Raw genomic sequence first — 56,597 nt, forward strand, 5'->3', positions numbered from 1 at the left:
CCGAAGACAAATACTTTAGCTGCAGAAATTCAATCACTGGCAACGTTTCGCTTGCATTAAAACAATTGAATCATTGCTTGATTAAACGTCTGCAAGATGGACAGTCATCCATTCCTGCAGGCGTCCTCACAAGATACCTGCGCATACTTTCAAAGAACTTCGAATCGGGCCTCAGCGCCTTCTTCGTAGGCTGCGACGTTTCCGTCGTAGCGAGCCGCCCATTATAGCCGGCTTTTCTGCTTCGTCAACACCTTTTTGAGAGGCGGCGACTTCAAGCTTTCCTTCTGCTGGCGCCTCTTGCGAGGCCCCTGCGTCGGGGGAGGTGAAGTATGTGCTTCTTTGCGGGGTTTGTGAAGGGGGTGTGGAAAGTTTTATCCAACTTTCGTTCATTGGGCCGCTGCGGAAGCAGGGAGTGCTTTGCGTGCACCTTGTTAGTGTGCGGAAGCAAGACCTTCCTGTTGAGCGGATTGAGCGTGCCGCGTTGCTGACACAGCGACGCTTCGCCCTACCCTCTCCCCAACCCCTCTCCCGGGGGGGGAGAGGGGCTTCAGGCATCAGGCGCTTGCCACCAGCAGGACGCGGGCGAAGGTGCGCTTGCCTACCTGCAGCAAACCTTCGAAGCCGGGCTGCAGTACGGTCTGGGCGTCTTCGACTACTTCGCCGTCCACCTTCACCGCACGCTCCTTGAGCTTGCGGGACGCTTCGGAGTTGCTCGGGGTCAGGCCCGCAGCGGTCAGCAGGGCGCCGATACGCAGGCCTTCGGCCGGGATGGCGACTTCCTGCAGCGGCAGCTGGGTGATGTCGCCCTGCCCGGTCACCGCGGCATTCCAGCCGGCAATCGCCTGCTCGGCAGCAGCAGCATCGTGGAAGCGGGTGGCCAGCTCGCGCGCCAGACGCAGCTTGATCTCGCGCGGGTTGATGCTGCCGGCCTCGACGTCGGCGCGCAGCTGCTTGGCCTCGTCAATCGAGATATCGAAGCTGAGCAGGTCGATCCAGCGCCACATCAAGGCGTCGTCGACCTTCATGGTCTTGGTGACGATGTCGATCGCCGGTTCGCTGATACCAATGTAGTTGCCCAGCGACTTGGACATCTTGTTGACGCCATCCAGACCTTCCAGCAGCGGCATGGTCAGCACGATCTGCGGCTTCTGCCCGTGGTGCTCCTGCAGGCCACGGCCCATCAGCAGGTTGAACTTCTGGTCGGTGCCGCCGAGCTCGACGTCCGCTTTCAGCGCCACCGAGTCGTAGCCCTGCACCAGCGGGTAGAGGAATTCATGGATGGCAATGGACTGCTGGGCGGCATAACGCTTGGCGAAATCGTCACGCTCGAGCATGCGGGCGACGGTGTGCTGGCCGGCCAGGCGGATCATGTCGGCCGCAGTCATCTTGCCGAACCACTCGGAATTGAAGCGGACTTCGGTCTTTTCCCGATCCAGCACCTTGAATACCTGCTCTTCATAGGTGCGCGCATTGGCCAGCACGTCTTCCTTGCTGAGCGGCTTGCGGGTCAGGCTCTTGCCGGACGGGTCACCGATCATGCCGGTGAAGTCGCCGATCAGGAAAATGACCTGATGGCCGAGGTCCTGGAACTGGCGCAGCTTGTTCAGCAGTACGGTGTGGCCCAGGTGCAGGTCCGGTGCGGTGGGGTCGAAGCCGGCCTTCACGCGCAGTGGGCGGCCGCTTTCCAGACGCTGGCGCAGTTCTTCCACTTTGAGGATTTCATCGGCTCCACGACCGATCAGGGCAAGGGCTTCATCAATCGAGGACACGCTAAAACTCCCGACTTCGCAGTCAAAAACATGAATGGTGTTAAGTACAAGTTAACCACGTTAACCGATTGAAAAGCCATGCGGCTCAATGGTTTGACGCGGTATTGATAGGTGTCTATGTTACCTGCGTTTGGGCCCGCGATCCGGGTCGACCAGAGAACCGACCGATGTCCCAACCCGATCATGGCTCCGCGCGCAAACAGCGCTTCCAGGAAAGACTCCACGTCCTGCACGACAACGCCCTGCATCGGAAGTTGAAGGAACATCTGCCCGCCGCGTTCAACGAACGCTGGAACCGGCGGCACTGGATCCACGCCAGCCTGTTCGTCACCATCGGTGCATTGGCGGCGACAATCGTCCCCGGTTTTTCCAATTCCATCGACAGCAACCTGCCGTCGTCGCATTCCACGCTTGCCCTGCCCCTGCCGCCGCTGTCACTGGCGCGGCGCGGCGAAACCCCCGGCGACAGCTGGCAGATCCAGCGGGTGCAACGTGGCCAGACCCTGAGTGATCTGTTCGAAGCCGCCGGTGTACCGGCGACCACCATGCAGAAGGTGCTGGACCATCCAGGCACCCGCGAGGTGCTGACCAAGCTGCGCCCGGGCGCCGAAATCGCCTTCGACCTGCCGGTAAACGGCAGCCTGCGCAGCATCCGTTTCGACCGCGATGGCAATCATCGGGTTGAGCTGAGCCTGCAGGGCGACCAGATCCGCGAAAAGGTCAGCGAGCGTGCAACCAGCACCCGCACCGTGGTGGCCAGCGGTGAAATCACCAGTTCGCTGTACAACGCCGCGCGCAAGGCAGGCCTGTCGCCCTCGGCCATCGCCACGATGACCGATGAAATCTTCAAGTACGACATCGACTTCTCCAAGGACCTGCAGCCGGGCGACCGCTTCAGCGTGGTCATGGACGAAACCTGGCGCGAAGGCGAGCGCATCGACACCAGCAAGATCCTGGCAGCGGCCTTCCAGACCGGCGGCAAGACCTATACCGGCTTCCGGTTTGATCGCAATGGCAAGTCCGAATACTTCGACCTCAACGGCCGTTCGTTGAAGAAGAGCTTCATCCGCTCGCCGATCCAGTTCGCGCGCCTGAGTTCGAACTACGGTACCCGCCGCCATCCCATCCTCGGCACCATGCGCACCCACAAGGGCGTGGATTACGCCGCACGCACTGGCACCCCGATCATGGCCGCCGGCGACGCCCGCGTGCAGTTCGCCGGCACCCAGCGTGGCTACGGCAATGTGGTGATCCTCGACCACGGCAGCGGCCACACCACGCTGTACGGGCATATGTCGCGGCTGGGGCCCTACCGTGCCGGCCAGCGTGTCGCCCAGGGCCAGGTCATCGGTTATGTGGGCTCCACCGGCATGTCGACCGGTCCGCATCTGCATTACGAATTCCGCGTCAACGGCGTGCACCGCAATCCACTGTCGGTGACGATGCCGCCGCCGCAGCCGCTGCAGGGCGCCGATCTGGCCGCCTTCCGTGCGCAGACCGCACCGGCGATGGCACGCATCCAGGGCATGGAAGAACTGATCTACGCCGATGCCGGCGACAGCAGGAAGCCGGCGACAACGCAGACGGCCGCTGCCGCACCGGCAACCGGCGGCAAGCGCGGCTGAGCCAGCGCAACACCGTTGACGATACGGGCAGGGAGCTTGAAGCTTCCCTGCCCGTTTCCTTTATAGCGACCGCCATGTCCTCCGTTGATCCGCAGCTGCCGCTGTTTCTTGGCCTGATGTCCGGCACCAGCGCCGACGGCATCGATGCGGCGCTGGTGCAGTTTCCGCAGAGCGGTGGATGCCGCTTCGTGCACGGCCATACCCACGCCTGGGACGGCGCGACCCGCGATGCCCTGATCGCGCTGGGCCAAGGCGGCGAGCCCGCATCGATGGATGCGCTGGGGCAGCTGGATGCCAGTGTTGGCATCGCCTTCGCCGCTGCCGCCAATCAGCTGCTGGAAGATGCCGGAGTGCGCCGCGAGCAGGTGCGGGCAATCGGCTCGCACGGCCAGACCATCCGTCATCGGCCGCTGAGCACTCCGGCTTTCACCTGGCAGATCGGCGATGCCAACCGTATCGCCGAGCTGACCGGCATCACCACCGTTGCCGACTTCCGTCGCCGCGACGTGGCCGCTGGCGGCCATGGCGCGCCGCTGATGCCAGCCTTTCATCTGGCCATGCTGGGCAGCGCCGATGAAGATCGCGCGGTGCTCAACCTCGGTGGTATTGCCAACCTGAGCCTGATTGCCCGCGATGGCAGTATCCGCGGTTTCGATACCGGCCCGGCCAATGCCTTGCTGGATGGCTGGTGTCAGCGCCATCTTGGTCATGCGTTCGATGCCGATGGTGCGTTTGCGGCCAGTGGTCGGATCGATGAAGCATTGTTGGGTCGGCTGCTGGCCGAGCCTTGGTTTGCCTTGCCGCCGCCGAAAAGTACCGGCCGCGAGCAGTTCCATCTTGAGTGGGTGGAGGCACAGCTGGATGCAGCGCCTTTGTCCCCCGCGGATGTACAGGCGACGCTGCTGGAGCTGACCGCAGCCACGGTGGCCGATGCGCTGCTGGCGCAGCTGCCGGCTGCGCGGCGCGTGCTGGTCTGCGGCGGTGGTGTGCGCAATCCGCAGTTGCTGTCGAGATTGCAGGCGCGGCTGCCGGGCGTGCTGATCGGCTCCAGTGCCGAGCACGGATTGGACCCGGATTACATGGAGGCGATGGGGTTTGCGTGGCTGGCACAGGAAACCCTGGCTGGGCGGCCGGGCAATCTGCCCAGCGTCAGCGGCGCGCGCGGGCCGAGGATTCTGGGCGCGATTCATTTGGCCTAAGGGGCTGGCGGTAGGTGGTAGGCGGTAGTGCCGAGCCATGCTCGGCAGGGGCTTTACCGGCAACGCTCCAGCTTAGTGCCGAGCCATGCGCGGCAGAGGCTTTATCGGGAAGGCTCCAGCCGAGCATGGCTCGGCTCTACAGTTCTCAGATGTCGCTGCCGGTTGGTAGCGCCTGCAGGGCCTTGATGGCCTCGGACAGGACATCCACTTCGGGCTCCTCGAATCCACCGCGCACATGATGTTCGCTGGCAAACAAGCCTTGTTCCAGCAAAGCCAGGCAGGTTTCCTCGCGGGTCCAGCCGCGCGCCACCGACAGGCGGCGGATGCGCTCCATCAGCAGCGGATCGATATCACGCAGAGTCACGTCAGCCATGTGCACCACACTACTGTCGGTGAATCCCCCCGGCGGCATCATCAACGACACCGCCGGAGGATTCAATCAGCGCGCGGGATCAACCAGCGCGCGACAACTGGGTAGTGGCATCGACCTCGCGCCGCAGCCACCATGCCATCAGCAGGCCCGGCAGGCCCACTACCACCGACACCAGGAAGAAAATCTGCCAGCCATAGGCGTCGGCCAACACCCCCGCAAACGGCCCGACAAACACCCGCCCCAAGGTCGCAAATGCCGATAGCAAGGCGTAATGGGTGGCCGAGAAACGCGTTCCGCACAGCCCGCTGAGCAGGGCAACAAACGCGGCCGTGCCCATGCCACCGGCGAAGTTGTCCAGGCTCAATGCAAACAGCAGCAGGCCATCCATCGGCGTGGGCTGGTCCAGATGGACGATCAACAGGTTGAACGCCGGCACCTCAACCGTACCCCAGGCCCCTGCTCCTTCCCGCGCCAACAGGTAGAAACCGAGGTTGGACACCAACTGCAGCACGCCGAAGCCGATCACCGCCGTCGACAGACGCAGACGCAGCAGGAAGAAGCCACCGACGATGGCGCCAACAATCGTCATCAACAGGCCGATGGTCTTGTTGGCCAGCCCCACTTCAGCCTGGCTGAAGCCCATGCCCTTGAGCAGGAACGGGGTGGACAGGCTCAACGCGAACGCGTCGCCCACCTTGTACAGCACCACCAAGGCCAGGAACGCCCCCGCGCCGCGCATGCCGAAATAACTGCGCAGCGACGCGTTGAGCGTCTCGAACCGCACCCAACGGGTAATGCCCAGCCCCAACACCATGGCCGCAGCGATCTGGGTGACGACGAACACCAGCCGCACCCAGCGGTCGGTGCTGTCCGGATCGAGCCCGAACAACACCAGCGCCTGATGGGCCAACCATGCACCCAGCGCCACGCCGGCGACCAGCGCCAGAAAACCACGCAGCTCACCACCGGCCTTGGAGACCGGTGCCTTGAAGCGTTCCGGCAACTGCGGCATCAACAGCAGCGCCAACACGCCCACTGCCACCGACAGGCCCGCCATCACCCGGTAGACCTGCGGCCAGCTCTGCCATTGCTCGGCCCAGATAAGGGTGATGCCGCCAGAAAGAACCATCGCCAGACGATAGCCAAGGACGGTAAGCGAACCGCCCAGGCCGCGCTCGGCCGGCGCCAGCAGATCGGTGCGGTAGGCATCGATCACCACATCCAGCGTGGCCGACAAGCAGGCCACCAGCACCGCCACCGACGCGAACAACGCCAGGTTGCGCGATGGCGACAACGTGCTCATGAAGGTCAACGCCACGCCAAGCGCGAACAGCATCAGTACGATCCAGCCGCGCCTGCGCCCAAGTATTGGCAGGTCGAAGCGGTCGATCAGCGGCGCCCACAGGAACTTGAAGGTGTACGGGATACCGATCAGTGACAGGAAGCCGAGCGTGACCAGGTCCAGCCCGTCCACGGTCAGCCAGGCCTGCATCGCACCGCCGGTCAGTGCCAACGGCAGGCCGGAGGCAAAACCGAGCAGCAGGATCACGAACAACCGCCGCAGGCGTTGCAGCCCTGCCGGCGGGGCTTCCACTACCGCTTCACTCACAGGTCGTAGTCCACGGTGAACGGGGCGTGGTCGGAGAAGCGCTGGCCGGTATAGATCGAACTGCCACGCAGGCGCTCACGCAGGCCCGGGGTGACGAACTGGTAGTCGATGCGCCAACCGACATTATTGGCGCGAGCCGCGCCACGGTTGCTCCACCAGGTGTAGTCCTGGCCTTCGGGGTGCAGCACGCGGTAGGCGTCCACCCAGCCGCGGCCCTTGGCCGTGTCGGTCAGTTCGGCCTGGTCGGCACAGAACCCGTTCATCCAGTCGCGCTCCTCGGGCAGGCAGCCGGAGTTCTTCTGGTTGGACTTCCAGTTCTTGATATCCAGCGCGCTGCGCACGATGTTCCAGTCGCCGCACAGCACATAGTCGCGGCCACTGGCCAGCCACTCGTCCAGGATCGGCTTGAGCCACTCCATCACCTCGAACTTGAAGCCCTGGCGCAGGTCGCCCGAGGAGCCGGAGGGGATGTAGAACGAGACCACGCTGAGATTGCCGAAGCGTGCCTCGATGTAGCGGCCTTCATCATCGAACGGCGCCCAGCCCAATGCCGTACGCACCTCATCGGGCTCGCGGCGGCTCCAGATGCCTACGCCGCTATAACCCTTCTTGGTGATGGCATCACGGTAGAAGCAATGATGGCCATCCGGGCGGAACAGCGCGTCGGTCAGCTGCGACTCCTGCGCCTTGGTTTCCTGAATGCAGAGCACGTCGGCCTGCTGGCCGAGGAACCACTCGTTGAAGCCCTTGGTAGTGGCCGAACGGATGCCATTGGCATTGAAACTGGTGATACGCATGAAGGACCGCTGTAAGGAAAGCTCAAGACCGGCACAGCATACCGCCCGGAACGGGGCGGTCGACAAACCCGCGGCGCTTTCGCCTGACAACCGCCCAGCCCTGCCGCCCCGGCCCCTCCAGGACGCGCAACGCAGCAATTGCAAGGGCCATGCTTTACCCTAGGAGCCTCAATAGACGATAAGACAGCGTATTTACATGAGTGACCACCGTTCCCGTTTCCTGCAGCTGGCGCTGAACGCCGACGCGCTGCGCTTTGGCCAGTTCACCCTCAAGTCCGGCCGTGTGAGCCCGTATTTCTTCAATGCCGGCCGTTTTGACACCGGCCTGGCCCTGGCCCAGCTGGGCAACTGCTACGCCGATGCCATCGACGATGCCGGCATTGCCTTCGACCAGTTGTTCGGCCCGGCCTACAAGGGCATCCCGCTGGCCACCGCGATTGCCTGCGAGTTCTCGCACCGCGGCCGCAACCTGCCGCTGACCTTCAACCGCAAGGAAGCCAAGGACCACGGCGAAGGCGGCAGCCTGATCGGCGCCGACATGGCCGGCAAGCGCATCCTGATCGTTGACGACGTGATCACCGCCGGCACCGCCATCCGCGAGGCCCTGGCCATCATCCGCGAGGCCAAGGGCATCCCGGCCGGCATCGTGGTGGCGCTGGACCGCCAGGAGATCGCCTCGGAGCAAGACCGCCGTTCGGCCGCCCAGGCCGTGTCGGCCGAAACCGGCATTCCGGTGATCGCCGTCGCCAATCTGGCCGATCTGCTTGCATTCGCCTCCGGGAACCCGGAACTTGTCGGCTATCGCGAACCGTTGCTGGCCTACCGTGGCCACTACGGGAGCAATCCGACAGGCTGATAGCAGGGGGCTGCCAAGGTGTCGAATCCGTCAAGAACCACCGCAACGTTGCTGCTGGTACTGGCCACGCTGGCAATGCCGGCGCTGGCCCAGAACCGGGCGCCTGATGCCGGCAAGAAGCTGTATTGCTGGGACGAGGGCGGCAAGCGCATCTGTTCGGACACGCTGCCACCGGAAGCGGTGAACAGCGCGCGCCAGGAGTTCAATGCCCGCAGCGGCACGCGCTCGGCAGAGGTACAGCGCGCGCTCACCGCCGAAGAGCGCGCCGACGCGGCCCTGGCACAGGCCCAGCAGGAAGTGGATGCCGCGGCAGCCGATACGCGCAAGCGTACCGAGCAGGCCATGCTGTCCACGTATGCCACCGAAGACGATCTGCGCCGTGTGTTCAGTGAACGCACGGCGATCGTCGACAACAACATCAAGACGGCGATTTTCAACGTGACCAGCCTGCGTGGCGCCCTGGCGGCACAGCTCACCGCTGCCGGCAACAAGGAACTGGCCGGGCAGAAAGTGCCGGACAAGCAGGCTGGCGAGATCCGCCAGCGCCACAACGAGCTGTTGGCGCAGCTGCGCCTGCAGGCGGCATTTGAACAGCAGCGACAGGCGCTGGAAGTCGAGATCGCCGAGAGCCTGGCACGCTACCGCGAGCTCAAGGGGATCGCGGCACCGGTTGACGCAGCCGCTGCCCCGGCACCCGCTGCCAGCGCCGAGCCCGCCAAGGGCTGAGGTAGTGCCGAGCCATGCTCGGCAGGGCTCTCCCGGTGAACTGCCAGCCGTAGTGCCGAGCCATGCTCGGCAAGGCTCTCCCGATGAACTGCCAACCGTAGTGCCGAGCCATGCTCGGCAGGGGCTTTCCAAACCATCCACCAGCCTTGTAGGAGCGACCTCAGCCGCGAAGCCAGCAGCGCTGGAAAGGCCACAAAGCCAACCCCTCCCCAACCCTCCCCTCCGCCTGCGGCGCAAGGGAGGGAGCAACAGCGGTAGTGCCGAGCCATGCTCGGCAGGGCTTTCCCGATGAGCCATTGGATTGAGAACAAAAGCGGCCTTAAGGCCGCTTTTACTGTTTAAAAGCTCCCCTCATCCGCCCTTCGGGCACCTTCTCCCGCAAGCGGGAGAAGGGATAGGCCGCCTGCGGCTGAAGGTCCACGTGTCACTGCGACTTCATCGGCGGTTGAAAGTCTGCGGAATACAGCAGAACCCAGGCAGACTCCGCCCTCTCCCTCTGCCTGAAAAAGGGATAGGCCCCCTGCGGCTGAAGGTCCACGTGTCACTGCCACTCCACCGGCGATCAAAGGTCTGCGCGCTACGGCAGTCTCCATCGCCAGCCAAGACCATTCCTTCTCCCGCTTGCAGGGTCAAGAACAGGCGTTTTCGAGCCAAAGGCTCGTGACTGTTCGCAAAACCCGCGTGCTGCGCCGGGCCAGGCCGGGACTAGGAGCACGCAGAGCCTGCTCCCCGCGAAGGCGGGAGCGGATGAAAGGAGCTCCAGCGCCGCTTGTGCTCCCCGCATCAGCGATCACCGCCCCAACAGCCCCCAACTTTTTACGCGCCTTTTACGCCAGCCCCGCCCAAGCAGCGTCGATCGTTTACGCCCCGCAGGATGACGATAACGGCCTGATCGGGGTGATCAGCGTAGTCGTCCGCGCCTGCCTGCCGCCCTGCCCGTCCACCGACGCAGGTTCCGGCACAGCCGGCCGCGTCCTGCTTTCGTTTCCGAGGTTTTCCATGCCCGGCTGGCTTGCTTTGTTGTGCGGCGTAGTGGTGCTGATCGCCGCTGCCTACCTGTTGTACGCGGTCCTTCGACCTGAGTCGTTCTGAGGAGCGCCGTCGTGATTGAAGCCACCCTCATTCTTCTGGCCAGCCTGGCGCTGGCATGGCCGCTGGGCCTGTACCTGGCACGGCTGATGCGCGGTACGCCGATGCGTATCGACGTCCTCTTCCACTGGATCGAAAAGCCGCTGTACCGCGTGCTGGGCGTCGATCCCGTCCATTCCATGTCCTGGCGCGGTTATGTGGTTGCGTTCCTGATCAGCAACCTGGTGCTGGCGGTGCTGACCCAGGCGGTGTTCATGACCCAAGCCTGGTTGCCGTTGAACCCGGACAACATCCCCAACATGCGCTGGGACACCGCGCTGCACACCATGGTGTCGTTCCTGACCAACACCAACCAGCAGCACTACAGCGGCCAGGCGCAGCTGTCCTACTTCTCACAGATGACCGGCATCACCGGCCTGCAGGTGATCACCCCGATGATGGGGCTGGCACTGGCAGTGGCAACGCTGCGTGCCCTGTTCATGAAACCGGCCAGCAACGACAGCGGCAATGCCGCACCGCGCGTCACCGTCGGCAACTATTACGCCGACGTGGTGCGCCTGTGTCTGCGCTTCCTGCTGCCGCTGTGCCTGGTGTGGACGCTGCTGCTGAACTGGCAGGGCGTGCCTTCCACACTGGCCGCTGGCCCGCAGGCCACGCCGATCGATGCCGGTGCCGGCATGGAAACGCAGAAGATCCCGCTCGGCCCGGTCGCAGCCATGGTTGCGGCCAAACAACTCGGCGCCAATGGCGGTGGCTGGTATGGCCCGAACAGCAGCTTCCCGCTGGAAAACCCGACCCCGCTGTCCAATGCGCTGGAATTGATCGGCATCCTGCTGATCCCGATGGCCATCATCTGCATGCTCGGAAGCTTCACCGGACGGCGGCGCTTTGGTGCGCTGGTATTCGGCTGCATGCTGACCATGTCGGTGCTGTCCACCAGTGCCAGCCTGTGGCTGGAAGGCCACAGCGCCAGCGCCGCCAGCGCATTGCTGATGGAAGGCAAGGAAGCCCGCTTCGGCGCCGATGGCACGGCGCTATGGTCGTCCATCACCACCCAGGTGCAGAACGGCTCGGTCAACGGCATGCATGACTCGTTGAGCCCGCTCGGCGGCATGATGCCCATCGTCAACATGCTGGTCAGCGCGATCTGGGGCGGCATTGGCTGCGGCATCCAGCAGTTCCTGGTCTATCTGATGATGGCGGTGTTCCTGGCCGGGCTGATGACCGGACGCACGCCCGAACTGCTCGGCCGCAAACTGGAAACGCCACAGGTGCGCCTGCTGGCGGTGCTGGTGCTGCTGCAACCGATCACCCTGCTCGGCCTGACCGCACTGACGTTGGCCGTACCTGGACTGGCCGGCACCTCCAACCCCGGCTTCCATGGCATCAGCCAGGTGTTCTACGAGTTCACCTCGGCCTATGCCAACAACGGCTCCGGCTTTGAAGGGCTGGCCGACAACAGCGTGTGGTGGAACCTGAGTTGTGCGCTGGTGTTGGCATTGGGTCGCTTCCCGATCCTGATCATCCCGCTGGTCATTGCCACCCAGCTGGCGGCCAAACGGCAGGTGCCACAAAGCGCGGGCAGCCTGCAGATCGAAACCCCGACCTTCGCCCTGACGCTTGTCTGCGTGGTCATCGTCCTTACCGTGCTGCAGTTCCTGCCGGCGCTGGTGCTTGGCCCGGTGGCCGAACACCTGAGCCTGCTGGCCCTGCAGGGAGCCCCCTCACCGTGAACGCCCCCATGAACCGCCCTGTTTCCCACACAACGCCGCGCCCGGCCCTGCTTGATGGCGCCGGCCTGCGCCGTGCGCTGCTGGACTCGCTGCGCAAGCTGTCGCCGCTGCACCTGCTGCACAACCCGGTGATGGCGGTGGTGATGGCCGGCACCGTGCTGGCGCTGATCGTCACCCTCAGTGGCACGGCACCGATGGGCTTCGGCCTGGCTGTCACTGCGATCCTGTTGGTGACCGTGTTGTTCGGCAATTTCGCTGAAGCGGTAGCCGAGGCGCGTGGCCGCGGCCAGGCCGCATCGCTGCGGCGTGCACGCCAGGACCTGGTCGCACGGCGTATTTCCACGCCGTTGCAGGGTGCTGCCGAAAGCCGCGTCCCCGCTGCCGAGCTGCGCCCGGGTGAGTATGTGATCGTCAGTGCCGGCGAGTTCGTGCCGGCCGACGGCGAGATCGTGCGCGGCCTGGCCACCATCAACGAAGCTGCGGTCACCGGCGAATCGGCACCGGTGCTGCGCGAGGCCGACACCGACCGCTCCGGCGTGATCGGCGGCACCAAGGTGCTGTCCGACGAGATCGTGGTGCGGGTCAGTGCCGAGCCGGGCCACAGCTTCCTCGACCGCATGATCGCGCTGGTGGAAGGCGCCAACCGGCAGAAAACGCCGAACGAGATCGCCCTGACCCTGCTGCTGGCGGCAATGTCGCTGACCTTCTTGGTGGTGGTGGCGACGCTGCCAGCGATTGCGGGCTTTGTCGGCGTCAGCGTCGATCCGCTGCTGCTGATCGCCCTGCTGGTGTGCCTGATCCCGACCACCATCGGCGGTCTGCTGCCGGCCATCGGTATCGCCGGCATGAACCGCGCACTGCAGGCCAATGTGCTGGCCAAATCGGGCAAGGCCGTGGAAGTAGCTGGCGACGTCGATGTGTTGCTGTTGGACAAGACCGGCACCATCACCTACGGCGACCGCCAGGCTACACACTTCCATCCGCTGGCCGGTATCGATGCGGCGCAGCTGCGCGAGGCCGCATTGCTGTCCTCGCTGGCCGACCCGACCCCGGAAGGCAAATCCATCGTGCGTCTGGCGCGCCAGCAGGCCTGCAACACCGCCGAACCGGACAAAGCGGAGTATCTGGCGTTTACCGCACAAACCCGCATGTCTGGCGTTGACCTGGCCAACGGCCGCAGCATCCGCAAAGGCGCTGCCGATGCCATCAGCGCGCACGTGCTGGCGCTGGGCGGCACGGTGCCGAACGAGCTGCAGGCGCGGGTGGATCAGGTTGCCCGTGGCGGTGCCACGCCGCTGGTGGTCAGCGAAGGAAAGCACGTACTCGGCGTGGTGGAGCTGGCCGACGTGGTCAAGCACGGCATGCGTGAGAAGTTCGCGCAGCTGCGGGCGATGGGCATCCGCACGGTGATGATCACCGGCGACAACCCGCTTACCGCCGCCGCCATTGCCGCCGAGGCCGGCGTGGACGACTACATCGCGCAGGCCCGGCCGGAAGACAAACTGGCGCGCATCCGTGCCGAGCAGGCCGGTGGCCGGCTGGTGGCGATGGTCGGCGACGGCACCAACGATGCGCCAGCATTGGCCCAGGCCGATATTGGCCTGGCGATGAATTCCGGCACGCAGGCGGCCAAGGAAGCCGGCAACATGGTCGACCTGGATTCGGACCCGGCCAAGCTGCTGTCCGTGGTGGAAGTGGGCAAGCAGCAGCTGATCACCCGCGGCGCGCTGACCACCTTCTCGCTGGCCAATGACGTGTCCAAGTACTTCGCCATCCTGCCGGCGCTGTTCGCCGCCAGCATCCCGTCGATGGCGGCCTTGAACGTGATGCAGCTGTCGAGCCCGCGCAACGCGGTGCTGGCCGCACTGATCTTCAATGCACTGGTGATTCCGGCCCTGATTCCGCTGGCCCTGCGCGGTGTGCGTTTCCGCCCGGCCACCGCCACCGCGCTGCTGCGGCGGAACATGCTGGTGTACGGGCTGGGCGGCGTGCTGCTGCCGTTTGCGGCCATCAAGGCCATCGACCTTCTTCTTGTCCTGGTATTTGGCGCATGAACACCTCAATGAAATCTTCCCATCGCTCCGGCAACCCGCTGTGGCGCCCGGCCATTGGTCTGTCCGTGTTCGGCCTGCTTGGCACCGGCCTGGTCTATGCGGTGCTGGCGACCGGCATCTCCGGCTCGCTGTTCCCGGCGCAGGCCGACGGCAGCCTGATCCGCGATGCCGATGGACAGGTGCGCGGCTCGCTTTATCTGGCGCAGCCGTTCGTTGGCGATGGTTATTTCCAGAGCCGTCCTTCGTCGGCCAACTACGACCCGATGGCCGCGGCCGGCAGCAATATGGCGCGCAGCAATCCAGACCTGGTCAAACGCGTCAGCGAGGCCACCGCCGCCGTCGCCGCACGCGAGAAGATCGACCCGGCCACGGTGCCGGCCGACCTGGTCACGCAGTCGGCCAGCGGGCTGGACCCGGAGCTGTCTCCGGCTGCGGTGCAGGTGCAGGTGGCACGCGTTGCCGCGGCACGCGGCTGGTCGCAGGCAGAGGTGCAAGCGCTGGTTGATGCTCAACTGCAGGACCGCCAATGGGGCGTATTCGGACAGCCGCGCATCAACGTGATTGCCCTCAACCTGGCCTTGGACCAGGCCGCGCATGCGCCCTGATGCGGGGCGCGCCTGCAACAGCGCACAATCGTGGCCATGAACGACTCCCGTAGCCGCCAGGCCGATGCCTTGGCCGAGGCCCTGCAACGCGACGCCGACGGCAAGCTCACCGTCTTCCTCGGCGCCGCACCGGGCGTGGGCAAGACTTTCAGCATGCTTACCCGCGCCCAGGAACAGCTGCGGCGCGGCGTGGACGTGATGGCGGCCGTGGTGGAAACCCATGGCCGCAGCGATACCGCCGCCCTGCTCGACGGCCTGCCGCGCATTGCCATGTGCGCGGTGGAGTACCACGGTCACCAACTGCAGGAGATGGATCTGGATGCGGTGCTGGCGCGCAGGCCAGCACTGGTGCTGGTCGATGAACTGGCCCATCGCAACGCTCCCGGCAGCCGCCACGAACGTCGCTGGCAGGATGTGATGGAGCTGCTCGATGCCGGTATCGACGTGTGGACCACGATCAACATCCAGCATCTGGAAAGCCTCAACGATGTGGTGATGCGTATCACCGGCGTGCGCGTCAGCGAGACCGTGCCCGACGTGGTATTCGATCGCCTGCACGACATCGTGCTGGTCGATCTGCCACCGCGCGAGCTGATCGAGCGCCTACAGCAGGGCAAGGTCTACGTACCGGAACAGGCCGCGCAGGCGCTGCAGGCGTTCTTTTCACCGGCCAACCTCACCGCCCTGCGCGAGCTGGCGATGCAGGAAGCCGCCGACCGCGTCGACAGCAGCCTGCGCGAGACCCGCGCCGCGCGCGGCGAAGGCAATCTGCCGCTGCGCCGCCGCGTTGTGGTTGCCATCGACGGCGGCGGCCAGAGCGAATACCTGGTGCGGGTAGCGCGGCGCATCGCCGAGCGCCGCGATGCACCGTGGACGGTGGTGACCGTGCAACACCGGCGTCACGACGAGGCAACCCGTCGCGAAATCGACGATGCGTTCGCACTGGCGCGGCGGTTGGGCGGCGACGCCGAACTGCTGCACGGGCCGGGCATCGCCGATGCGCTGCTCGACTACGCCGCCCATAACGCGGTGTCGTCGCTGGTGCTCGGCCGTACCCGCGAACGGCCACTGGCGCGCCTGTTCAACCAGACCCTGACCCAGCAGTTGATCCAACGCGGCGCCCACTACGAGATCACCATCATCAGCACCCCGCAGGCACGCGCCAACGCGCGTCGCTTCGGCCTGTCGCTGGCCCCGGACAGCTGGGGCAAGGATGCGATGACGGCGGTATTGGCCACCGCCGGCGCCTGCCTGGCCGCATGGCTGGGCGAACACTGGATCGGCCTCAGCGACCTGGCGATGGTGTTCATCGTCGCGGTGGTGCTGGTGGCCGCACGCACGCGCATGAGTGCGGCGGTGCTGGCAGCGACGCTGTGCTTCCTGGCCTACAACTTCTTCTTCATCGCACCGCGCTTCACCTTCGCGATCAGCGCGCGCCAGGGCGTGATCACCGTCTTCCTGTTCCTGGCCGCCGCGCTGGTCGCCGGCCGCCTGGCCTCGCGCCTGCGCATGCAGGTGGTGGCGCTGCGCGCCGCCAACCGCCACGCCAATGTGCGGCAGACGCTGGGCCGGCAACTGGTGGGCGCCACCGACAATGCCCAGGTTGCCCATGCCGGGCGGGTAGCCTTGGAACAGGCGCTGGATGCACCCGCATGGGTGCGGCTGGGTGCCGATACCAGTACCAGCGGCAGCGCCGCCCCCGGCGACACCGATCTGGCTGCGGCCGATTGGGCCCTGCGCCATGGCCAGCCTGCAGGCCGCTTCACCGACACGCTGGCCGGCGCCGGTTGGTGGTTCCTGCCCCTGCTGGACGGCGAAGCACACGCGATAGGCGTGGCCGGGCTGCGCTTCGACCACCAGCATCCGCGCCTGGCACCGGAACAACGCCAGCTGGTGGAAGCGATGGCCGACGACATCGCCCAGGCCGCATTGCGCACGCGGCTGGTCGCCGATCTGGAAACCGCGCACCTGCACAACGAAACCGAGCGTCTGCGCTCTGCACTACTGTCCTCGGTATCACACGATCTGCGCTCGCCGCTGGCCGCGATGATCGGCTCGGCCGACAGCCTGTCCAACTACGCCGATGCAATGGATGCCAGCGACCGTCGCGCCCTGCTCGACACCATCGTGGTCGAGGGCGAGCGGCTGGACCGCTATATCCAGAACCTGCTGGACATGACCCGGCTCGGCCATGACGGGCTCAAGCTCAACCGCGACTGGATCGGCGTGGACGAGCTGATCGGCTCGGCCGCGCGACGGCTGCAGCGCTACCAACCGGAGGTGCGGCTGCAACTGGATATCCCGGCAACGCTGGCACCGATCTGGGTGCACCCGGCGCTGGTCGAACAAGCGGTGTTCAACGTGATGGAGAACGCGGCCAAATTCTCGCCCGCCGAGGTGCCGATCGAAGTGCATGCGCGCCAGCATGATGGCGAACTGGTCATCGACGTGATCGACGCCGGCCCCGGCATCCCCGATGACCAGCGCGCGCGCATCTTCGACATGTTCTACAGCGTGGAACGCGGCGACCGTGGCCGCCAGGGCACCGGCCTGGGCCTGACCATCTGCCAGGGCATGATTGGTGCCCATGGCGGCCGCGTCGAGGCGCTGCCGGGCCACGACGGACGCGGTACCCTGATACGCATGAGCCTGCCCATGCTCCAGCCGCACCCCGAGAGCCCGCGCGATGATGGCTGAAGCGCCCGCCATTCCGCCGCCGCGCGTGCTGGTGGTGGATGACGAAGTACAGATCCGGCGCTTTCTGGATATCTCATTGCGCGCGCAGGGTTATGCGGTCAGCCAGGCCGCCAACGGCGCCGAAGGCCTGCAACGGCTGGCCGAGGACGGTGCCGACCTGGTGGTGCTGGATATCGGCCTGCCCGACATGGAAGGCCATGACGTGCTGGCCGAGCTGCGGCAATGGAGCCAGGTGCCGGTGATCATGCTCAGCGTGCGCGCCGGCGAGGCGGAGAAGGTGCGGGCCCTGGACAATGGCGCCAACGACTACGTGACCAAGCCGTTCGGCACCCAGGAGCTGATGGCGCGGGTGCGGGCGCTGCTGCGCAGCCGCAGCACCGACAGCGAAGGCCAGGTGCCGGTGTTCGACGATGGCCACCTGCATATCGACCTGGCCCGCCGCGACGTGCGCGTGGACGGCGAGGCGATTGCGCTGACCCGCAAGGAATACGCGCTGCTGGCGCTGCTGTTGCGCAATGCCGGGCGAGTGGTGACGCAGCCGCAGATCCTGCAGGAAATCTGGGGGCCGACGCATCGGCATGACACCCATTACCTGCGCATCCTGGTCGGGCGTTTGCGGCACAAGCTGGGCGATTCGGCGTTGGAGTCGCGTTACCTGTTCACCGAGCCGGGGGTTGGTTTGCGGTTTGGTGGGACGTGAAGTGATGCGAGCCGGTTGTGGTTGTGGGAGCGGCCTCAGCCGCGCAGCTGGTGAAACAACAGGCGTTCGTTGATGTGAGATTGGTGGATGCGGAAACCACTGTGGCTTCGCGGCTGACGCCGCTCCTACAAGCGAGCGAAGGCACGAGCAACGGCAACCCCTCCCCGGCCCTCCCCTTGGCTACGCCAAAGGGAGGGAGACAAGCGACGGCGCTTCGATCTGACGGTCAGCGCACGATGCGCCCCCTCCCTTTGGCGCAGCCAAGGGGAGGGTTGGGGAGGGGTGCTCTTCGCACCAATCCAAAGCCCCAAACCGCCCCCCTCGCAAGCAGCCCTCCTGAAAAAACAAAAGGCCGCCAAGCAACACGCGGGCGGCCTTTCGCCAGACAGCACGCTCGATCAGAACCCCAGCTCGGTCCCCGTAGGCAGCACCTGCAGCAACTGCTCACGGAACACCGCCTTGATCCGCTCCAGCGCGGCCTCGTCATTGCCTTCGAAACGCAGTACCAGCACCGGCGTGGTGTTGGACGCACGCACCAGCCCCCAGCCGTCGTTGAAATCCGCACGCAGGCCATCGATGGTGGAGATGCGGGCGCCCGCGAACGGTGACTCCTCCAACTGCGCCGCTGCCACGATCAAAGCCACCTGCGCATGCTGGGTGCCCTCTTCCACCGCCACCTTGAGCTCGGGCGTGGAGACCGCATCCGGCAATTCGTTCAGTACCTCCGACGGTTCTTCATCGCGTTGCGCCAGAATCTCCAGCAGGCGCGCCGCCGCGTACAGGCCATCATCGAAGCCGTACCAGCGTTCCTTGAAGAAGAAGTGGCCGCTCATCTCGCCAGCCAGCTCGGCATCGGTCTCGCGCATCTTGGCCTTGACCAGCGAATGCCCGGTCTTCCACATCATCGGGCTGCCGCCATTGCGCAGGATGTAATCGGACAACTTTCCGGTGCACTTGACGTCGTAGATGACCATAGCGCCAGGGTTGCGGGCCAGCACATCGGCGGCGAACAACATCAGCAGGCGGTCGGCAAAGATGATCTTGCCGTCCTTGGTGACCACGCCCAAGCGGTCACCGTCACCATCGAAGGCCACGCCCAGGTCCGCGTCGAAACGCTTGACCATCTGCACCAGGTCTTCGAGGTTGTGCGGATCGCTGGGGTCCGGGTGGTGATTGGGGAAGTTGCCATCCACGTCGCAGTACAACGGAATGACCTCGGCACCGATGGCCTCCAGCAACTGCGGCGCCACCGCACCAGCCACACCGTTGCCGGCATCGGCGACGATCTTGAGCGGGCGGTCCAGCTGCACGTCATCGGCGATGCGCTGCACGTAGTCATTGATGACCTCACGCTGCTGCAGGCTGCCTTCGCTGTCGGCGCGCTGCAGGCGGCCTTCCTGGATGCGCTTGTACAGGTCGGTGATGGCACCGCCGGACAGGGTCTCGCCACCGATGACGATCTTGAAGCCGTTGTAGTCCGGTGGATTGTGGCTGCCGGTGACGGCGACGCAGCTGCCCGCACGCAGGTGGTAACCGGCGAAGTACACCACCGGTGTCGGTGCCATGCCGATATCGATGACATCGCAACCGGCGCGGCGCAGGCCCACGATCAGGGCATCGGCCAGCTCCGGTCCGGACAGGCGGCCATCGCGCCCCACCACCACGTCGCGCAGCCCCTGCGCCTGCATTTCGCTGCCAATCGCCTGCCCTATCAAGGTCGCGACACTGGCATTCAACTCGGTGCCAAGCACGCCACGGATGTCGTAGGCACGGAAGATCACCGGCAATACCGCTTCGGCACCCGGCTCGACCTGCGCCTGCGGCGCATCACCCGGGCGCGCCGTGGCCGCCAACGGCAACGGCTGCGGATCCTGTTCCAATGCTTCCTGCAGGGTCGGGCCGGCGTCGTCGGCCTCGGCATTGTTCTTGCGCAGGGCCGGCAGGTTCATCAGACGCTTGCGCCCCAACAACAGCAGCAATGCCGTGGCCACCAGCAACAGCGCCACGATGGCGCTGGGGATCACCCCCAGTCCCATCGCCCCGGTGTTGGCATCCGGCAACTCCGCCACCACCCGCAGGCCGGTGTCGCCGACCGGGCGCGCCAGCGCGTCGGCGCTGTTGCCCAGGCTGGTGTCGCCCTTCTGGACGATGGTGAAGCCGCCCTGGCGCAGGCCCAGGAAGGCACTGTCCGGCGAATCGATACCATCAAACACGGAGGTCAAACGGGTCAGCGGCTGGCGGATGTAGATCACCGCCGGCTTGCCTTGCAGCAGCACCGGCGCGGCCAGGCCCAGGCGCGGACTCCCCCCATCGCGGACTACCAGCGCTACCGGCTGGCCGGCGGTCAGGGCCTGTTCCAGCAAGGCCAACCGCGAGTATCCGAAGGTCGCCGGCTCGGCATAGGCCGCGGCCAGGCTGGCGTCGAGGACCTGCGCGTCTTCCACGCCGTTCCACTTGTCACGTATCGCCAAGGCGACGGCGGTTGCGTCGCCGCTGACCAGCGCAGCCTTCACCGGCTCCAGCGCCAGCTGCTTGCCGAACTGCGATGTCTGCGCGGCCAACGCCTGCTGCACGCCGGTCACGGCCTGATCGCGGGACTGCTCCAACCCGGCACTGGTACCGGACTGCATCCATTGCTCTACCGCGCTCCAGCCGAACCAGCCGGCCAACAGCAGCAGCAATACCGCCAGCAGTGGTGTTGATCGACCCAGCGCGGGACGTGGCCGCCCGCTGTCATTGCCTTGGCTCATCGTGCGTTTCCCCCTGTCAGCGCACCCCGGTGTGGCCGAATCCACCCGTTCCACGTGCACTGTCGATGAAAGTATCCACTACCTGCAACGTCACGCGTGCAATCGGCATCACCACCAACTGCGCGATACGGTCGCCGGGCTCGATGGTGAATGCATCGCGGCCCCGGTTCCATACGCTGATCAGCAGCGGCCCCTGGTAATCGGCATCGATCAGGCCCGTCCCGTTGCCCAGCACGATGCCGTGGCGATGGCCCAGCCCGGAACGCGGTAAAACCACCGCGCACAGCCCCGGATCGGCGATATGGATGGCAATGCCGCTGGGCAACAAGGCCGCATCGCCCGGCTCCAACGTCAACGACGCTTCGATGGCGGCGCGCAGGTCCATGCCGGCGCTGGCCTCGGTGGCATAGGCGGGCAGCGGCCAGCTGTCACCGAAGCGCGGATCCAGCAACTTCACCTGCAAGGGCTGCAGTCCATTACTCATGCGTCCAACCTCTCTGCGATAAGGTCCAGCAACTGCTCTGCCAGCTGGGTCTTGGCGGTGCCCGGGAACTCGCGCAGGCCGCCGTTCCAGTAGGCCACGGCCGCGTTCTGGTCACTCTCGAAACCATTGCCGGCAATGCCGACCTGGTTGGCGATGATCAGGTCCAGGTGCTTGTCGGCGAGCTTGCCGCGGGCGTATTTCTCCACATCGTGGGTTTCGGCGGCAAAGCCGACCACCAGCTTCAAAGCCTGCTCCTGCACGGCCACTTCCGCCAGGATGTCGGCGGTGCGTACCAGCTCCAGGGTCAGGGTCTGGCTGCCGGCGGTCTTCTTCAGCTTCTGCGGCGAGACCTGGCGTGGCGTGTAATCGGCCACGGCGGCCGCGCCAATATAGATATCGGCAGGCAATGCGCCCAGCACCGCCTCTCGCATCTGCGCGGCCGAGCGCACATCAATGCGCTGCACGCCAGCCGGCGTGGGCAACTGCACCGGGCCGCTGACCAACACCACCTGCGCGCCCTGACGGGCGGCGGCGGCGGCCAGGGCGTAGCCCATCTTGCCGCTGCTGCGGTTGCCGACGTAGCGCACCGGATCCAGATCTTCGTAAGTGGGACCGGCGCTGATCAGCACGCGCATGCCGTTCAGCCGGCCCGGCTTGGCCGGAGCCTGTGGGGCCAGATTGCCGGCAAGTGCCGCAATGATGGTCGGTGCTTCACTGACCCGGCCCGGGCCGGATTCACCCTCGGCCAGCGGGCCATCTTCCGGCCCGATCACCTGCACGCCGCGCTCGCGCAGCACGGCCATATTGGCCTGGGTTGCCGGGTGCAGCCACATGCGGTGGTTCATGGCCGGGCACACCGTCAGCGGTGCAGTGCTGGCCAGGCATAGCGTGGTGACCAGATCGTCAGCATTGCCATGCGTCAGCCGGGCCAGCAGATCAGCGGTGGCCGGGGCGATGAGGATGCGATCGGCCCAACGTGCCAGCTCGATATGACCCATGGCCTGCTCGGCGGCGCTGTCCCACAGCGTGGTGCGGGTGGGATGGCCGGACAGCGCCTGGAAGCTCAACGGGGTGACGAACTGCTGCGCCCCCGCCGTCATCGCCACCTGCACGGTGGCGCCGGCATCACGCAGCCGACGCACCAGCTCCAGCGACTTGTACGCAGCGATGCCGCCGCCGACGCATAGCAGCAGCTTCTGTCCTTCCAAGGGGCGGGAAGTGGGGGAAACGGCGGTCACGGATGGGGATTCCTAGGTACAGAAGAAGGGTTAGCTTAACCGAAGGCTTTGTTACGCCTGATCCAGTTTTTGGCAAATGGCGGTGAATCTGCCACTCATGCATATCCGTGATTGGCCCAGCGCTGAACGCCCGCGCGAAAAACTGCTGACGCGTGGCGCGGCCGCACTTTCCGATGCGGAACTGCTGGCGATTTTCCTCGGTTCCGGCCTGCGCGGGCGTGATGCGGTACAGACCGCCCGCGAGCTGCTGCAGACGCACGGCCCGCTGCGGGCATTGCTGGACCGCAGTGCTCCGCAACTGGCCAGACTTCCCGGCCTGGGGCCCGCCCGCGCCTGCCAGCTCAGCGCCGCGCTGGAGCTGGGGCGGCGCCATCTGGCCGCCGGGCTGGAACGGGGCGATGCACTCACCGACCCCAGCGCCGCCGGCCGCTACTTCGCCCAACGCCTGCGCCACCGCCCGCAGGAAATATTCGCGGCGTTGTACCTGGACAACCGCCACCGTGCCCTGGCCTTCGAGGAGTTATCCACAGGCACGCTGGACAGCGCCGAGGTGCATCCGCGTGAAGTCGTCCGTCATGCTCTGTCCCATAACGCTGCAGCAGTGATCGTCGGCCACAACCACCCCTCCGGGAATCCTGAACCGTCGGCGGCAGACAGGGCGATCACCGAGCGGCTGAAGCAGGCCCTGGCATTGGTCGATATCCGCCTGCTGGATCACTTCGTGATCGGTGACGGCGCGCCGGTATCGCTGGCCGCCCGCGGCTGGGTCTGAACGGGCCAGCCTGAACTCTGCCGCCGGTGGCAAACCTGCTCGACCATCAGTGAAATCCACCCGCCCTGTAGCCGCAGCGGCCTTTCTGTTTTTTTGACATTCCTGACCCCCGCCCGCGCCTCGCAGGCGGCCTCGGCGCAGGTCAGGTAAAATGGTCAGTTCCGCGCTTCAAGCAGAATAGTCACGTGAAAGCCCAACTCCGCGCCCTCATCGGCCAAGGCATCGAAGCCTTGCGCGCCAACGGCACCTTGCCTGCCGACACCCTGCCGCCGGATTTCGTGGTCGAGCGACCCAAGACCCGCGAACACGGTGATTTCGCCACCAACGCCGCCATGCTGCTGGCCAAGGCCGCGCGCAGCAATCCGCGTGCCGTTGCGCAGGCGCTGGTCGCCGCGTTGCCGGCCAGCGACGACATGATCAATGTCGAGATCGCCGGCCCTGGCTTCATCAATTTCAAACTCTCGCCGGTGGCCTACCAGCGCGAAGTGGTCAGCGTGCTCAAGGAAGCCGAGGACTATGGCCGCAACCTGAGCGGCAACGGCCGCAGCGTCGGCGTCGAATACGTGTCGGCCAACCCGACCGGCCCGCTGCATGTCGGCCACGGCCGCGCCGGTGCCATCGGTGACTGCATCGCCCGTGTGCTGGAAGCCAACGGCTGGAACGCCAAGCGTGAGTTCTATTACAACGACGCTGGCGTGCAGATCGAAAACCTGGCCAAGTCGGTGCAGGCGCGCGCGCGCGGCTTCAAGCCGGGCGACGCGCAATGGCCGGCAGAAGCCTATAACGGCGAATACATCGGCGACGTGGCCAAGGCCTACCTGCTGGGCCAGACCGTGGACCTGGAAGGCAGCCACATCGTTGGCGCCAAGGATGCGGAGAACCTGGAAGAAGTCCGCCGCTTCGCCGTGGCTTACCTGCGCAACGAGCAGAACCTGGACCTGGCCGCATTCGGCGTGGATTTCGACATCTACTTCCTGGAAAGCTCGCTGTACAAGGACGGCAAGGTCGCCGAGACCGTGCAGCAGCTGATCAGCTCCGGCCACACCTACGAGGAAGGCGGCGCGCTGTGGCTGCGTTCCACCGACTTTGGTGACGACAAGGACCGCGTGATGCGCAAGTCCGACGGCACCTTCACCTACTTCCTGCCGGACGTGGCCTACCACCTGAGCAAGTGGCAGCGCGGCTACGAGCGCGCCATCACCGAACTCGGTGCCGACCACCACGGCTCGCTGGCGCGCGTGCGCGCCGGCCTGCAGGCACTGGATCTGGGTATCCCCAAGGGCTGGCCGGAATACGTGCTGCACCAGATGGTGACGGTGATGCGCGGCGGCGAGGAAGTGAAGCTGTCAAAACGTGCCGGCAGCTACCTGACCCTGCGCGACCTGATCGAGGAAGTGGGCAGCGATGCCGTGCGTTGGTTCCTGATCGCCCGCAAGCCGGATTCGCAGCTGACCTTCGACATCGACCTGGCCCGCCAGCAGAGCAGCGACAACCCGGTGTTCTATGTGCAGTACGCGCATGCCCGCGTCTGCTCACTGCTGCGCCAAGCGCAGGAAAAGGGCCTGGACTACAAGCAGGCTGAAGGCCTGGCCGCACTGTCACGTCTGGATGATGAGATTTCGCTGGAACTGATGAACGAGATCTCGCGTTACCCGGAAGTGGTGGAAGCGGCCGGCATCGCGCTGGAACCGCACCAGATCGCGCAGTACCTGCGTGAATTGGCACACGCTTTCCACACGTGGTATCACGGCACCCCGGTGCTGGTGGATGATGCAGCCGAGCGCAATGCCAAGCTCACCCTGGCCAGCGCCGCACGGCAGACCCTGGCCAACGGCCTGAGCATCCTGGGCGTCAGTGCCCCGGAAAAGATGTAAACACCTGGAGACGCAGTAGACATGGCAGCACGACGCGGCAAAAGCCAAGCACGACGCAACAACGACAATGGCACGCCCGGCTGGGTGTGGCTGGTTGCCGGCGTGGCGATTGCGGCGGTGGTGTTCCTGGCGGCGCCCAACCTGTTCAAGAAGGACGGCGACGGCTTCCTGCGCGTAGGTCCACAGCCCAACCCGGATGCACAGCCGGCACCGGTTGCCGACGCCGACGTAGATGCCGGTGTGGAATCGAACAAGCCAGCCACGCCTGCCGGTGCCAAGCCGGAGGAAAAGCCAGCCACCCAGTACGACTTCTACACCTTGTTGCCGGGCACGGAAGTACAGATGTCCGACGCCGAATTGGCTGCCAGCGCCAAGGCCGAGGAGCAACGTCGTGCCGCCGCCGCGCGTGCCACTGCGGCAGCGACGCCGGCTACGCCTGCGACGCCGCCGACTGAAGCCCAGCGTGCACAGGCGGCGCTGGAAGGGCGTCCGTTGCCGGCACCGGTGAGCGAGAGCGTGCGCCAACCGACGCCGATCACTGAAACGGCTTCGCGCCCGGCACAGGTCGCCAGTGTTACCCCGGCACCTGCCGCTGCGGCGCCCAAGCCGGTAGCAGCGCCGGCGGCTACCGTTGCCGCGACGGCACCCGCGGCGACCGAGAACGTACGCTACATCCTGCAGGCAGGTGCTTTTGGTGCCTCCGGCGATGCCGAATCGACCAAGGCCAAGCTGGCGATGATGGGCTTGGCAGCGCGCGTGGAATCGGCGCAGATCAACGGCAACACCGTGTATCGCGTGCGCATGGGGCCTTATGGCACCGCCAGCGAATTGGCCGAAGCCAAGGCCAAGCTCAACGGCACGGGCCTGCAGGCGATGGCGATCAAGGCGCAGTAACACCGCTGAAGGCGGTGTTACCCCAAAGTTTGCTTCGCAAACTTTGGGCCCCGTGCCCGTTACACCCATAACCCCGCGCCTGTCGGCGCGCCCCCTTTACTAAAGGAGGAAGTGAAACCGCCCACGGCGGCTTCACCCCAAGGTTTGCGCTGCAAACCTTGGGCCCCACTCCCTGTACTTCCATATCCCCGCGCCTGTCGGCGCGCCCCCTTTACTAAAGGGGGAAGTGAAACCGCCTACGGCGGCTTCACCCCAAGGGTTTGCGCTGCAAACCTTGGGCCCCACTCCCTGTCCTTCCATATCCCCGCGCCTGTCGGCGCGCCCCCTTAACTAAAGGGGGCTATTACGACTGTAGGTTCGCGGGTAGTGCTTTTGGAACTTTCGTGCCCCGATATCGGTTGATGTCGGGGCTTTTGTTTGTGCACTTGTAGCCCGGGTAAGCGCAGCGCACCCGGGGCTTTGCTCGTCCGCTTGCTTGAGTTGTCTGTTTGCGACGTTCATTCCCCTGCAGAAAGCACCCCTCCCCAACCCTCCCCTTGGCTGCGCCAAAGGGAGGGAGCGAAGCGCGGCTGCACTGCGAATTGACAGATGCCGCAATCTGCCCCCTCCCTTTGGCGCAGCCAAGGGGAGGGTTGGGGAGGGGTGCTTTGGCTTTGGCTTTGGCTTTGGCTTTGGATTTGGATTTGGCTCTGGCTGTTGCTTTGGCTGTTGCTTTAGCCCTTCTCCCGCCTGCGGGAGAAGGGTTGGGATGAGGGCGCCTTGGCCTTGGCTTTCCGTTCTCCCGTTTATGGGAGTAGGGCCTGTCCCTGTGAAGGCGGGGATGCCCCGAAGGGGCGGATGAGGGGAGCTTTGAGCTTTACCGATAAAGCCCCTGCCGAGTATGGCTCGGCACTACAGATGAGGCTTGGCGTTGCCCCATTCCTTCTCCCGCTTCCGCCGCCACAGTGCGAAAATTCACTTCCCTGCCCCAAGGATTCCGCAATGTCCAAGACCGCTTTGATCACCGGCGCCACCTCCGGCTTCGGCGCCGCCGCCGTCCGTCGCTTTGCTGCGGCCGGCTGGAAAGTGATCGCCACCGGTCGCCGCGCCGAGCGCCTGCAGCCGCTGGTCGAAGAATTCGGCGCCGACAAGATCCACGCCGCCGCCTTCGACATCCGCGACGCCGCTGCGATGGAGGCCGCGCTGGCCGCCCTGCCGCCCGCCTTCCGCGACATCGACCTGCTGGTCAACAACGCCGGTCTTGCCCAGGGCACGGCCGCAGCCCAGCACGCCAGCCTGGAAGACTGGCGCACCATGATCGACACCAACATCACCGCGCTGGTCACGCTGACCCATCACCTGCTGCCCAAACTGGTCGAGCGGCGCGGCGCCATCATCAACATCAGCTCCACCGCCGCGCTCTACCCGTACCCGGGCGGCAATGCCTACGGCGGCACCAAGGCCTTCGTCAGCCAGTTCTCGCTGGGCCTGCGCTCGGACCTGCACGGTACCGGCGTGCGCGTGACCGCGATCGAGCCGGGCATGGCCGAAACCGAGTTCACCCTGGTGCGTACGCACGGCAACCAGGCCGCATCGGATCAGCTGTACGGCGGCGCCAGCCCGATGACTGCCGAAGATATCGCCGAGCAGATCTTCTGGGTAGCGACGCTGCCGGCGCACTTGAACGTCAACCGCATCGAGCTGATGCCGGTGAGTCAGTCGTTTGCTGGGTTTCAGGTGTTTCGGGGGTAAGTCGGGTTTGCTTGCTTGGAAGCTTCCCCTCACCCCAACCCCTCTCCCGATGGGAGAGGGGCTTTTGGTTTCGCTTGCTTTGTTAGCCCAGCGGTTCGTCTGACAGGTAGGTGTAGCCGGTCAGGCCCGCTTCCAATGCGGCATCCAACTCCGCTGCACGCTCTGCCGACAGATCGGCGGCGGCCACGCGCTCGCGGTAGGCCGTGCGCAGGTCGGCCAGGCTGTAGCCCACGTAGTCCAGCATGACATCGGTGGTGTCGCCGCGACGCTGCTGGGTGATCACGTAGCCATCGTCTTCGACCACCACTTCCACCGCGTCGGTGTCGCCGAACAGGTTGTGGATGTCGCCGAGGATTTCCTGGTAGGCGCCGACCAGGAAGAAGCCGATGCGGTAACTCTCGCCGTGACGCACCGCGTGCAGCGGCAGCGAGCTGTCCAGGCTTTCGTTCTCGACGTAGGTCTTGACCATGCCATCGGAATCGCAGGTCATGTCGGCGATCACGCCGCGACGCTCGGGACGCTCGTTCAAGCGCTCGATCGGCACGATCGGGAACACCTGGTCGATTGCCCAGGCATCGGGGATCGACTCGAACACGCTGAAGTTGACGAAGTACTTGTCGACCAGACGATCATTCAATTCGTCCAACGCCGGGCGATGGCTCTTTTCGTCGTAACTCAGGCGCGCGCGCACGCCGTTGGCGATGGCGTAGAACAGATCGTCGATGCGCGCACGCTGCGGCAGGTCGATCTGGCCCAGTGCATAGGCACTCAGGCCCTCGGCGTGGAAATGCTGGGCTTCCTGGAACAGTTCCACCGCCGGGCGCTGGTCGAGTTCCTCGTGGATCTCGCGCAGGTGGCGGATCGCCGCCGGCTCGTCGTCATGCGCTTCCGGCACGCGGCCTTCGGCTGCCTGCTCAACCTCCGACACGTTGGCGATCAGCACCGCATGGTGCGCGGTCATCGCGCGGCCGCATTCGGTGATGATGCGCGGCGGCGTCAACGCATGCTCTTCGCAGGCTTCGGCCAGCGGCTGCACGATGTTGCTGGCGTAGGCATTGAGGCCGTAGTTGATCGAGCAGTAGCTGCGCGAACGGGTGCCTTCGTAATCGATACCCAGGCCGCCGCCGACATCGACGTGGCTGATCTTCGCGCCCAGCTGCGACAGCTCGACGAAGTAACGGGTGGCCTCGCGCATGCCGTTGGCGATGTCGCGCACATTGCTGATCTGGCTGCCCATGTGGAAATGCAGCAGATTCAGGCAATCGGCGTACTCGGTGTCACGTAGCGCCTTCCACAGGTCCAGCAGCTGGCGCGGGGACAGGCCGAACTTGGCCTTGTCGCCACCGCTGTTCTGCCACTTGCCGGCGCCCAGCGAGGCCAGGCGCATGCGCACGCCGAGGCCCGGCTTCACGTCCAGTGCCTTGGATTCCTCCAGCACCAGCTTCAGCTCGGACGGCTTCTCGATGACGATATAGGTCTGCAGGCCGAGCTTGCGGCCGATCAGGGCCAGGCGGATGTACTCGCGGTCCTTGTAGCCGTTGCAGACGATCAGCCCGCCCGGCCGGCTCAGCGCCAGCACCGCCATCAGCTCCGGCTTGGAACCGGCTTCCAGGCCGAAGCCTTCGCCGTGGTGGCTGGCCAGGGTGCCGGCCACGCCACGGTGCTGGTTCACCTTGATCGGGTAGACCGCGGTATAGCCGCCAGCGTAGTCCCAGTCGGACTGGGCCTGGGCGAAAGCTGCCTGCAGCTTGCCCAGGCGCTGGCCGAGGATGTCCGGGAAGCGCACCAGCAACGGCAGCTTGGCGCCGGCGGCACGCGCCGAATCGACCACCTGCGGCAACGACACCGCCGCGCCCTGGGCGCCTGCGGGACGGACCACGACGTGCCCGGCGGCATCGACGTCGAAATAACCATCAGACCAGTGCGGAATCGAATAGGTCTTGCGGGCCTGTTCGAGGGACCAATCGCTCATCGGCGTAGCAACTCTCAGCTGTGGATAAATAAGGAGGCGCATTCTAACGCTAGCGGGGCAAGGGTCCGTTACAATCCGCGCCCGCGCCTTTCCCCCAGCCTGACTGACCAGCCTGACTGAATCGGGGTTCAGGGCCAGATTACGGGTGAAACCCTGCTGTGGCAGGCTCACCGCTGCCCTCATCCGCCCCTTTGGGGCACCTTCTCCCGCTGGCGGGAGAAGGGAAAAGTCCATTGCACCCAGGAATCATCATGACCTCCAACGAAAACTGGTTCATCGAACACTTCCAGCCGACCGGTTCGGCTATTGGTTTCCGCATCACCGGCAAGCTGGACGAGGTGCAGTCGCCGTTCCAGAAGATCGAGATCTATGACAGCACCGACTGGGGCAAGCTGATGGTCATCGACGGCGCCATGATGCTGACCACCAAGGACAATTTCTTCTACCACGAGATGATCAGCCACCCGGTGCTGTTCACCCACCCGGCGCCCAAGCGCGTGGTGATCATCGGCGGCGGCGACTGCGGCACCCTGCGCGAGGTGCTCAAGCACCCGGGCGTGGAGAGCGCCACCCAGTGCGATATCGACGAGCAGGTCACCCGCATGGCCGAGAAGTACTTCCCGGAACTGTGCGAATCCAACGGTGACGCCCGCGCCGAGCTGCTGTTCGACGACGGCGTGGCCTATATGGCCAACTGCGCCCCGGGCAGCGTGGACGTGGTGATCGTCGACTCCACCGACCCGGTCGGCCCGGCCGAAGGCCTGTTCAACAAGGCCTTCTTCGAAAGCTGCTTCCGCGCCCTGAAGGACGACGGCCTGCTGGTGCAGCAGAGCGAGTCGCCGCTGGCCCTCCTGGAGCTGATCAAGGACATGCGTTCGGAAATGGGCAAGGCCGGCTTCCAGTCGTTCAAGACCCTGCCGTTCCCGCAGCCGTGCTACCCGACCGGCTGGTGGTCGGTGACCGTGGCCAGCAAGCAGGCCGGTTTCGGCTTTGGCTTCCGCGAGGCCGATTCGGCCGCCAAGCCGTTCGACACCCTGTACTACACCGCCCCACTGCACACCGGCGTGCTGGTCAGCCCGCCGTTCGTGGCCAAGGCACTCGGCGAATAAGCCCCCTGCCAGCGCCGTGAACCCAACCCCGCGCCGGCAATGGCGCGGGGTTTTTCGTTTTCCGGCCAGGACGCAGACAGGCGGGCTCTCATCATTCACATGGCCGCAACAATCCTTTCCGGCGCCTGACTCCTACATTTTTTTTACATTCAGCAATTCATGGACTGTGCAGTTTTATAATTGCCGCACATCCCCGCCCGCCCAGGGCTCGTTAGACCGGCTTTGCAAGACGCTTTCCGCGCCATGCCCGCGTCAGGAAGGTTTTGATGAACACATTGCCCAGTTTCGACGGCGATCACGCCGTTGTTCCCGTCCACCATTTGCTCAAGCGCGGCGAACGCCTGCTCGAGCCTGATGTCTACCGCACCGAACTGGATGGCCGCCCGGCCGTGGTCAAGGACTACCGCCGCTATCAGGGCACCCCCCTCTCCCCGGTGGCACGCCTGCTGGTACGCCGCGAAGCCAAGGTGCTCAAGCGCCTGCAAGGCTGGAAGCACGCGCCTGCGCTGCTCGGCACCCTGGGCGGCCTGGCGTTGGGCATGGAATTCATCCCCGGCGACACCTTGAGCGCCGGCGTGCAGGGCGTGAGCCAGGAAGTCTTCGACCAGCTGCAGAACGCCCTGGCGCGCCTGCATGCAGCCGGCATTACCCACAACGACCTGCATGGCACCAATGTCGTGGTCAGTGCCGGTGTACCGGTGCTGCTGGACTTCACCTCGGCGCTGCGGGCACCGCGCTGGCTGCGCAACTGGCCGATCTTCCGCCAGCTGCGCCGCAGCGACATGAAGAATCTGGTGAAGATGCGCCAGCGTCTAACCGGGCAGAAGCCTTCCGCCGAACAGGCCGCGGCGCTGGCCGAGCCGGGCTGGGTGCAGGCGGTGCGTAATGCGTGGAAGCGGCTTTATCGGTGGATCAAAGGCTAAGGCCAAAGCTACCCCTCCCCAACCCTCCCTTTGGCTGCGCCAAAGGGAGGGGCCAAGCTCTGCTCCCTCCCTTGCGCATAGCGCAGGGGAGGGCTGGGGAGGGGTGCTTTAAAGCTCTAAAGCTTCAAATCCCCAAAACCCCAAACCTCAAAGCGCATCCCCATCCAGCTCGCCGGTGCGGATCCGCACCACGCTGCCCAGGTCGTACACGAATACCTTGCCGTCGCCGATCTTGCCGGTGCCGGCGGCCTTGACGATGGCCTCCACCACTTCATCGGCCTGCGCATCGGTCACCGCGACCTCGATCTTCACCTTCGGCAGGAAATCGACCACGTACTCGGCACCGCGATACAGCTCGGTATGGCCCTTCTGCCGACCAAAACCCTTGACCTCGGTGACGGTGATACCGGCCACGCCGCGCTCGGCCAGCGCCTCGCGCACGTCGTCCAGTTTGAACGGCTTGACGATGGCCATGATCATCTTCATTGGTCGGCTCCTTGGGTGATAGCGGAAGCATACCCCGAGACGGCAACGTGCCACCCGCCTGCATCCGGACTATCCTTACCCATAGTCAAAACGGATACCGATGCCCGCCATGGGCGGCCAGCTTCCACGCTAGGCCCACCCCTGCGGAGAACCCCCATGATCGACCTCAACCACATCGATGCACTGGCCCGCCGCCTGAGCGACCTGGTGCCGCCGGGCCTGCGCGATTCGCGCGAAGAACTGCAGGCCACCTTCAAGAGCGCACTGCAGGCCGGGCTTGGCAAGCTGGACCTGGTCACCCGCGAAGAATTTGACGTGCAGCGTGCTGTCCTGCTGCGCACCCGTGAAAAGCTCGACGCGCTGGAACTGGCCGTCGCCGCCCTGGAAAGCCGCGCCACCGACAACAACGCCTGAGCACCGGGCCATGAGCCTGGCCTTGGTGCACAGCCGCGCCCGCGCGGGTGTGCATGCACCGCTGGTGCAGGTGGAAGTCCACCTGTCCGGCGGCCTGCCCTTCACCCAGATCGTCGGCCTGCCCGAGGCCGCGGTACGCGAATCGCGCGACCGGGTGCGCGCCGCCATCCTCTGCGCGCAGTTCGACTATCCGGCGCGCCGTATCACCATCAATCTTGCGCCGGCCGATCTACCCAAGGAAGGCGGCCGTTTTGATCTGCCGATCGCACTCGGCATTCTCGCCGCCAGCGGCCAGATCGACCGCAACGCACTGGCCAGCTACGAGTTCATCGGCGAACTGGCACTGACCGGCGAGCTACGCGCGGTAGATGGCGCCTTGCCCGCCGCCATTTCAGCCGCCAACGCCCAGCGCTGCCTGATCGTGCCGCCAGGCAACGCGAGCGAAGCAGCGCTGGCCCAACACGCCGAGATCAAGGTCGCTCGCACGCTGCTGGAAGTCTGCGCCGCACTGAGCGGCAGCAAACAGCTGCCCGATGCGCAGGTGCCGCCAACCGAAACCGCCGCGCTGGCCGACCTCAGCGATGTGCGCGGTCAGCAACATGCGCGGCGTGCGCTGGAAATTGCCGCGGCTGGCGGCCACCATCTTCTTCCATTTGGAAGCCATTACACCCCTTTTTGAAAAGCAGCAAATTGGAGAATTTGCAGCGTTGCTCACTCGGCTCTAAATATTCGTTGTGGCAGTTCCGCCACCCGCTGCTGAGGCTAGACCCGCAGTCAGGTCCCCACCCCAATAAAGGGAAGAAGCATCCAAAATTTGTAGACGAACATGACGCACAAAGAAACAATTTCAAACTATTCGAGGTATCGCGGAGTACTGCAGGTTGAACCTGCACCATGGAACACGGCAGAGCACAAGAAGAAGAATTCTTGCGTGGAGGGGTGGAGGCAGTTCCTATCCGAACTCAGCAAAGACTCATACCTGTGGACCTTGTCATTCATGCGTCCCTATTCCGACTCCCAATGCATCAAGGCTCTTTGGGAAGCAACGAAGTACATCAACAGAGAGATGTGGGGACCTAGATGGTCGAAGAAGAGGGCTGGCATGCATGCTACGGTCGTCGCGGAAAGGCACCAACTCAGCCAGGAACTGAGAGGCAGGCTACATTTCCACGTGCTGGTGCACGACTTGGAGGATGTATGCGAGGAACGTCTTAGGTCCGCAGTGATTCGCACAGCAGAATGGCTTCGTGACGAACACGGACAGACGATGTCTGCGGCGGAGAGAACGGATGTCCGAAAGGTGACCGACAGCGACGGTCTTGCGTCCTATTTGGCTAAGGACATTGGCTCATGGCCGAACGAGCGGGGTAACAGCGTGTTCTTCATTCGCCCGTCGGGCCTCGAAGGTGTCGTAGTCGAGAACATGACGTCAAAGCAGCTTCAGCGCCTTCACTAAGCCCAAGATTGCTCGCCTGTCCTAGACTGCTGCTGTCAGCAGTCTTCTGAGCGCATCAAGCCTACCCTTCAGCATTTGGCCCTCATTTGGATGAAGTCGTCGCAGGCGAGCGACTTGCCCCGACACACTGCTCAGGCGCCTCAGCAGCTCATCTGAAGGCCCGGCTAGAGCCATCCGTTCCAGGCCATGCACAGCCCCCCGTATCGCGTGTCGTTCCTTTTTCGTAAGGGCGACTCGGGTATTAGTCTGAAGCTTTGTCACTAGAACAGGGCCATTAGCCCACTGAATCTGCTGCTTTGCTCTTTTGGGGCGATATCCGTTCCGCCCCATCATCGTATAGACGCGAGATATGCAAGCAGCAAGCTCCTGTCTACTGAGCTGATTCACAGACGACACCGATACGTCGTCAACATATCGGGAATAGCGAATGCCCTCACGATGCAGCTCCTCATACAAAGCATGCTCTTCGCGCCAAAAGGCCAGATTTGCGAGATGGGAACTCGTTACGGCCCCCTCAGGCAATGCCCCGTTCAGCGTAGTCAGCTGAGTCAGCAGTTCGCTCACCTCAGTAGAGAAGCCGAAGAATCCTCGCCAGATGCCAAGCACGGCCGGTGAACTGGTGGCCGGAAAGAAGCCGGCTACGTCCTCACACACGACCACCGACGCTCCAACGTGCAGACGAGCATTTGCAACTGCGTCCTTCCCTTTGAGACTTCCGGTGAGGTAGTCCGGGAACCTGACTTGGTCCAGAATCCGCTCTTTAATCCGGACTTGGACGCCTTTCAGCCTCACCCTGGCGTCGACAGGACGTCTCACAGAGCCATCAGCTTTTACGATTGGCTTTGCCAATCTGTAGCTATTGTCGGCATCTTTGGCTATCTGCAGTAGTTTGTCGGCTGGCACGCCGAGCGTGCGAGACAGCGCCGCGAGGCTTTGGATGCTCCCATGAGGGTAGCTAGGGGGGGCACTCGGCTCATTCAGCAGGTCCAATGCCACCATGGCCAACTGACCGGCCAGCTCGGCATTGAGACCGGCAAGCTCGCCCTTCTCGGCACCCAAGAAGAACAGAATCTCTGTCGGGATACCCAACGCACTGGCTATAGAAGACACAGTAGATAGCGTGGGGTCTCTCTTGGAGTTCTCCAGAAGCGACAGATATGAAACCGAACATCCTGCGCGCTGCGCCAGTTCCGCTTGGCTTAGCTGACGACGAATGCGACACATGCGTATCGCGCTCCCGATGTTCATAAGAGGAACCTCCAGAAAACATGAAAGGCTTGTTGTGCATCGCCTATTCCTTCACTTCATCAGTTCGGACACGTTCGTCAACAACCGAACTAAGTCCGCGATTAGCGTAAGAACCCGAAAGCCCAATGTCTCCTTGGCCTTCAATTTCTCGATGTCGTTGCTCTCTTCAAGCAGGGCAATGACAGCGTCAATTTCCGCGATAACACTTGTATCGAGTTGGCCTTGATGAGCGTCACGAATACGTTTGAGTACTGCAACGCTGTTCTCTGTCGTGCGAGCGTCCAATGGACTCTCCTTCAATCCGGGCGACATTGCCCGTGCCCATAGCAAGAAGCCGGAAGGGGCCAACCCGATACAACAAGCCAATCACCATTAAACGCTCTGTAACGTGCCCATCAACTTGCACATCACTTCGTACGACGAATCGGGCCTAGGCTCGAGACGTGTGCACAGCGCATAGCTCCATGAATGGACATGAAGCGTTCTCACTTCATCGAGAACCGATTAGCTAGCTCTTGCTTTCAGCGAACAGAAGGAGGAACTCATACCACCGAGAACATCAACCGAGCGATGTCACTCGGCCTAGGACCCAAGATAGGGGCTCAGAAGGGTCCTGTCAATATTTTTTGACTGTCAGTCAATACGCACAGCTGGGCGGGCTAGCGATAGCCAGTCTGGCGAAGCACGTCAACCAACGATAGGCACCCAATGCCGAAGTGGGCGCAAGCATTGGGAATCTTAGGCTTTGAAGCCTTCCCCATCGTTTCGTAGGTAACGACGCTTCTCCCCGCCGAAAGAGCGTATGCGACCACCCACGGGTCCGCACCGGACCTGTCTCGCTCATGGTCTGCCAAGTTCGGGAAAGCGATGAGAACATCCCTCAGTGCGGTCTGCACATCTGCGCTGGCAGGTACAAACAGCTTTTCCTGACTTTTCGTCCAAGCCGATAGCTCGTCTTCCTGTCGGTGGAGTTCATGCCTGACTTCGTCAATAGCAGCCACGTGCCCCTGGTCGACCAGGTTCTCCAGCCACCCCCAAATGGGCTGGAACAGGTCCGGGGGATATCGGCGAGTCCAAGGCTCTATGAGTGCACTCGTATCAAAGCTATAGCTCATCGAAGTGTCTCCGGCATCCCTACCTCCGCCTGAATTTTCGGCAGATGCAAAAGCTTGGTCCCTAGCATGCGAGAGAGTTCAGTCCCTGTAATGAGCTCACGCTGGTACGCATCAACCACCAAGCGGGTGAATACTCTCCCGTTGTGATTCACCACACGCCGGAAGTACTCAACGAACCCTCCGTCGTCGCTCGAGGCCCCTTCCATTGCCCGCTGTTGTTGAGCTCGCCAATGTCCATAGAAGTCAGGGGATGCGGCACGCCCAATCACTAGACGACGAAGCACAACCTCTGAAGAGGTACCGAACTGCCTTGATAGTTCAATTAAGGAGGAATCATCCCACTCACCTTCTGCGTTCCGCCGCAGTCCCTCAACGACGGTCCGTGAGCTTAGGAGCGCATCCATGGGGACCAATGCGGCGCCGGCAATGTGGTTGCAGAAGACCTCAATGCTCTCCTTCAAGGGCGAACGCGTTCCAGTTCCATCCACAAGGTCACAGAGACTGTCTTGTCCCAGTGCAAGGTGGCCGAGCTCATGAAGCAGGGTAAAGGTGCGACCTGCCGGTGCGTCACCCCCGTTGACAATGACGACTGGCAGCGGGAAAGACGCCAACGCGCATCCCCTCATCACGCTCACCGGAATACCGGAGGCTTGCATGATGAGAACACCCACTCGTTCAATCGCCTCCCGCCAAGTCTTCAACGCCGTGTACTTGTCGCGCCAAAGTCGGTTGCCGGGAGCCGGGACATCCAGCCAGCGCCTGAGCTTGGAACCAACGACTTCAGGGTCATCCTTAAGAGATGCCCTAAAGGTGAACTCAGGCAATGGGACCTCAAGCTCCTCAGCCAAGTCCAACGCATCCTGACGCTTAAGCTCGGCCAGTCGGAGCTCTAGCTCCAATGCGACACCCATTCCCGATTCACTAGTCTCCGGAAGAGTTCTGAAGTCGACTTGTCGCCGTCCTTTCTCGGGCGGAGGCTCAGGAAGGAAGAAAGTTGCTGTTGGCCTTTTCAGCCTGTCCGCGATGTCGCGCAGCTGAGCCATGGACGGCTGCTCGATTCCTTCTTCCCAAGCCAATACACGCTCTTCCGCTTGACCAATAGCTCCCGCCAAGCCGGAGACGCTCAATCCAGCCGCTTCTCTGGCCCAAGTCAGCAACGCGGGAGTAACGAGTGCAGGTGGCGTTCTCATGTGTGCAGCATAGCCTTCCATGGCGGCGTGGAGTTCTCAATTTGTATACCTCATGGGACTACCGAACCACCGTTCCACAACTCATCCCAAAATGATATTCTCACAACCTTTAAGAGTTTTTGGGACAACCAAGATGGAAGTCGTCGGCTACGCACGTGTCAGCTCAGCAGGCCAGTCTCTAGACGTGCAACTGGAGAAACTTTCGAATGCAGGATGCACCAGGGTCTACCAAGAGAAGCGCTCAGGACGCCAGGCCGAAAATCGCCCTGCACTTCAAGACGCCCTTGACTATGTGCGAGATGGCGATGTCCTAGTCGTTTCCCGCCTCGACCGCATCGCGCGCTCCGTACTGGACCTCGCCAGAATAGCTGACCACCTTAAGCACAAGAACGTCAGCCTCCGCGTCCTCGACCAGGGTTTGGATACAAACTCCTCTGAGGGCAAGCTGATGTTCAATCTCTTGGGGGCGTTTGCAGAGTTCGAGGCCGACATCCGCGCCGAACGCCAACGTGATGGCATTGCTCTCGCTCAAAAGAACGGAACCAAATTCGGACGCAAGAAGGCGCTCACTGAAGCCCAAGAGGCACGCATTAGGAAGATGCGACTGGAAGAAGGCTTCAGCATTGAACAATTGGCTGAGAGATTTGCAATTGGTCGAAGTAGCGTCTATCGAGCCTTGCAAGCTGCTCGCGAACAAGAGACCTAGCTCTTCTTAGTCCATCCCGGGACGGTGGCCGACCACACCCTGAACTCAGCGGACACGTCGTAGATGTCTTGGAAGAACTCAGCCACCACCCTGAGCGACTCAATCATATGATGAGTTAGAAGCGACATAGCCTGGTCTTCCCCGCCCGCGTACGAAACGAGCTGGGCTAGTGAAAGCTCACTGGTTCTGTCCGACTCGGAGTGGAAGAAGTCGTCATTGAACCATGCCCTCACCACGGCAGACGTGTTCAAGTTCGCGCCATCAACAGCCATCGACATCCTGCCCTCGAAAGCACTGTTCTCCCATCGCAGGCGATGTTGTCTCAAGCAAGGCCGCAAGTTCTCCACCGCCCCAAGCGAACGCAGCGAAAGAAGTTTGGTGAAGCAGAGAGGGTCTTTCTCAAGAAAGAAAGGCCGCATCTCCATGGCAAGCACCTTGACGTCAGAGTGCCTAGGCTTTCTCGAGGCCAATAGTTGCCCATTATTGAATGCTAGGCCAATGTCACCGATGGTCTGGCGCGCCTCGATAGAGCGCGTGAAACGCAGGAAGGCACGCTTCAGCCGACTGAAATCATCATCAGTCAGGGCAACTTGGCAGTCCACAGGTGCCACCAGGCGGGGGTGGGGCGGCAGCGCCTCTCCCGTCAGAGTACGAATGTAGTTGCCATGCTCATCGACGCAACGAATCTGAATCTTCACTCGGACTCCTCTATGCAGACGATGAGGGCTTCCCTGCACGACCGGCCCGCAACTCAGCAGCCAACTTTCGTTGCTCGGCTGGTGATAGCGTCGCAGCAAGAAGGATGATGTCACCTAGTACTTCGGTGTCAGCAAGAAGGTAAGCAAGTGGCACCCCCAACTCCTTCGCCAACCTACCAGCGGTCGCGAAATCTGGCTCAGAAGTTCCCAGCTCGTACCTTGTCACCCTACTGGACACGACATCCTCCGCCAACCCAATCCGCCGCCCAAGCTCTCGCTGCGAGATGCCCAATGCCAAGCGCGCGTCCTTCAAGCGCTTGGTGAACAGACTGCGAAGTTTTGGGAGCGCCATAAGCCGAGACGGAGACCATCCTGTAGCGGTCTACAGGATGGCCATCTCGAGCACTGCCGTATGCTACATTATCTGTAGCACGATGCCCGCTGGAGCATTGTTAGTTCTTGCGAGAACGGGCAACTGATAAGTCGCCGAAACCCTTGCAGGACAGGCATTCCCAGGGTTCTTGTGCTTGCTAAGGTGCATGTGTTTTAAGCAGCCAGAGCTACCGTGACTGGAGCGAGCTATCACTCAATGCGAGAGCCCCGCTCCGGTCACGTAAGGACCCAAACTGGCGAGCTACCGGAAGTCTCACCGTCTCTTTCCTAGTCCAGCCATCAACAAGGATGCTTTCCAACGATGAACCAACCTCTGAACCGTTCGGCCCCTGGGCAACCGAAGCGCATATCAATTGGCATTGCCATTCTGTCCGCTGCTCTCGTCAACGTAACAGCCTGCGCGCGTGACTCAGGGTCACATTCCCTCGATGAGATTGCCGCCGATTTGCCCAGCTACCTCGCACGCTACCCCGGAGTTCAACGAGGGCAGACGAGCTCCTGCATCGAGTTAAAAGTCGACTTAGTGCATGCCGTCAGGAACGGAAGTATCGATGCATCCGGCGGGCTCATTGACCGCACGACTGACCCTAGCCGACTGAGAAATGGTCAAGTCGTCTACTTTGAAGGGCTCGCCAAGAATGTAATCGTCCGGTAATCCCCCCGCTTTTAGCGGCTGCCAAAAGTGGAGCTATGCGGCCATCGCCAGTTTCATTGCTGGCGTGATGCCGCCGAGCGCCATGTTGGGGCGCTCGTGGTTGTACGTCCATAGCCAGCGCGTGGCCTTGTTCTGCACCTGCTCGATGGTGTCGAACAAGGTCGTGGCCAGCCAGGCATAGCGGACGGTGCGGTTGTAGCGTTCGACGTAAGCATTCTGCTGTGGCTTGCCCGGCTGGATGTGCTCGATCCGGATGCCTTCGCGTTCGGCCCAGGTCAGTAGCGCACCACTGAGGTATTCGGGGCCGTTGTCGCAGCGAATGACCTTTGGCTTGCCGCGCCATTGGATGATCTGCTCCAGTGACCGGATGACCCGGGCCGATGGCAGCGACAGATCGACCTCAATCCCGAGTCCCTCGCGGTTGAAGTCATCGAGCACGTTGAATAGCCGGAAGCTGCGGCCATCAGCCAGCTGGTCGTGCATGAAGTCCATCGACCAGACCTGGTTGATCGTCTCCGGCACCTCCAAAGGCTCCGGCCGCTCGCGCACCAACCGCTTCTTCGGTTTGATCCGTAGGTTCAACTCCAGCTCCCGATAGATGCGATACACCCGCTTGTGGTTCCAGCCAAAGCCCTTCACGTTGCGCAGGTGCAGGAAGCACAGGCCAAATCCCCAGTCGCGATAGGCCGTGGTCAGCCGGACAAGCCAATCGGCAATCCGCACGTTTTCTTCGCTCGCTTTGGCTTGATAGCGGTAGCAGGTCTGGCTGACCCCAAACGCTTGGCAGGCGTGCCGGATGCTCAGCGCCCTGTTCGCCACTGCCCACCTGGCCATCTCCCGGCGTTGAGATGGCCTCACCATTTTTTTGCCATCGCCTCGCGGAGTACTTCGGCGGTCATCTGCGATTCGGCATACATCTTCTTCAGGCGCCGGTTCTCCTCCTGCAGCTCTTTGAGCTGGGACATCAGCGATGCGTCCATGCCGCCGAACTTGCTGCGCCACTTGTAGAACGTCGCAGAACTGATTCCGTGCTCGCGACACAGCTCCGGCACGGGCGTGCCGGCCTCGGCCTGCTTGAGTACCGTGATGATCTGGCTATCGGTGAAACGGGATGTCTTCATGGAACCTCTCCTCGGAAAAGGGTACGAGAAAATTCCACTTTTGGCGTCAGCTAATCTGCGGGGGGATTACCGTCCCAATCAAGACTGCCAACGAGACTCTGTTCTCAGGGACCTTACAGACCGCTAGCTCAACAGATGGACTACTCTTCCGTTCGTCGGGGCAAGCAACCAATGCAAGAGTGAATGAGGGCTCTCTGATGAAGGGCGGGGCTTCTTCCCCGATGATGGACAATAGAGGCGCTTACGTCTGTGGGTTTGGCGTGGCAGTCGTCGGTGGTCGCTTGAATGGAATTGCGGTTACGGATGCCATCGAGTTCACGCCACGATGAGTGCGGGGTCCAAACAAGTTTGGCTTTTCGTCGACTTGTGACCGAAGTACCTACCGGCCATTAGGCCCTTAAGGCAGAGAGTCGAGCTCTCTGCCTTATCGAGTAGACCTAGGCAGCGGGGGGCAGGTCCGCGATGTGGACACTGTTCCTGCCTATTGGCAACACCATTCTTCGTCGACCATCCTTGAATGTGAGGAAGAGCTTGGGAGAATTGTTACCGTCCTTCGTAACAGTTGGTTCCCCTTTACCCACAGCCATGACGTCAATCCGACTCAGAAGGCGCGAGATGTGCTGCCTAAGCCTGACCCGGAGAAGATAGAGTTGCTGCGTCTGCGCTGACGCCATCTCGTCGTACAGGCGCAACAAGTTCTGAGCAAATGTGCCGGGGTCGTCAACGGTCATTCCAAGAGCCGCATCTTCCGTTTGGAGCTCTTCGGCGCGTTTCCTCTGCTCATCCGCCACCCCTTCCAGTGTGGCAATCACATTGACAAGGGTCCTAATGTTGGTGGGGGCCTGCAAAACAAGCTCCTCGGATAGACTCGCGAGTCGCCGTTCTGACTCGGCCAGCTCCAACGAAACACGCGCGAGTTCAGTACGGATTTGCTGCCGACGCTGGTTGGTGTCCACACCAGCGAGCACAGCTGCCAAATCAAGCTGCCGCAGGGCGTAGAGAACGTACATCTCCACGTCATCGTACTTCCACGACCTGTACTTGCAATCCTTGCCACGGCGCCCCCTGGAGCATACAAGGTAGCGCCCGCCCTTGCGTCCGGGTCCCTTGTTCGCCATGGACATTGGAGCGCCGCACCAGTGGCAGTACACAAATCCAGTGAACAAGTTCGTCAGCGTCTCCCCCTGCCGACCAACGAGTGAAGCAATCGGAGCGTACTGCCTCGCGTTCACTCGCAGGAAGAGGTCTTCGTCAAGCACCTTCGGGTAGTAGTCCGGCACCTCGTCGCCGTCAGGTACTCGCTTCTTTACACCCGTCGCCGAGTCGTAATACATGCGATGGGGCTGATAGAAGCCTATGAGGGAGCGATTTCGAAGAATCTTTGAGACGGATGAGTTTTGCCAGCCCTCATCAGGATTTCGGAAGCTGACAAAGCCGTTGGTGTTGAGGTACTTCACGATGCGCCCGCGCCCAAGACCGGCATCGGCCAACTCGTATATTTTTCTGACTGCGTCGACGCGTTCCGGGATGGGTTTGAACGAGCTAGTCGCTTCATCGAACTTCAGCCATTCCGGGGCTCTACGACTAACGGGCTTGTTCGCAGCATTCCTACGCTTCGCCTGCCACGCTGCCTTCACTCGCTTGGACTTCGTTTCAGACTCTTCATTGGCGCGATGCATGACACTCAGCGCCATGACCAGCGGCGCGAGCCCCGACTCCTTATCCAGCACCTGCGCCCCGTCATCATTAAGCGGGACAATCCTGATGCCTTTGTCAATCAGAGACACCAGCAAAGACAGTGCATCCATCACCTTCTGGCGAGAGAGCCTGTCCAGCGACTCAACCAAGAGGTACGAACCCTTTGGCACTCGGCCAGCGTCTACCTCTGCAATGAACTTCCCCAAGCCGTTGCGCAGGTTGGCGCCTCGATAACTGGAGACGCCCAAGTCTTGGAATGCACTGCTCTCCGTGAGCGTCAAGTTCTTCTCGCGTACAAACGCATCGATAGCTGCTTGCTGTCTTTCCAAGCTATGCCCGTCACTTTGTTCGGGCGTAGAGAAGCGGATGTACGTGTAGGCCAATGTCATGGGGTGTAATGTGCCATACATTGCTGCTGCTGGGCTCACCCGGCTGCGGCAAGACCTTGCTGGCCTCGCGCCTGCCCGGCATCCTGCCCGAGGCAAGCGAGGAAGAAGCACTGGAATCCGCGGCAATCGCCTCGATCAGCGGGCGCGGCGTTGACTCCAGTCGCTGGCGGCAACGTCCTTACCGTTCGCCGCATCACACCGCAAGTGCGGTTGCGCTGGTTGGCGGTGGCTCGCATCCGCGGCCCGGCGAAATTTCGCTTGCGCACAACGGCGTTCTGTTCCTGGACGAGTTGCCGGAGTGGAATCGCCACGCGCTGGAGGTGCTACGCGAGCCACTGGAGTCCGGCACAGTCACCGTTTCGCGGGCCGCGCGCAGCATGGAGTTCCCCGCACGCTTTCAACTGGTGGCGGCAATGAACCCATGCCCGTGTGGTTGGGCCGGCGACAGCAGCGGTCGCTGCCGTTGTTCCGCTGTGACAGATTCAGAAGTGAGTGCGACCAACCAGAAGTCCCTGCGAATGCCCGCCCACCCAGCGGTTCGAGGCTGACCGCGGCCAGCGGACGCTCGGGTACACGCCCCGGCCCCAGAACCGATCCAGGAACCCTGCCGGCCAGGCCAAAGGCACAGCGGCACCCCGTCGCTTCCCGCCTTGCAAGGGATGCCCGTGGTTTCCCGCCTGCAGTCCCCTCTGGCCGAGGTCTCGCTGGGCACGACCTGGTCGGGCGTGTCGGCGTGCCGGCCCGGCAGCACCGGGCGAGGGCTGCAGGGAATGACGCTCTACAGCGCGCTCGCCGCGGTTTACATGGATTTCGTCGGCATCACGCATGGATCCGTCGGGATTCTGTGGTGGCCTGCGGCCGCGCCGCATGTCGTCGTGGCGATCCTGCTGGCCGGGCGCTCGCCAGGAAGTAGCCGGACCCCCACGGGTCTTGATCACCGGTCGATGCTGAGCAGGGCGTGCAGCAGGTTGTCCTGGAAGCTGGTGTTGCCGGTCAGCTGGTCGTGGGCGACGCAGAGGAAAAACGCGTAGTCATGGGGGAAGTGGCTGTACGCATGGCGCTGACGGGACGGGTCAAGCACATCGCGCGCCAGCAGCGAGGCCTTGGTGACCGTACCGTCACCGGGCTCCAGCATCAGCCGGTCGTAATCAACGCCAGGCAGCGGCCTCCTTATTTCGCCTGGATCGAGCCGCAGCACGGTTTCTCCCGCCACTTCTTCGGCCAGCATTCGCGCCGGCGTCAGTTCGCAGTCTCCACCGAACACGATGGGTTCAATACCTGGCGTCGGCTCGGGAACCGAAAGCGCCCAGGTAAAGCGGCGCGCGCGCTCGAGGTGGTGGCCCAGATATCGCTCCAGCGTGGCAAGGTACCGTTCGGGATCGTCCCCGGAATGATGCTTGCGGATGCGCGCGCGCACCTCGGGGTCGAACACCGCCCATTCGAACCGACGCCAGATCGTGACATCGAAAAGATCCCTGTCCAGTGGCCGGCCGTCGTGGCCAATCAGCCAAGTGTTGAGCGCATGCGGGAACAGCTGGTAGAGCGACGGCATGGTCATGAGGACTTCGGGCATCATGCTCCCGAAGACCACTTTTCGGCCTACGATCATGCCGTGCAGCGCACCGACCGAACCGAAGTTCGGCGTGCCGAGCAGGACCATCCTGCGAATCCGCAGGGCTCCGGCCTGCGTGACGACGAACTGATTGCCGTCCAGCAGGTCGACGGCGCCATAGCGGGCGTAGTAGCGGGCGATCAATCCGCCGTTGGAATGTGCGATCAGGTCGACCTGCAGGCCAGGATCGCCGTGGTCGGCGCGAATCCGCGCAAGCAGCGCATCCAGCGCACGGACGCTGTCGATGTTGTCCTGCCGCCAATCGTAGGTGAAGACGTAGTAGTGCCGGCCGGCCGGCGGCGGCGCGCCAACCTTGGCGCGGCGGTAACCGCCACCCTGTTCAAGGGTGCGCAGCAGGGCTCCGTAGAAATCGAGCCCGGCGGCACCCTCGAAGATGTCGGTGGGCCGCAGGCCATCGTCGCGCGGCCGCAGGCTCACCGGGTCGATCGGCAGGGCGAGATCGTCGTAGTCCGACAGGGCTAGCCGACCCACGCCACCCGGCCAGCGCTCGCGGCCTTCGGAATCGGCCAGGCGCGCGCCAAGCACGCCATGTATGACGACCACGGGGGGCTGTTGGCTGCCTGTATCAGCGTAGAGCCGCGCAAAATCGGGCCTCGTCGTCTGGCTGCAGCCGGCCAGCATAAGCAGCAAGAAGACGCAAAGCCGTGCCATCCCTGAATCGCCCCGGGCTTCATAGACACCAACGGACTTTGTTGTATTCAACAGACGGCGGTCTCAATCGGTCGGCGCAACACACTCGCTCAGCCGATAGGCCGGCGTTCTGAAGCCCAAGGTTTCCCTGGGACGCGGATACGAGCTTAATGCAATCTTGTTTAGCGCGGCTTGGGAATGGACCGACAGGTCCGTTCCGTGCGGCAGGTACTGCCGCAGCAATCCGTGGGCGTAGTCGTGAATGAAACTGAACGCAAAGAAAAGATCAAGGCGCGAAGTCACAAGTGCGTGCGACTGGGTAATGCAGCGGACCACTCCCGCAGCTGGACAGGTTGCGCGAAAATATGGGCCCCTAGTTGCTTGCTCGTGCTCGGCGTATGCGCACTCCATCGTCGCAACTCAATCGTTTGCTCGAGGCATCGATCGCAGACAAGCGATTGGAGCCGGAGTTCTTCCGAGCACTGCTCGACGCGCGCGTGTTTGCCCACGCGCCGTTGGCTGACACGACCGGTCGTCTTCGGCTCATCCAGTTCAATGCCCCGGACGGAGAGCTGTTACTTCCCTTCTTTTCCGACATGGGAAAGGCCAAGGCCGCAGGCCGTGGTCGCGTCCGGATCGTGGAGTTGAGTGGTCGACAGCTCTTCGAGCTCTCGCTCGGCGCCACCCTCATCCTCAATCCCAACAACCACTGGTGCAAGCTCTACCCCGAAGAGGTTCGCGTGCTCCTCGCGAACGGGACAATGGCCGTCGTGGAGACTGACGACTACGCGGGTGGGCCGAAGATTGCCGTGGATCACCCAGTGGATGTTCCCGACGCGCTGCTTGCTACCTTTCGGCAGATCCTGGCCAAGCTTCACTACGTGGAAGAGGCCTACCTGGTCGACATGCGGCTTGAGCCCCATCTGGATCACCCCAACTGGGTGGTCGCCGTCACAACGCCCAAAGCCCAAGCAGACCGCGCCTGTCGGGCGATCCTGGCTGAGCTGCAGTCGCAGCCGGAGCTGACCACTGTCCCGTTGAGCCTAATGGCATTGCTTCCCGAGGACCCGGTTCCCGACTGGAAGCTGGCGCTGAACCCTGCGCCCTTCTATCGACGGACCCCCAGCGAGAGCTAGCGCAGGCGGCGCCGATGCAAGACGCGACGCGCCTCAGGCGCCAGCCGCGGCGGTATCTGCAGGGGAGGTCGCCAGCAGGGCATCAATCAGGGCGCCGACCGCCAAGGCGGCATCGGGACTGGCCACGAGCAGTTGGGTGAGTTTTCCCTCTAGCTCCCCGGCCACGCGGCCGGCTCCGCGTCCCGTCTGGGTCCTGGCTGCAACTTGCTGTGCATATTTGCATACCCGCAGTGCATTGCCGTCCAGCCGCTTGAAGTCGCCTGCGCAGATGCGGCTGACCTGGGACGGATGGATGTCCAAAGCTTCGCCAATAGCGGTTTGCGTAATGACTCGGGCTGACAAAAGTCGCCCAAGCAGCTGCAGGGAACGGTCTCGATTCATGTTGACATTGTGCAAACTTGCAATAGACTGTGCAAGAGCGAAAGAGCCCTCCGCTGCCAGACTTGATTCGGCATGCGAGGATGGTCCTGGCGCCGCCCGCGCGTTGTGATGGCCGGGCGGTGAGAGGCAACGGATTTGCCGGAAGGTGTGGGGAGAAGCCATGCAGCGCGCTTGCGTGATGCTGGGATCGGTGAACGTCAACATCGAGCTTCCGGAACCGGAGGCTGAAGTGATGCCGGGCGTCCGTTGGGGCGACGTCGCCGCCTTCCCGACCCCGGCCTACTGGGCCTATCAGGTCATGGCCCGCCGCATTGAGCGAAATGCCATCCGCTATCGCCTGGGGACCAGCCTCAAGGAAGAAGTCGGCGCCTGCCTGTTAGGAGGGCATGGCATCCCCGCCAAGGTGGGCGTCGTGGCGTTCGAACACCTGCGCCGCCGCGGCGCGTTCGCTGACCAGCCGCCGCCGGCGGAGACACTCCTCGCGTGGCTCTCCGAGCCCATGCCGATGGAAGACCGCTCCATCCGCTACCGCTTCGCCGGCCAGAAGGCCCGGTACCTATCCGCCGCGCTGGAGACCTTGGCCGCGGAGGCCGCGCCTCAGCAGTCGGGGCGCATCCTGCGCGACTGGCTCACCAAGATCCCTGGCATCGGTTTCAAGACCGCCTCGTGGGTCGCCCGCAATTGGCTGGACGCCGATGACGTGGCGATCCTGGACATCCACATCCTGCGCGCCGGTGTGCTCGCCGGGTTCTTCGATGCCGAGCTGACGGTCGAGCGTCACTACCGCGAACTGGAAGACCAGTTCCTGGCGTTCAGCGCGGGACTGGGCGTCCGTGCCTCTGAGCTCGATGCGTTGATGTGGTACGAGATGATGGCGTCGCGGAACTCAGTTGCGCAGATTCTCTCTGCGATGCCAGAGAGCGCATTCAAGGCACGGCACGCGCCCTCACGTCCGCCCGCCAACCCAGAGCGCCCCCACGCCCGCCAGCTGGCCCTGATCCGCTAAGCGCGCCGCCCAGGCCTGGCCGGTCATGCCGAGCAGGCACGTGCCAAGGCCCAAGCCGGCAGCGACCGCTACCAAGTAGCCCTGAAGCACCCCCGCGTCCCGCCATACGACGCTTTGCGAGTGCTCGTACTTGGCTTCCGTCTTGCCCGGCTCGGCCACGAGCCAGAGCAGCGTCGCCTCCGGGTCAGCGACGATCGATCGCGCCTGCTCGACGAGGCCTTCTAGCATCGGCATCTGGTCCGCGAGATCGTGCAGTCCATGACGGACACCGTCGTACCGCCCCCATGCACCAGTCTGCGGATCAAATGCCAGCACGTGGATGGGGTGGATCGCTCCGCCCGACGGCGCGGGCCGACGTTCGAGCTCGAACCCCAAGGGGGACGGGGCCCACGCGAGACGGCGCTGGCTGTGCCAGAACAGCGCTCCAAGCGCTTCGACGGGCAAGGCCTTGAGCTCCCGGACACTGCGCCGCTGCGCCAGGGCCTCGAACATCGGGGGGCCGCCGCCCTCGGCAGGCTGCGGCAGGGCCACGAAGTCGCCCGCAGGCCATACATAGGGCGTGTAAGGCTGGACCTGCGGCCGTGGCCGCGGCTCAGGCAGCGGAGTCCACGTCATTGCCGAGTTCCCGCCACACCTCGAAATACTTGTTGCAGCCCCGGCACTGGCCGCAGGCAACGTGCGATCGATGACAGCTGTGCGCCCAGGCGAGCAGCGAGCGTGGAATGCCCGATTGCTGCACCAGCTCCACAGTGGTTAGGCCGATGGCGGGTGCGCGCACGGTCAGTCCGCCCTCCTGCACCCGCATGACCTGATCCATGGCCGCCATGAAGGCGGGAGTGCCGTCTTGATGTGTGCCGTCCGAGGCCACGGCGCCCACGAGCAACGCTTCGGCACCGCGCGATACCGCGCGCATGCCGGCCAAGGTGATCAGCAACTGGTTGCGGTAGGGCCACCAGTCGCTGGCCGGGGCCAAGGCATCGGCGGGCTGTCCGGCCATATCGCCCGAACCAAGGGCTCGGCAATCCACGGTGATGACCTCGTGGGGGATCTCCAGCTGGAGACAGACCGCCCGAGCGGCCTGGATTTCGGCCGTCGCGGCGAGTTGGCCGTAGTCAATCGTCAACGCCAGGGCGGGCCGAAGCCACCACGCCACAGAAATGGAGTCCATGCCTCCCGAGAGAAGCAGCGCTTGCCTCACAGCGCCGCTCCCACCCAGACCGTGCGATAGATAGCGGACGTGAAATCGGCGACCAGGTGACACGCCGAGCCCTCCATCATCTTCAGGTCCTCGCGCTTTTCCTGCTCGCAGTACACAACGACCGGGCGGTCGATGGCCCGGGCGTAGCCGATCTCGTACAGCGTGCCCGCATCCAGGCCATCCACGATGGCCAGCACCAGGTCGCAATCCTTGATCGCCTGCAGATCCTTGTCGACCACGTCCTCCGCGGAGCCGTGGCCCACGTCGTGGTACGGCGAGAACACCTTCAGGCCCATCTGCTGCAGCGCCTCACGCGCTTGGGTCACCACCCAGAGCTGGGCGAGAGTGAAGAACGGGCCAGCGAGGTACACGGTCGGCCGCCACCCGTCCCGGAACCGGTCGGACGCCTTCAGCGCCACCGGGCTGAACTTGGCGAGCGTGGGGGCAGTCGCAAAGATCCGGTTCTCGCAGTAATAGGCCGTGGCGCGGGACGCCTGGTCTGCGGCGCCGACGGCGTCCAGCCCCAAGGCCATCCAGGCGTGAGCGAACGTCGCCGCGAACACGTCGCCGCTGCCGATCTTCCACACGCCCAGCGTGTCGTAGGCCGGAACATGGTGGACCCGCCCCTGATCCCACACCAAGGCCCCCAAGGGGCCGCGCTTGATCACCACCACCTCGGCCTGCTCTTGCTGGGCCAAGGCCTCGGCCATTCTCTCCGGCGTGTCCGCACGCCCCAGCAGCGCGGTCGCCTCGTGCCGATTGATCACCAGGGCAAGACGCTCGGCGGTGGAGCCCGAGGCACGGAACGATTCCGGGTGCTCGACGTTCTGCGGGTCGTAGACAACCTGTTTGGCGTGCACCGTGGCCTGCGTCTCAAGCATGCCGAACTGCAGTACCCTCTCGGCCTCCACTAGGAGTGTCGGTGGCGGCGTAGGGGGCCGGTGGATGACGGGCCTCGAGAGCCAATGGGTGTAGTGGAACCCGGCGACATCAGCCACGGCCGTGGCCCGCAACTCGAACCCCTCGAGGGCTGCGGCGCCTTCGATGATTGGACCAGACAGGTCGCACAGGCAGCAATGCAGTTGTGTCTCCCCGCCCAGCGCGGCGATGACGCTGGCGCCTCGGCCCGCGGAACCTAGGAACCGGTCCCACCGGGGGTGCATGCATAGCTCGCGGTAGACGCCGCCGACGACCTCGATCACCGGAAGCGCGCTCAGGTGCCCGGGACCGGGGCGATACGCACCGTCACCAAGCCACCGGTCACGGTGCGCACGGTCGCGGTGTACTGAGTCCCTTGCGTCAGGCATTCGCGCAGCCGCTGGACGCTCGGATCGGCGATGCCTCCGGCTACTTGGCCTTGGTGTGTCAGCACCACCGTGCTGACGCCACCGACTTGGTCAAGTGCGACATTGAGGATGGAGCCCCGGACCAGAGCCTTGATCACGTCGGCCTTGGGCGAGCTGATCTGTGTTTCGATCACCAAGGCGTCGCAGGCCACAGCCGTGTCGCGAAATCCGCCCCCGTAACCACTCCCGCTCGATCCCGTCATGTCGACCTCCTCCAAATAAGCCTAGGCCCTTCCACCCTTTGCGGGCAGCCTGGGCCACTTCTCAGCTACAACGCCTCATCACCGTCGACGCGGCCATCGGGCGGGCTTGTCGCCGCTTCTGGCGACGGGTCGGTTCCAACCGACTCTCGGCCCAAGGTGGCTTGGGCGGTTTCTCCCAATGCACAGGGTCGCTGCTCAAACACCAGCCCCTGATCCGTGCTCCGGCCGACCGCAACCATGTCGTCCGTGAGACGACGGACGCGCTCGCCACCGAAGGCGCAGGCATCGTTGGGATACATTTCAAAATGATACGTGAAGCGGCGGGCGGTCGTGGTCAACACCCCGTTGTAGGAGTGCTGGCCGATGTCGAAAATAACTGCGGTGGTCAGCGCCAACGCAAAGACACCGACCAGGCGGATGAGCACCTTGTCCGTGTTCACCGGTTTGGCGTCGGTTCCCGAGCCAAACCGCCAGCGCAGTACGCCCCAAACGCTCTCGATGACAAACCAAACGAACACGCCCACGACCACCAGCATGGTTCCCGCGGTAAGCAGGAACCCAGCCATCAATGGCGCCAGGAAAGTGACGGCGTAACTCAGGTGCTCGGGATCAATGCCGGTCGCTTCTTTCACCGTCACAGAAGCTAGCGCCATGGAGACCGCAACAACCATGGTCGCGCCCAAGGTGCCGACGATCTTGCCCAGCGGCCACTCCCAGGCGCGTAGCGCCGCGTGGTAGAGGTCGAGCAGAAACGCCGCCGTCAACAGGATCCCGCCCGCGGCCATCAGCCCGAAGATCAGCCGGTCCGGGCCCGAGACCTGAATCAGGAGTACTGAGACCCCCACCGTGCTCCCGCCGACGGTAAAGATGCGCAGCGGTCGCGATGCGGTTTCCCACCACGCCCGAAAGGATGCCGAAAGCTTTGAGCGCAGCGACGATGTTGCTACTTCCATCCCACGTCCTCGCAAATTGGTTAGGGCCGTTCCAGGTCAACGGCAGTTCGAGCACCATCCGGACGCTCGAACATTAGCGACCGCACGACGGGACGGTGGTGGCGCACTCCAAGTCGGTTCGCCGCCCCCTCATAGCGGCGCACGGTAGTGACGGATTTGTGGCTGCGGTCAGACCCCCAAGATCTGCCGGATCAGCACCTCCAGCTACAGATGCTGCTCAAGCCAATCATTGACCGCCTTCTTGCCCTGGCCGATGTAGGGCCTGTTGAGCGTCAGGACGTAGATTTGATCGTTCTTGTCGATGTACGGCTTCAGTTGCGCGAACACCTGCGCCGGCGTCTTGTTGGTCGAGATCGCGTAGGACGATTCCGAAAGCTTGGCCCACGCAAAAGTCTTCTTCAGGAACTCCAGGAGGTCAGCATGTCGCTGACCAGGGCTGTTGAGGTCGTAGGTGACTAGCAATGCCGCCATGGTGCGCTCCTAGATATGTGTCCTGTTCGCTGAGCGCTCAGAATGCATGGGCCCGCGGCGGGTTAGTTGAAGGGTTTTCAAGGCTTCCTCCGGCGCCGATTGACTGCCTCGCGCCCTGGTGGGTGCGAACTGCGCCACCTTGCTCATCTCCTCACACAAGACGGGAGCTACCCGCGAGGCACACACGTTCAAACCCGGGACGGCTGGTGGCCGCGGAGGTCTCTGGCTTCCGCTGGCGTCGCCAAAACCGCTGGATCGTGTTCGAGGGCGCCGTGGAATTTTCCCCCTGCGGTCAACACTTTGGACGGTGTTTTGCGGCCGAAACCCTCCGGTGCTAGAGTGTTGTTGCGGCTCCGGGCAGGAGCCGGCCACCCGTCTCTAGCGAAGCTGTTAACAGCACTGCCAGGCAAACTTTCCTGTTCTCGACCTGACTACTCCAAGGCCTCGAGCGCACGGCAGACGGGTGACGTACGGTTCCGGGCTGGGAGAGTCATCATGTCGAACAACACGGTTCGCCCGTCTTCTATCGAAGGCATCAAGCGCCTCGCCAAGTCCATTAAGCGCGAACGCGGTATCACCCACACCCTCAGCCTGGACGAAGCCGCCCGCCAGGGCGCGTTCCAGAATTTCCGGCACGCGCAGAATGTGTTGTCTGCCCGGGGTTCCACCCCGCGGGCGCGACACGGGCAGACGGTGTACATCACGTCCTACTGGCGTGATCGCGACGGCCGGACCCGGGGCCGCGAGACCCTCAAGCTCGAGCTGTCCCGCCCCTGGGCGGACCTGGTGTCTCGCGCTGAACTCCGGCACCACCGGGCTCTGCGGGATTTCCGGGGGGACGCGATCGATCACCTCGAAAGGCAGCAAGACGTCACGTCACAGGCCAGCGCCCGTGACCAGGTCTGCGCCGCCGCCCGGGCGCTGGTCTTCATGGATGCGACGGGCCTTCGTCCCACCAACCAGAGGCACGAGGCCATAGCTGGGTCCGGCGTGCAGCTCCCGGGCTTGGACCACTGGAGCGTCTGGAAGGAGACCAGTACGGAAAAGCTCCTCGTCGTTGATGAGCCCTATGCGGCGGCGATCCGGGGACTGGAAAGCCAGCGCGAGGCCTGGGCCGCGCGTCACGGCCTGCATCTCCGGCGCTCCGCGTGGGGTGGTCTTTACAGCCCGGGCAACGCGGTGATGGAGCTGATCTCCGACAGCGCGGACGGGGTGAGCCTGGACACCATCGTGGTTGCGCTGGAGTCGCTGCCCGATCCGCTGGTGAGTTCGGCCTGGCCCGGCGAATCGGCCCCGTACGCGCCGGTGTTTGTGACGCCGGGCCGCGCAGTGTTGAAGACGCGCAAGCGAGAGCGGCCCAGCCCTCACGATCTGCTGCGGCCCTACCGCAACTCCATTGGGTACGGCTCGATGATCGGAGGGCTGCAGCGGCGTCCGGATGCGCGCATGCCCCTGGACGCCCATGAGCGGGTCGCCACGCTGCTCAAGGGCGTCCTGGCCAAGAGCTATGAGCGCAAGGGCGTCTATAACCGGTGCGACCGCATCCGCTGCGATCTGGATGACTGGGTGCAGCGCGAGTACAAGACCAGCGATCTCCCCGCCGAGCAGTTCAACGCGCTTTATTACGGGAGCCTGCCGGAGGACGCGGGCCGCCTGACCCGGGTGTCGGCTGTTGCCTGTCATGCGGATCTGGACCAGGTGCGAGAGCTCGTGACGCAGCACTACCCGGACTGCGTACCCCGGCGGTCGCTGTTGCGGACGCTCGAACTGGCCCAGGGCTCGCTGACGGCGCTCATTGCCGGCAAGCGCTGATCGAGACAGGTACCCCCGCCCCACGGGGCGGGGGCACTATCGTCGCAGGCGCGCCCAGCGTCTTCAGAGCGGTCATGCCACCCCAAAACACCCCTGCGATTGCCCGCCCGGCTTTGCTTACAGGAACAAGTCCATGTCCAAGTACTTCAATGACAGCCCCATCGAACGTCCCGACGACGACCAGTACGGCATTAGTGCATTCGCGCGGGCCGTAGCGACCAGTCTTCTGAATCTCGCCAATCCGGTCGGAACGACCATTGCGATCAACGGCCCTTGGGGCTCGGGCAAGAGCAGCGCGGTCAATCTGATCCGCAACGAGCTCGACGCCCGCAAAGACGAAAAACTCAAGGTCGTGGACTTCAGATGCTGGTGGTATCGAGGCGAAGAAGCCATTGCGCTGGCGTTCCTGCAAGAGCTCAACGGGGCGCTCAAGAAGTCCCTCGGGGATCGAATCAAGGGCATGGTGCCCGAACTGGGCAGGCACATCCTTCAAGCGGGCCCGGTGATTGGCAGTGCGGTCGCATTGGCCACGACAGGCGGGATTGGCGCGCTGGTCGCAGGGTCCGCCGCGTTTACCAAGCGCTTCTTCCCTGACAAGCCGCCCCTGGAAAAAACCTTCGCCGCGCTATCGGAAGCCCTGGCCAACCAGTCCTGTCGTTTTCTGATCATCATCGACGACATCGACCGGCTATCGCCGGACGAGGCACTCGCGATTTTCCGCCTAGTAAAATCGGTAGGTCGACTGCCCAACGTGATGTATCTGCTGGTCTTCGACCGCGTCCTTGCTGACGCCGCAGTCCAAGACCGCTACCCGTCGGAAGGGCCGCACTTCCTGGAAAAGATCATTCAGGCCAGTTTCGAGCTGCCGCCGCCTGCCCGGAGCGACCTCAACAGCGCGTTGCTGTCGGCCGTTGAACAAATCTGCGGGGAACCCAGCGAAGAACATGTCGTTCGGTTCATGAACGTGTTCTACGACGCGGTGGCGCCGTACCTGGTCACGCCCCGCCACGTGACACGGCTGATCAATGCGATGACCGTGACCTGGCCGCCTGTGGCCAATAACGTCAGCCTGGCCGACTATCTGGCCCTGGAGACGCTTCGCCTGTACGAGTCCAGTCTCTTCAATGCCATCAAGCATCACCGCGACGTACTGACCGGGGCATCCGCGTCTCAAAAGTCGCGCGACGATGATCGTTTCCTGCCATTTCTCGCGGGTATCCCAGACGCTAGGCAAGCCGCCGTAAAGATTATCTTGCAGCGGCTCTTTCCCGCCATGGAGAGCATGACGTACTCGGGCTTCCATGAGGCGTGGGATGCCGAACGGCGCGTCTGCCTGAGCAAGCATTTCGACACCTACTTCAAGCTGTCCCTCAGTGACGACACGATGTCAGCGGCAGATATTCAAGAGTTCATCAACAACGCCGGGGATCAGAACTTTGTCCGAGATCGGCTGCGCCGCGCCGCGCGGCAGATTAGGAAGGGAAAGCAATCGATGGTCCCGGTGGTACTGGGTGAGCTAACCAGCCACGCAGGGAGGATCCCGCGAGAGCAGGCCAAGGATTTTCTGTGCGCGGTGTTTGAGGTGGCTGACGACATCACCAGAACCGAAGATGAAGAGCGCGGCTTTGGCGCTACCGATACGCGGATGCGGCTGCACTGGTTGATTCGTCGCGTGGCGGATGAGCGGTTCACCTTGCAGGAGAAGTCCGAGCTTTACCTGGCGGCGACGGAGCGTGCGTCACTGGGTTGGCTGACCGATTTTGTTTCCTCTGCCTACACCGACTATCACCCCCGCGAAGGCAGGCAGGTGGACCTCTCCACGTGCCTGGTGGCCGAGAACGCTATTGCCCCCCTCACGCAACGGGCCCTGGATGGGCTTCGTCGGGCCGCCACCAACGGCGAGCTTCTGGTTCGAGGCGACCTCATGTTCAGCCTCTATCGCTGGCGGGAATTTGCCGAAGATGACGGCGCCGAAGTAAAGGCCTGGCTCTCAGAGCAGATGAAGCGTGAGGAAACCCTCATCCTCCTGGCCAAAGCCCTGACCGGGGAATCGTGGTCAGCGGGAATGGGCGGTTTCGGCAGCTTGGGCGACCGCGTCTCGCGACGACAGTATCGTGCGCAGGTCGATAGTAACTTCGACCTCTTCGACACGAGCTGGTTCCGAGCGGAGTTGGAACGCATGGTGAAGGAGAAGAAGCACGATGCAGACGATCTCGCAGCGGTCCAGGTGTTCTTGGACGCGTGGAACAACCGCCGAGCGTGACGGGACGATTGAGCTGATCACGGAGCATCGACGGCCGGCAGCGCGGTCCTAGGGCGGGGGTTGTTCTGCCCTGGCTTCATGGTGGAAGGGTTCGCCGGGCATCAGGCGAAAGTTGGCCTCCTCCGCGGGAAGGCCGTTGCGCCGCAGGAGTTCTATCGCCGCCCCCTTTTGCGCTAGATCGTCCAACATCGCCTCCTCGACCTTTTCCAAGTGCGACAGCATGTGGATGAATCCCTGCATGACCTCGTCGCAACCCGAACGAAGGTCCGCCTTGGACACGTCCGCGGTTCGGATGTTCAAGGTTTGAATACCCGAATGCGCGGCCTGTGAGTTCCTCAACGTGTTGCCGAGCGCCATGTGGTCCATGGCGCAATGATCGAACTCCAGACAAAGGTGGAAGGGGTGCGCCAGTGAGCC

50 protein-coding genes and 3 pseudogenes (1 of these 53 running past the window's edge) are annotated in these 56,597 nt (G+C 63.6%); 26 read left to right on the forward strand and 27 right to left on the reverse strand.

Annotated features, from left to right (window positions below; all coding sequences use genetic code 11):
* On the forward strand, positions 1-227 hold a 227-nt coding region (locus AC1VXC_RS01780; RefSeq protein ID WP_481539958.1), incomplete at its 5' end, for a hypothetical protein.
* Positions 228-554: 327 nt separating this feature from the next.
* On the opposite strand, the gene tyrS is transcribed toward AC1VXC_RS01780, so the two are convergent.
* Entirely contained in the window at positions 555-1,769 is a 1,215-nt protein-coding gene (gene tyrS, locus AC1VXC_RS01785) for a tyrosine--tRNA ligase (RefSeq protein WP_481539957.1), read from the reverse strand.
* 167 nt (positions 1,770-1,936) lie between these two features.
* Between tyrS and AC1VXC_RS01790 the strand changes: the two genes are divergently transcribed.
* Both AC1VXC_RS01790 and AC1VXC_RS01795 read left to right on the forward strand, forming a co-directional pair.
* On the forward strand, positions 1,937-3,394 hold the full coding sequence (locus AC1VXC_RS01790; protein WP_481539956.1) for a peptidoglycan DD-metalloendopeptidase family protein: 1,458 nt from the start codon (positions 1,937-1,939) through the stop codon (positions 3,392-3,394).
* Between the two features lie 74 nt (positions 3,395-3,468).
* Positions 3,469-4,593 carry an anhydro-N-acetylmuramic acid kinase gene (locus AC1VXC_RS01795; protein WP_481539955.1) on the forward strand — a complete coding sequence of 375 codons (1,125 nt, stop codon included), beginning with the start codon at positions 3,469-3,471 and terminating at the stop codon, positions 4,591-4,593.
* Positions 4,594-4,738: 145 nt separating this feature from the next.
* Here AC1VXC_RS01795 and AC1VXC_RS01800 read toward each other — a convergent pair whose 3' ends face one another.
* The 3 genes from AC1VXC_RS01800 to AC1VXC_RS01810 form a co-directional block, all read right to left on the reverse strand.
* Positions 4,739-4,966 carry a hypothetical protein gene (locus AC1VXC_RS01800; protein WP_312371341.1) on the reverse strand — a complete coding sequence of 76 codons (228 nt, stop codon included), beginning with the start codon at positions 4,964-4,966 and terminating at the stop codon, positions 4,739-4,741.
* A gap of 79 nt (positions 4,967-5,045) precedes the next feature.
* A complete protein-coding gene (locus tag AC1VXC_RS01805; RefSeq protein ID WP_481539694.1) occupies positions 5,046-6,575 on the reverse strand; it encodes an AmpG family muropeptide MFS transporter in 1,530 nt (509 codons plus the stop codon).
* Positions 6,572-7,372 carry an exodeoxyribonuclease III gene (locus AC1VXC_RS01810; protein WP_481539693.1) on the reverse strand — a complete coding sequence of 267 codons (801 nt, stop codon included), beginning with the start codon at positions 7,370-7,372 and terminating at the stop codon, positions 6,572-6,574. The genes AC1VXC_RS01805 and AC1VXC_RS01810 overlap by 4 nt, the downstream gene beginning before the upstream one ends.
* A gap of 196 nt (positions 7,373-7,568) precedes the next feature.
* On the opposite strand from AC1VXC_RS01810, the gene pyrE reads away from it, so the two are divergent.
* The 8 genes from pyrE (at position 7,569) to AC1VXC_RS01850 (ending at position 17,832) form a co-directional block, all read left to right on the forward strand.
* Positions 7,569-8,228 (forward strand): orotate phosphoribosyltransferase, encoded by a 660-nt coding sequence (gene pyrE / locus AC1VXC_RS01815; RefSeq protein ID WP_313174631.1) that lies wholly within the window; start codon positions 7,569-7,571, stop codon positions 8,226-8,228.
* Between the two features lie 75 nt (positions 8,229-8,303).
* Positions 8,304-8,954 (forward strand): hypothetical protein, encoded by a 651-nt coding sequence (locus AC1VXC_RS01820; RefSeq protein ID WP_481539695.1) that lies wholly within the window; start codon positions 8,304-8,306, stop codon positions 8,952-8,954.
* A gap of 999 nt (positions 8,955-9,953) precedes the next feature.
* A complete protein-coding gene (locus AC1VXC_RS01825; RefSeq protein ID WP_054660392.1) occupies positions 9,954-10,046 on the forward strand; it encodes a potassium-transporting ATPase subunit F in 93 nt (30 codons plus the stop codon).
* 11 nt (positions 10,047-10,057) lie between these two features.
* Positions 10,058-11,776, forward strand: coding sequence for a potassium-transporting ATPase subunit KdpA (gene kdpA, locus AC1VXC_RS01830; protein ID WP_313493270.1), 1,719 nt, complete (start codon positions 10,058-10,060; stop codon positions 11,774-11,776).
* A gap of 8 nt (positions 11,777-11,784) precedes the next feature.
* Positions 11,785-13,830: a potassium-transporting ATPase subunit KdpB gene (gene kdpB / locus AC1VXC_RS01835; protein ID WP_481539692.1), complete on the forward strand. Its 2,046-nt coding sequence runs from the start codon at positions 11,785-11,787 to the stop codon at positions 13,828-13,830.
* Between the two features lie 8 nt (positions 13,831-13,838).
* Complete coding sequence (kdpC, locus tag AC1VXC_RS01840; RefSeq protein ID WP_481539691.1) at positions 13,839-14,435, forward strand: potassium-transporting ATPase subunit KdpC; 597 nt, start codon at positions 13,839-13,841, stop codon at positions 14,433-14,435.
* A 36-nt stretch (positions 14,436-14,471) separates the two neighbouring features.
* The gene (locus AC1VXC_RS01845; RefSeq protein ID WP_481539690.1) at positions 14,472-17,132 is read left to right on the forward strand and encodes an ATP-binding protein; all 2,661 of its coding nucleotides are present in this window, start codon (positions 14,472-14,474) and stop codon (positions 17,130-17,132) included.
* Complete coding sequence (locus AC1VXC_RS01850) at positions 17,125-17,832, forward strand: response regulator transcription factor (RefSeq protein ID WP_481539689.1); 708 nt, start codon at positions 17,125-17,127, stop codon at positions 17,830-17,832. The genes AC1VXC_RS01845 and AC1VXC_RS01850 overlap by 8 nt, the downstream gene beginning before the upstream one ends.
* A 398-nt stretch (positions 17,833-18,230) precedes the next feature.
* Here the strand turns inward: AC1VXC_RS01850 and AC1VXC_RS01855 are convergent, their stop codons facing one another.
* From AC1VXC_RS01855 to coaBC, 3 genes are read right to left on the reverse strand one after another with little or no spacing between them, the layout of a single operon-like run.
* Entirely contained in the window at positions 18,231-20,582 is a 2,352-nt protein-coding gene (locus AC1VXC_RS01855) for a phosphomannomutase/phosphoglucomutase (RefSeq protein ID WP_481539750.1), read from the reverse strand.
* A gap of 16 nt (positions 20,583-20,598) precedes the next feature.
* Positions 20,599-21,066 carry a dUTP diphosphatase gene (gene dut / locus AC1VXC_RS01860; protein WP_481539749.1) on the reverse strand — a complete coding sequence of 156 codons (468 nt, stop codon included), beginning with the start codon at positions 21,064-21,066 and terminating at the stop codon, positions 20,599-20,601.
* On the reverse strand, positions 21,063-22,304 hold the full coding sequence (gene coaBC / locus AC1VXC_RS01865) for a bifunctional phosphopantothenoylcysteine decarboxylase/phosphopantothenate--cysteine ligase CoaBC (RefSeq protein WP_313493264.1): 1,242 nt from the start codon (positions 22,302-22,304) through the stop codon (positions 21,063-21,065). The genes dut and coaBC overlap by 4 nt, the downstream gene beginning before the upstream one ends.
* 97 nt (positions 22,305-22,401) lie before the next feature.
* Between coaBC and radC the strand changes: the two genes are divergently transcribed.
* The 4 genes from radC (at position 22,402) to AC1VXC_RS01885 (ending at position 27,575) form a co-directional block, all read left to right on the forward strand.
* Entirely contained in the window at positions 22,402-23,076 is a 675-nt protein-coding gene (radC, locus tag AC1VXC_RS01870) for a RadC family protein (RefSeq protein ID WP_481539752.1), read from the forward strand.
* 185 nt (positions 23,077-23,261) lie between these two features.
* On the forward strand, positions 23,262-24,950 hold the full coding sequence (gene argS / locus AC1VXC_RS01875) for an arginine--tRNA ligase (protein ID WP_481539748.1): 1,689 nt from the start codon (positions 23,262-23,264) through the stop codon (positions 24,948-24,950).
* 21 nt (positions 24,951-24,971) lie between these two features.
* Positions 24,972-25,844 (forward strand): SPOR domain-containing protein, encoded by an 873-nt coding sequence (locus AC1VXC_RS01880; protein WP_481539747.1) that lies wholly within the window; start codon positions 24,972-24,974, stop codon positions 25,842-25,844.
* A gap of 981 nt (positions 25,845-26,825) precedes the next feature.
* Entirely contained in the window at positions 26,826-27,575 is a 750-nt protein-coding gene (locus AC1VXC_RS01885) for an SDR family NAD(P)-dependent oxidoreductase (protein ID WP_481529569.1), read from the forward strand.
* A gap of 82 nt (positions 27,576-27,657) precedes the next feature.
* Here the strand turns inward: AC1VXC_RS01885 and speA are convergent, their stop codons facing one another.
* Positions 27,658-29,547, reverse strand: coding sequence for an arginine decarboxylase (gene speA / locus AC1VXC_RS01890; RefSeq protein WP_481538011.1), 1,890 nt, complete (start codon positions 29,545-29,547; stop codon positions 27,658-27,660).
* Positions 29,548-29,798: 251 nt separating this feature from the next.
* Here speA and speE point away from each other — a divergent pair, with 251 nt between their 5' ends.
* Together speE and AC1VXC_RS01900 are read left to right on the forward strand one after the other, a co-directional pair.
* Entirely contained in the window at positions 29,799-30,656 is an 858-nt protein-coding gene (gene speE, locus AC1VXC_RS01895; RefSeq protein WP_282267936.1) for a polyamine aminopropyltransferase, read from the forward strand.
* A gap of 266 nt (positions 30,657-30,922) precedes the next feature.
* Positions 30,923-31,579 carry an RIO1 family regulatory kinase/ATPase domain-containing protein gene (locus AC1VXC_RS01900; RefSeq protein ID WP_481526935.1) on the forward strand — a complete coding sequence of 219 codons (657 nt, stop codon included), beginning with the start codon at positions 30,923-30,925 and terminating at the stop codon, positions 31,577-31,579.
* A 147-nt stretch (positions 31,580-31,726) separates the two neighbouring features.
* On the opposite strand, the gene AC1VXC_RS01905 is transcribed toward AC1VXC_RS01900, so the two are convergent.
* A complete protein-coding gene (locus tag AC1VXC_RS01905; protein ID WP_057628415.1) occupies positions 31,727-32,065 on the reverse strand; it encodes a P-II family nitrogen regulator in 339 nt (112 codons plus the stop codon).
* A gap of 156 nt (positions 32,066-32,221) precedes the next feature.
* On the opposite strand from AC1VXC_RS01905, the gene ubiK reads away from it, so the two are divergent.
* The 3 genes and pseudogenes from ubiK to AC1VXC_RS01920 all read left to right on the forward strand — a co-directional run bounded on the left by ubiK (position 32,222) and on the right by AC1VXC_RS01920 (position 33,935).
* Complete coding sequence (gene ubiK, locus AC1VXC_RS01910; protein WP_313173158.1) at positions 32,222-32,479, forward strand: ubiquinone biosynthesis accessory factor UbiK; 258 nt, start codon at positions 32,222-32,224, stop codon at positions 32,477-32,479.
* A gap of 10 nt (positions 32,480-32,489) precedes the next feature.
* A pseudogene (locus AC1VXC_RS01915) lies at positions 32,490-33,140 on the forward strand (magnesium chelatase domain-containing protein); the annotation flags it as partial.
* A gap of 165 nt (positions 33,141-33,305) precedes the next feature.
* Positions 33,306-33,935 (forward strand): hypothetical protein, encoded by a 630-nt coding sequence (locus tag AC1VXC_RS01920; RefSeq protein ID WP_481538010.1) that lies wholly within the window; start codon positions 33,306-33,308, stop codon positions 33,933-33,935.
* A 21-nt stretch (positions 33,936-33,956) separates the two neighbouring features.
* Here AC1VXC_RS01920 and AC1VXC_RS01925 read toward each other — a convergent pair whose 3' ends face one another.
* The 4 genes from AC1VXC_RS01925 to AC1VXC_RS01940 form a co-directional block, all read right to left on the reverse strand.
* Positions 33,957-35,183: a helix-turn-helix domain-containing protein gene (locus AC1VXC_RS01925; protein WP_481538009.1), complete on the reverse strand. Its 1,227-nt coding sequence runs from the start codon at positions 35,181-35,183 to the stop codon at positions 33,957-33,959.
* Positions 35,184-35,234: 51 nt separating this feature from the next.
* On the reverse strand, positions 35,235-35,468 hold the full coding sequence (locus tag AC1VXC_RS01930; protein WP_481538008.1) for a hypothetical protein: 234 nt from the start codon (positions 35,466-35,468) through the stop codon (positions 35,235-35,237).
* Between the two features lie 374 nt (positions 35,469-35,842).
* On the reverse strand, positions 35,843-36,298 hold the full coding sequence (locus tag AC1VXC_RS01935; RefSeq protein WP_065197325.1) for a DUF4411 family protein: 456 nt from the start codon (positions 36,296-36,298) through the stop codon (positions 35,843-35,845).
* Positions 36,295-37,341, reverse strand: a complete 1,047-nt coding sequence (locus tag AC1VXC_RS01940; RefSeq protein WP_456115917.1) for an ImmA/IrrE family metallo-endopeptidase — start codon at positions 37,339-37,341, stop codon at positions 36,295-36,297. The genes AC1VXC_RS01935 and AC1VXC_RS01940 overlap by 4 nt, the downstream gene beginning before the upstream one ends.
* Positions 37,342-37,621: 280 nt before the next feature.
* Between AC1VXC_RS01940 and AC1VXC_RS01945 the strand changes: the two genes are divergently transcribed.
* Complete coding sequence (locus tag AC1VXC_RS01945; protein WP_346486222.1) at positions 37,622-38,194, forward strand: recombinase family protein; 573 nt, start codon at positions 37,622-37,624, stop codon at positions 38,192-38,194.
* On the opposite strand, the gene AC1VXC_RS01950 is transcribed toward AC1VXC_RS01945, so the two are convergent.
* The 4 genes from AC1VXC_RS01950 to AC1VXC_RS01965 all read right to left on the reverse strand — a co-directional run bounded on the left by AC1VXC_RS01950 (position 38,191) and on the right by AC1VXC_RS01965 (position 43,148).
* Positions 38,191-38,892, reverse strand: coding sequence for a hypothetical protein (locus AC1VXC_RS01950; protein ID WP_346486220.1), 702 nt, complete (start codon positions 38,890-38,892; stop codon positions 38,191-38,193). The genes AC1VXC_RS01945 and AC1VXC_RS01950 overlap by 4 nt on opposite strands.
* Positions 38,893-38,902: 10 nt before the next feature.
* A complete protein-coding gene (locus AC1VXC_RS01955) occupies positions 38,903-39,244 on the reverse strand; it encodes a helix-turn-helix domain-containing protein (protein ID WP_346486218.1) in 342 nt (113 codons plus the stop codon).
* A gap of 729 nt (positions 39,245-39,973) precedes the next feature.
* A protein-coding gene (locus AC1VXC_RS01960) for an IS3 family transposase (RefSeq protein WP_231732378.1) occupies positions 39,974-41,061 on the reverse strand; the annotation gives its coding sequence in 2 pieces (ribosomal slippage) (positions 39,974-40,809 and positions 40,809-41,061; 1,089 coding nt in all).
* 437 nt (positions 41,062-41,498) lie between these two features.
* The gene (locus tag AC1VXC_RS01965) at positions 41,499-43,148 is read right to left on the reverse strand and encodes a recombinase family protein (RefSeq protein ID WP_481538007.1); all 1,650 of its coding nucleotides are present in this window, start codon (positions 43,146-43,148) and stop codon (positions 41,499-41,501) included.
* A 14-nt stretch (positions 43,149-43,162) separates the two neighbouring features.
* Here AC1VXC_RS01965 and AC1VXC_RS01970 point away from each other — a divergent pair.
* Positions 43,163-43,621, forward strand: a pseudogene (locus AC1VXC_RS01970) (ATP-binding protein); the annotation flags it as partial.
* Positions 43,622-44,082: 461 nt separating this feature from the next.
* On the opposite strand, the gene AC1VXC_RS01975 reads toward AC1VXC_RS01970, so the two are convergent.
* Both AC1VXC_RS01975 and AC1VXC_RS01980 read right to left on the reverse strand, forming a co-directional pair.
* On the reverse strand, positions 44,083-45,411 hold the full coding sequence (locus AC1VXC_RS01975; protein WP_157173542.1) for an esterase/lipase family protein: 1,329 nt from the start codon (positions 45,409-45,411) through the stop codon (positions 44,083-44,085).
* Positions 45,412-45,495: 84 nt separating this feature from the next.
* Positions 45,496-45,660 (reverse strand): annotated as a pseudogene (locus AC1VXC_RS01980) (IS30 family transposase); the annotation flags it as partial.
* Between the two features lie 149 nt (positions 45,661-45,809).
* Between AC1VXC_RS01980 and AC1VXC_RS01985 the strand changes: the two are divergent.
* Positions 45,810-46,547, forward strand: coding sequence for an enhanced serine sensitivity protein SseB C-terminal domain-containing protein (locus AC1VXC_RS01985; protein WP_005411388.1), 738 nt, complete (start codon positions 45,810-45,812; stop codon positions 46,545-46,547).
* Positions 46,548-46,580: 33 nt separating this feature from the next.
* Here the strand turns inward: AC1VXC_RS01985 and AC1VXC_RS01990 are convergent, their stop codons facing one another.
* The gene (locus AC1VXC_RS01990; RefSeq protein WP_198283852.1) at positions 46,581-47,132 is read right to left on the reverse strand and encodes a hypothetical protein; all 552 of its coding nucleotides are present in this window, start codon (positions 47,130-47,132) and stop codon (positions 46,581-46,583) included.
* Here AC1VXC_RS01990 and AC1VXC_RS01995 point away from each other — a divergent pair.
* On the forward strand, positions 47,119-47,934 hold the full coding sequence (locus tag AC1VXC_RS01995) for an 8-oxoguanine DNA glycosylase (RefSeq protein ID WP_232282059.1): 816 nt from the start codon (positions 47,119-47,121) through the stop codon (positions 47,932-47,934). The genes AC1VXC_RS01990 and AC1VXC_RS01995 overlap by 14 nt on opposite strands.
* On the opposite strand, the gene AC1VXC_RS02000 is transcribed toward AC1VXC_RS01995, so the two are convergent.
* The 6 genes from AC1VXC_RS02000 to AC1VXC_RS02025 form a co-directional block, all read right to left on the reverse strand.
* The gene (locus AC1VXC_RS02000) at positions 47,875-48,549 is read right to left on the reverse strand and encodes a nitroreductase family protein (RefSeq protein ID WP_005411390.1); all 675 of its coding nucleotides are present in this window, start codon (positions 48,547-48,549) and stop codon (positions 47,875-47,877) included. The two genes, AC1VXC_RS01995 and AC1VXC_RS02000, sit on opposite strands and share 60 nt — an antisense overlap.
* Positions 48,527-49,132 carry a 7-cyano-7-deazaguanine synthase gene (locus AC1VXC_RS02005; RefSeq protein WP_481517025.1) on the reverse strand — a complete coding sequence of 202 codons (606 nt, stop codon included), beginning with the start codon at positions 49,130-49,132 and terminating at the stop codon, positions 48,527-48,529. The genes AC1VXC_RS02000 and AC1VXC_RS02005 overlap by 23 nt, the downstream gene beginning before the upstream one ends.
* The gene (locus tag AC1VXC_RS02010; protein WP_054662520.1) at positions 49,129-50,334 is read right to left on the reverse strand and encodes a PfkB family carbohydrate kinase; all 1,206 of its coding nucleotides are present in this window, start codon (positions 50,332-50,334) and stop codon (positions 49,129-49,131) included. The genes AC1VXC_RS02005 and AC1VXC_RS02010 overlap by 4 nt, the downstream gene beginning before the upstream one ends.
* A gap of 11 nt (positions 50,335-50,345) precedes the next feature.
* A complete protein-coding gene (locus AC1VXC_RS02015; protein ID WP_054662517.1) occupies positions 50,346-50,681 on the reverse strand; it encodes a hypothetical protein in 336 nt (111 codons plus the stop codon).
* 65 nt (positions 50,682-50,746) lie between these two features.
* Positions 50,747-51,634: a hypothetical protein gene (locus AC1VXC_RS02020; protein WP_162486348.1), complete on the reverse strand. Its 888-nt coding sequence runs from the start codon at positions 51,632-51,634 to the stop codon at positions 50,747-50,749.
* 204 nt (positions 51,635-51,838) lie between these two features.
* Positions 51,839-52,105 (reverse strand): hypothetical protein, encoded by a 267-nt coding sequence (locus AC1VXC_RS02025; protein WP_054662511.1) that lies wholly within the window; start codon positions 52,103-52,105, stop codon positions 51,839-51,841.
* A gap of 495 nt (positions 52,106-52,600) precedes the next feature.
* Here AC1VXC_RS02025 and AC1VXC_RS02030 point away from each other — a divergent pair, with 495 nt between their 5' ends.
* Positions 52,601-53,917, forward strand: a complete 1,317-nt coding sequence (locus AC1VXC_RS02030) for a DUF5623 domain-containing protein (protein WP_005411396.1) — start codon at positions 52,601-52,603, stop codon at positions 53,915-53,917.
* Between the two features lie 133 nt (positions 53,918-54,050).
* The gene (locus AC1VXC_RS02035) at positions 54,051-56,180 is read left to right on the forward strand and encodes a KAP family P-loop NTPase fold protein (RefSeq protein WP_005411397.1); all 2,130 of its coding nucleotides are present in this window, start codon (positions 54,051-54,053) and stop codon (positions 56,178-56,180) included.
* Positions 56,181-56,228: 48 nt separating this feature from the next.
* On the opposite strand, the gene AC1VXC_RS02040 is transcribed toward AC1VXC_RS02035, so the two are convergent.
* A protein-coding gene (locus AC1VXC_RS02040; protein WP_005411398.1) for a hypothetical protein crosses the window boundary here: on the reverse strand, positions 56,229-56,597 show its end. 540 nt of this gene lie beyond the right edge of the window; only the last 369 of its 909 coding nucleotides appear in the window; its start codon lies beyond the right edge, outside the window — the gene reads right to left on this strand; it ends in the stop codon at positions 56,229-56,231.

This window comes from Stenotrophomonas sp. STEN033 (genome assembly GCF_056856655.1).

Excerpts from the sequence above, each read along its gene's own strand:
- AC1VXC_RS02015 (WP_054662517.1), bottom strand. The coding sequence starts at position 50,681 with ATGACGGGATCGAGCGGGAGTGGTTACGGGGGCGGATTTCGCGACACG.
- AC1VXC_RS01985 (WP_005411388.1), top strand. The coding sequence starts at position 45,810 with ATGCGCACTCCATCGTCGCAACTCAATCGTTTGCTCGAGGCATCGATC.
- AC1VXC_RS01920 (WP_481538010.1), top strand. The coding sequence starts at position 33,306 with ATGACGCACAAAGAAACAATTTCAAACTATTCGAGGTATCGCGGAGTA.
- AC1VXC_RS01900 (WP_481526935.1), top strand. The coding sequence starts at position 30,923 with ATGAACACATTGCCCAGTTTCGACGGCGATCACGCCGTTGTTCCCGTC.
- AC1VXC_RS01855 (WP_481539750.1), bottom strand. The coding sequence starts at position 20,582 with ATGAGCCAAGGCAATGACAGCGGGCGGCCACGTCCCGCGCTGGGTCGA.
- AC1VXC_RS01800 (WP_312371341.1), bottom strand. The coding sequence starts at position 4,966 with ATGGCTGACGTGACTCTGCGTGATATCGATCCGCTGCTGATGGAGCGC.
- speE (WP_282267936.1), top strand. The coding sequence starts at position 29,799 with ATGACCTCCAACGAAAACTGGTTCATCGAACACTTCCAGCCGACCGGT.
- AC1VXC_RS01825 (WP_054660392.1), top strand. The coding sequence starts at position 9,954 with ATGCCCGGCTGGCTTGCTTTGTTGTGCGGCGTAGTGGTGCTGATCGCC.
- AC1VXC_RS01885 (WP_481529569.1), top strand. The coding sequence starts at position 26,826 with ATGTCCAAGACCGCTTTGATCACCGGCGCCACCTCCGGCTTCGGCGCC.
- AC1VXC_RS02035 (WP_005411397.1), top strand. The coding sequence starts at position 54,051 with ATGTCCAAGTACTTCAATGACAGCCCCATCGAACGTCCCGACGACGAC.
- AC1VXC_RS01935 (WP_065197325.1), bottom strand. The coding sequence starts at position 36,298 with ATGAGCTATAGCTTTGATACGAGTGCACTCATAGAGCCTTGGACTCGC.
- AC1VXC_RS01945 (WP_346486222.1), top strand. The coding sequence starts at position 37,622 with ATGGAAGTCGTCGGCTACGCACGTGTCAGCTCAGCAGGCCAGTCTCTA.
- AC1VXC_RS01795 (WP_481539955.1), top strand. The coding sequence starts at position 3,469 with ATGTCCTCCGTTGATCCGCAGCTGCCGCTGTTTCTTGGCCTGATGTCC.
- AC1VXC_RS01990 (WP_198283852.1), bottom strand. The coding sequence starts at position 47,132 with ATGTTGACGTTCACCGATCCCAGCATCACGCAAGCGCGCTGCATGGCT.
- dut (WP_481539749.1), bottom strand. The coding sequence starts at position 21,066 with ATGAGTAATGGACTGCAGCCCTTGCAGGTGAAGTTGCTGGATCCGCGC.
- speA (WP_481538011.1), bottom strand. The coding sequence starts at position 29,547 with ATGAGCGATTGGTCCCTCGAACAGGCCCGCAAGACCTATTCGATTCCG.
- AC1VXC_RS01925 (WP_481538009.1), bottom strand. The coding sequence starts at position 35,183 with ATGAACATCGGGAGCGCGATACGCATGTGTCGCATTCGTCGTCAGCTA.
- AC1VXC_RS02030 (WP_005411396.1), top strand. The coding sequence starts at position 52,601 with ATGTCGAACAACACGGTTCGCCCGTCTTCTATCGAAGGCATCAAGCGC.
- pyrE (WP_313174631.1), top strand. The coding sequence starts at position 7,569 with ATGAGTGACCACCGTTCCCGTTTCCTGCAGCTGGCGCTGAACGCCGAC.
- AC1VXC_RS01965 (WP_481538007.1), bottom strand. The coding sequence starts at position 43,148 with ATGACATTGGCCTACACGTACATCCGCTTCTCTACGCCCGAACAAAGT.
- radC (WP_481539752.1), top strand. The coding sequence starts at position 22,402 with ATGCATATCCGTGATTGGCCCAGCGCTGAACGCCCGCGCGAAAAACTG.
- AC1VXC_RS01850 (WP_481539689.1), top strand. The coding sequence starts at position 17,125 with ATGGCTGAAGCGCCCGCCATTCCGCCGCCGCGCGTGCTGGTGGTGGAT.
- ubiK (WP_313173158.1), top strand. The coding sequence starts at position 32,222 with ATGATCGACCTCAACCACATCGATGCACTGGCCCGCCGCCTGAGCGAC.
- kdpB (WP_481539692.1), top strand. The coding sequence starts at position 11,785 with ATGAACCGCCCTGTTTCCCACACAACGCCGCGCCCGGCCCTGCTTGAT.
- AC1VXC_RS01790 (WP_481539956.1), top strand. The coding sequence starts at position 1,937 with ATGTCCCAACCCGATCATGGCTCCGCGCGCAAACAGCGCTTCCAGGAA.
- AC1VXC_RS01880 (WP_481539747.1), top strand. The coding sequence starts at position 24,972 with ATGGCAGCACGACGCGGCAAAAGCCAAGCACGACGCAACAACGACAAT.
- AC1VXC_RS01955 (WP_346486218.1), bottom strand. The coding sequence starts at position 39,244 with ATGGCGCTCCCAAAACTTCGCAGTCTGTTCACCAAGCGCTTGAAGGAC.
- AC1VXC_RS01810 (WP_481539693.1), bottom strand. The coding sequence starts at position 7,372 with ATGCGTATCACCAGTTTCAATGCCAATGGCATCCGTTCGGCCACTACC.
- AC1VXC_RS01820 (WP_481539695.1), top strand. The coding sequence starts at position 8,304 with ATGCCGGCGCTGGCCCAGAACCGGGCGCCTGATGCCGGCAAGAAGCTG.
- AC1VXC_RS01905 (WP_057628415.1), bottom strand. The coding sequence starts at position 32,065 with ATGAAGATGATCATGGCCATCGTCAAGCCGTTCAAACTGGACGACGTG.
- AC1VXC_RS01940 (WP_456115917.1), bottom strand. The coding sequence starts at position 37,341 with ATGGCTCAGCTGCGCGACATCGCGGACAGGCTGAAAAGGCCAACAGCA.
- AC1VXC_RS02020 (WP_162486348.1), bottom strand. The coding sequence starts at position 51,634 with ATGGAAGTAGCAACATCGTCGCTGCGCTCAAAGCTTTCGGCATCCTTT.
- kdpC (WP_481539691.1), top strand. The coding sequence starts at position 13,839 with ATGAAATCTTCCCATCGCTCCGGCAACCCGCTGTGGCGCCCGGCCATT.
- AC1VXC_RS02025 (WP_054662511.1), bottom strand. The coding sequence starts at position 52,105 with ATGGCGGCATTGCTAGTCACCTACGACCTCAACAGCCCTGGTCAGCGA.
- AC1VXC_RS01845 (WP_481539690.1), top strand. The coding sequence starts at position 14,472 with ATGAACGACTCCCGTAGCCGCCAGGCCGATGCCTTGGCCGAGGCCCTG.
- AC1VXC_RS02000 (WP_005411390.1), bottom strand. The coding sequence starts at position 48,549 with ATGACGTGGACTCCGCTGCCTGAGCCGCGGCCACGGCCGCAGGTCCAG.